Annotated in this window: 45 protein-coding genes and 2 pseudogenes (1 of these 47 running past the window's edge); 17 read left to right on the forward strand and 30 right to left on the reverse strand. The window is 70.6% G+C overall.

The window, feature by feature from the left end; all coding sequences use genetic code 11:
* Positions 1-430 precede the first annotated feature (430 nt).
* Positions 431-2,284 (forward strand): helix-turn-helix domain-containing protein, encoded by a 1,854-nt coding sequence (locus tag ACWD3C_RS31575; protein ID WP_451149589.1) that lies wholly within the window; start codon positions 431-433, stop codon positions 2,282-2,284.
* 385 nt (positions 2,285-2,669) lie between these two features.
* Here ACWD3C_RS31575 and ACWD3C_RS31580 read toward each other — a convergent pair whose 3' ends face one another.
* From ACWD3C_RS31580 to ACWD3C_RS31675, 20 genes and pseudogenes are all read right to left on the reverse strand, one after another.
* Positions 2,670-3,596 (reverse strand): peptidoglycan-binding protein, encoded by a 927-nt coding sequence (locus ACWD3C_RS31580; protein ID WP_451149590.1) that lies wholly within the window; start codon positions 3,594-3,596, stop codon positions 2,670-2,672.
* Positions 3,596-5,167 carry a DUF6519 domain-containing protein gene (locus ACWD3C_RS31585; RefSeq protein ID WP_451149591.1) on the reverse strand — a complete coding sequence of 524 codons (1,572 nt, stop codon included), beginning with the start codon at positions 5,165-5,167 and terminating at the stop codon, positions 3,596-3,598. The genes ACWD3C_RS31580 and ACWD3C_RS31585 overlap by 1 nt, the downstream gene beginning before the upstream one ends.
* Positions 5,168-5,220: 53 nt before the next feature.
* Entirely contained in the window at positions 5,221-7,410 is a 2,190-nt protein-coding gene (locus tag ACWD3C_RS31590; RefSeq protein ID WP_451149592.1) for a hypothetical protein, read from the reverse strand.
* A complete protein-coding gene (locus tag ACWD3C_RS31595) occupies positions 7,410-11,174 on the reverse strand; it encodes a putative baseplate assembly protein (protein WP_451149593.1) in 3,765 nt (1,254 codons plus the stop codon). The genes ACWD3C_RS31590 and ACWD3C_RS31595 overlap by 1 nt, the downstream gene beginning before the upstream one ends.
* Positions 11,171-14,347, reverse strand: a complete 3,177-nt coding sequence (locus ACWD3C_RS31600) for a putative baseplate assembly protein (protein ID WP_451149594.1) — start codon at positions 14,345-14,347, stop codon at positions 11,171-11,173. The genes ACWD3C_RS31595 and ACWD3C_RS31600 overlap by 4 nt, the downstream gene beginning before the upstream one ends.
* Entirely contained in the window at positions 14,344-14,754 is a 411-nt protein-coding gene (locus tag ACWD3C_RS31605) for a GPW/gp25 family protein (protein ID WP_451149595.1), read from the reverse strand. Before ACWD3C_RS31605 ends, ACWD3C_RS31600 begins: the two co-directional genes overlap by 4 nt.
* 238 nt (positions 14,755-14,992) lie before the next feature.
* Positions 14,993-15,328 carry a hypothetical protein gene (locus ACWD3C_RS31610; protein ID WP_451149596.1) on the reverse strand — a complete coding sequence of 112 codons (336 nt, stop codon included), beginning with the start codon at positions 15,326-15,328 and terminating at the stop codon, positions 14,993-14,995.
* Between the two features lie 15 nt (positions 15,329-15,343).
* Positions 15,344-15,880 carry a phage baseplate assembly protein V gene (locus tag ACWD3C_RS31615; protein WP_451149597.1) on the reverse strand — a complete coding sequence of 179 codons (537 nt, stop codon included), beginning with the start codon at positions 15,878-15,880 and terminating at the stop codon, positions 15,344-15,346.
* 61 nt (positions 15,881-15,941) lie between these two features.
* Entirely contained in the window at positions 15,942-17,081 is a 1,140-nt protein-coding gene (locus tag ACWD3C_RS31620; protein ID WP_451149598.1) for a hypothetical protein, read from the reverse strand.
* Positions 17,074-17,448, reverse strand: a complete 375-nt coding sequence (locus ACWD3C_RS31625) for a hypothetical protein (protein ID WP_451149599.1) — start codon at positions 17,446-17,448, stop codon at positions 17,074-17,076. The genes ACWD3C_RS31620 and ACWD3C_RS31625 overlap by 8 nt, the downstream gene beginning before the upstream one ends.
* Positions 17,449-17,460: 12 nt before the next feature.
* Positions 17,461-18,153: a hypothetical protein gene (locus ACWD3C_RS31630; RefSeq protein ID WP_451149600.1), complete on the reverse strand. Its 693-nt coding sequence runs from the start codon at positions 18,151-18,153 to the stop codon at positions 17,461-17,463.
* A complete protein-coding gene (locus tag ACWD3C_RS31635) occupies positions 18,150-18,746 on the reverse strand; it encodes a HEAT repeat domain-containing protein (RefSeq protein ID WP_451149601.1) in 597 nt (198 codons plus the stop codon). The genes ACWD3C_RS31630 and ACWD3C_RS31635 overlap by 4 nt, the downstream gene beginning before the upstream one ends.
* Positions 18,743-25,525 carry an eCIS core domain-containing protein gene (locus ACWD3C_RS31640; protein WP_451149602.1) on the reverse strand — a complete coding sequence of 2,261 codons (6,783 nt, stop codon included), beginning with the start codon at positions 25,523-25,525 and terminating at the stop codon, positions 18,743-18,745. The genes ACWD3C_RS31635 and ACWD3C_RS31640 overlap by 4 nt, the downstream gene beginning before the upstream one ends.
* Positions 25,522-25,791, reverse strand: a complete 270-nt coding sequence (locus tag ACWD3C_RS31645) for a hypothetical protein (protein WP_451149603.1) — start codon at positions 25,789-25,791, stop codon at positions 25,522-25,524. Before ACWD3C_RS31645 ends, ACWD3C_RS31640 begins: the two co-directional genes overlap by 4 nt.
* A gap of 101 nt (positions 25,792-25,892) precedes the next feature.
* Positions 25,893-27,896, reverse strand: a complete 2,004-nt coding sequence (locus tag ACWD3C_RS31650; RefSeq protein WP_451149638.1) for an ATP-binding protein — start codon at positions 27,894-27,896, stop codon at positions 25,893-25,895.
* Positions 27,897-27,929: 33 nt separating this feature from the next.
* Entirely contained in the window at positions 27,930-28,886 is a 957-nt protein-coding gene (locus ACWD3C_RS31655) for a DUF4255 domain-containing protein (RefSeq protein WP_451149604.1), read from the reverse strand.
* 78 nt (positions 28,887-28,964) lie between these two features.
* On the reverse strand, positions 28,965-29,714 hold the full coding sequence (locus ACWD3C_RS31660) for a hypothetical protein (RefSeq protein WP_451149605.1): 750 nt from the start codon (positions 29,712-29,714) through the stop codon (positions 28,965-28,967).
* Positions 29,707-30,147 (reverse strand): annotated as a pseudogene (locus ACWD3C_RS31665) (hypothetical protein); the annotation flags it as partial. The gene ACWD3C_RS31660 and the pseudogene ACWD3C_RS31665, both read right to left, overlap by 8 nt.
* 667 nt (positions 30,148-30,814) lie before the next feature.
* Positions 30,815-31,339: a phage tail protein gene (locus ACWD3C_RS31670; RefSeq protein ID WP_004003113.1), complete on the reverse strand. Its 525-nt coding sequence runs from the start codon at positions 31,337-31,339 to the stop codon at positions 30,815-30,817.
* Between the two features lie 21 nt (positions 31,340-31,360).
* Complete coding sequence (locus ACWD3C_RS31675) at positions 31,361-33,226, reverse strand: phage tail sheath subtilisin-like domain-containing protein (RefSeq protein ID WP_451149606.1); 1,866 nt, start codon at positions 33,224-33,226, stop codon at positions 31,361-31,363.
* 361 nt (positions 33,227-33,587) lie between these two features.
* Between ACWD3C_RS31675 and ACWD3C_RS31680 the strand changes: the two genes are divergently transcribed.
* Entirely contained in the window at positions 33,588-34,028 is a 441-nt protein-coding gene (locus tag ACWD3C_RS31680) for a YchJ family metal-binding protein (protein WP_451149607.1), read from the forward strand.
* 151 nt (positions 34,029-34,179) lie between these two features.
* On the opposite strand, the gene ACWD3C_RS31685 is transcribed toward ACWD3C_RS31680, so the two are convergent.
* Positions 34,180-34,908 (reverse strand): FadR/GntR family transcriptional regulator, encoded by a 729-nt coding sequence (locus ACWD3C_RS31685; RefSeq protein WP_451149608.1) that lies wholly within the window; start codon positions 34,906-34,908, stop codon positions 34,180-34,182.
* 151 nt (positions 34,909-35,059) lie between these two features.
* On the opposite strand from ACWD3C_RS31685, the gene ACWD3C_RS31690 reads away from it, so the two are divergent.
* Together ACWD3C_RS31690 and ACWD3C_RS31695 are read left to right on the forward strand one after the other, a co-directional pair.
* Complete coding sequence (locus ACWD3C_RS31690; protein WP_451149609.1) at positions 35,060-35,578, forward strand: gluconokinase; 519 nt, start codon at positions 35,060-35,062, stop codon at positions 35,576-35,578.
* 79 nt (positions 35,579-35,657) lie between these two features.
* On the forward strand, positions 35,658-37,055 hold the full coding sequence (locus ACWD3C_RS31695; protein ID WP_451149610.1) for a GntP family permease: 1,398 nt from the start codon (positions 35,658-35,660) through the stop codon (positions 37,053-37,055).
* Between the two features lie 248 nt (positions 37,056-37,303).
* Here ACWD3C_RS31695 and ACWD3C_RS31700 read toward each other — a convergent pair whose 3' ends face one another.
* The 3 genes from ACWD3C_RS31700 to ACWD3C_RS31710 form a co-directional block, all read right to left on the reverse strand.
* A complete protein-coding gene (locus ACWD3C_RS31700; protein WP_451149611.1) occupies positions 37,304-37,942 on the reverse strand; it encodes a cytochrome b/b6 domain-containing protein in 639 nt (212 codons plus the stop codon).
* Complete coding sequence (locus ACWD3C_RS31705) at positions 37,926-38,660, reverse strand: molybdopterin-dependent oxidoreductase (protein WP_451149612.1); 735 nt, start codon at positions 38,658-38,660, stop codon at positions 37,926-37,928. Before ACWD3C_RS31705 ends, ACWD3C_RS31700 begins: the two co-directional genes overlap by 17 nt.
* A gap of 107 nt (positions 38,661-38,767) precedes the next feature.
* Entirely contained in the window at positions 38,768-40,423 is a 1,656-nt protein-coding gene (locus tag ACWD3C_RS31710) for an FAD-binding dehydrogenase (protein ID WP_451149613.1), read from the reverse strand.
* A gap of 192 nt (positions 40,424-40,615) precedes the next feature.
* On the opposite strand from ACWD3C_RS31710, the gene ACWD3C_RS31715 reads away from it, so the two are divergent.
* The 7 genes from ACWD3C_RS31715 to ACWD3C_RS31745 all read left to right on the forward strand — a co-directional run bounded on the left by ACWD3C_RS31715 (position 40,616) and on the right by ACWD3C_RS31745 (position 44,710).
* The gene (locus ACWD3C_RS31715; RefSeq protein WP_451149614.1) at positions 40,616-41,137 is read left to right on the forward strand and encodes an NUDIX domain-containing protein; all 522 of its coding nucleotides are present in this window, start codon (positions 40,616-40,618) and stop codon (positions 41,135-41,137) included.
* Between the two features lie 45 nt (positions 41,138-41,182).
* Complete coding sequence (locus ACWD3C_RS31720) at positions 41,183-41,575, forward strand: YidH family protein (RefSeq protein WP_451149615.1); 393 nt, start codon at positions 41,183-41,185, stop codon at positions 41,573-41,575.
* The gene (locus ACWD3C_RS31725) at positions 41,572-41,889 is read left to right on the forward strand and encodes a DUF202 domain-containing protein (protein ID WP_451149616.1); all 318 of its coding nucleotides are present in this window, start codon (positions 41,572-41,574) and stop codon (positions 41,887-41,889) included. The genes ACWD3C_RS31720 and ACWD3C_RS31725 overlap by 4 nt, the downstream gene beginning before the upstream one ends.
* Before the next feature lie 85 nt (positions 41,890-41,974).
* Positions 41,975-42,271, forward strand: a complete 297-nt coding sequence (locus ACWD3C_RS31730) for a hypothetical protein (RefSeq protein ID WP_451149617.1) — start codon at positions 41,975-41,977, stop codon at positions 42,269-42,271.
* A gap of 143 nt (positions 42,272-42,414) precedes the next feature.
* Positions 42,415-43,593 (forward strand): tyrosine-type recombinase/integrase, encoded by a 1,179-nt coding sequence (locus ACWD3C_RS31735; RefSeq protein WP_451149618.1) that lies wholly within the window; start codon positions 42,415-42,417, stop codon positions 43,591-43,593.
* Complete coding sequence (locus tag ACWD3C_RS31740) at positions 43,590-44,387, forward strand: hypothetical protein (RefSeq protein ID WP_451149619.1); 798 nt, start codon at positions 43,590-43,592, stop codon at positions 44,385-44,387. The genes ACWD3C_RS31735 and ACWD3C_RS31740 overlap by 4 nt, the downstream gene beginning before the upstream one ends.
* On the forward strand, positions 44,375-44,710 hold the full coding sequence (locus ACWD3C_RS31745; protein ID WP_451149620.1) for a hypothetical protein: 336 nt from the start codon (positions 44,375-44,377) through the stop codon (positions 44,708-44,710). The genes ACWD3C_RS31740 and ACWD3C_RS31745 overlap by 13 nt, the downstream gene beginning before the upstream one ends.
* Here ACWD3C_RS31745 and ACWD3C_RS31750 read toward each other — a convergent pair.
* The 4 genes from ACWD3C_RS31750 to ACWD3C_RS31765 all read right to left on the reverse strand — a co-directional run bounded on the left by ACWD3C_RS31750 (position 44,656) and on the right by ACWD3C_RS31765 (position 48,802).
* Complete coding sequence (locus tag ACWD3C_RS31750) at positions 44,656-45,402, reverse strand: transposase (protein WP_451149621.1); 747 nt, start codon at positions 45,400-45,402, stop codon at positions 44,656-44,658. The genes ACWD3C_RS31745 and ACWD3C_RS31750 overlap by 55 nt on opposite strands.
* 767 nt (positions 45,403-46,169) lie before the next feature.
* On the reverse strand, positions 46,170-46,547 hold the full coding sequence (locus ACWD3C_RS31755; protein WP_451149639.1) for a transposase family protein: 378 nt from the start codon (positions 46,545-46,547) through the stop codon (positions 46,170-46,172).
* A 112-nt stretch (positions 46,548-46,659) separates the two neighbouring features.
* Positions 46,660-48,135 carry a sensor histidine kinase gene (locus ACWD3C_RS31760; RefSeq protein ID WP_451149622.1) on the reverse strand — a complete coding sequence of 492 codons (1,476 nt, stop codon included), beginning with the start codon at positions 48,133-48,135 and terminating at the stop codon, positions 46,660-46,662.
* Positions 48,119-48,802 carry a response regulator transcription factor gene (locus tag ACWD3C_RS31765; protein WP_451149623.1) on the reverse strand — a complete coding sequence of 228 codons (684 nt, stop codon included), beginning with the start codon at positions 48,800-48,802 and terminating at the stop codon, positions 48,119-48,121. The genes ACWD3C_RS31760 and ACWD3C_RS31765 overlap by 17 nt, the downstream gene beginning before the upstream one ends.
* Before the next feature lie 128 nt (positions 48,803-48,930).
* On the opposite strand from ACWD3C_RS31765, the gene ACWD3C_RS31770 reads away from it, so the two are divergent.
* From ACWD3C_RS31770 to ACWD3C_RS31790, 5 genes and pseudogenes are all read left to right on the forward strand, one after another.
* Positions 48,931-50,460, forward strand: coding sequence for a glycosyltransferase family 39 protein (locus ACWD3C_RS31770; protein WP_451149624.1), 1,530 nt, complete (start codon positions 48,931-48,933; stop codon positions 50,458-50,460).
* A 401-nt stretch (positions 50,461-50,861) separates the two neighbouring features.
* Positions 50,862-51,368, forward strand: a complete 507-nt coding sequence (locus ACWD3C_RS31775; protein WP_451149625.1) for an RICIN domain-containing protein — start codon at positions 50,862-50,864, stop codon at positions 51,366-51,368.
* Positions 51,369-52,030: 662 nt separating this feature from the next.
* Positions 52,031-52,938, forward strand: a pseudogene (locus ACWD3C_RS31780) (MBL fold metallo-hydrolase).
* A gap of 144 nt (positions 52,939-53,082) precedes the next feature.
* Entirely contained in the window at positions 53,083-54,117 is a 1,035-nt protein-coding gene (locus tag ACWD3C_RS31785) for a phosphotransferase family protein (RefSeq protein WP_451149640.1), read from the forward strand.
* Positions 54,118-54,123: 6 nt separating this feature from the next.
* Positions 54,124-55,347: an acyl-CoA dehydrogenase family protein gene (locus ACWD3C_RS31790; RefSeq protein ID WP_451149626.1), complete on the forward strand. Its 1,224-nt coding sequence runs from the start codon at positions 54,124-54,126 to the stop codon at positions 55,345-55,347.
* 226 nt (positions 55,348-55,573) lie between these two features.
* On the opposite strand, the gene ACWD3C_RS31795 is transcribed toward ACWD3C_RS31790, so the two are convergent.
* Complete coding sequence (locus tag ACWD3C_RS31795) at positions 55,574-56,167, reverse strand: TetR/AcrR family transcriptional regulator (RefSeq protein ID WP_451149627.1); 594 nt, start codon at positions 56,165-56,167, stop codon at positions 55,574-55,576.
* A gap of 119 nt (positions 56,168-56,286) precedes the next feature.
* Entirely contained in the window at positions 56,287-57,051 is a 765-nt protein-coding gene (locus tag ACWD3C_RS31800; RefSeq protein ID WP_451149628.1) for an SDR family oxidoreductase, read from the reverse strand.
* Between the two features lie 190 nt (positions 57,052-57,241).
* Between ACWD3C_RS31800 and ACWD3C_RS31805 the strand changes: the two genes are divergently transcribed.
* Positions 57,242-57,671, forward strand: partial view of an exo-beta-N-acetylmuramidase NamZ family protein gene (locus tag ACWD3C_RS31805; protein WP_451149641.1) — the start only. Its footprint extends 818 nt past the window's final position; the window shows 430 of its 1,248 coding nt (coding positions 1-430); its start codon is at positions 57,242-57,244; its stop codon lies beyond the right edge, outside the window.

Below are 57,671 nucleotides of genomic sequence, written 5' to 3' on the forward strand. Positions count from 1 at the left end.
TCGCTTCTCCAACAGGTAGGGAACGTAATCGCTTCTCCGGGGGAACCCCTTGTATCGAGGTGAAGGGCCCGGACGGGGACGAACTGCACCACGGGGCCCCGATCGTGCTGCGTGCGCAGATCGTGTCGGCCGGGGCCGGGCTTTTTCTTGTTCTCCTCCGCCACGGACTCCCGAGCGGGATGGCCCATGAGGTGAACTCTGCGCGGGTCCACCTCGAACGCCGGCTGGCCGATATCGGATCGGCCCCGATCACCGTCATATCTCTCGTAGGCTGTGTGATCGCTCTGCTCGGCGTGAACCGTGGGGGTCGGCAATATGGCCGCCGGATGGCACCGAAGTATGTGAAAGCCGGGGACTTCCAACAATGCCCCCGCTGTCACACAGGGCACGAGGATGCATCCGAGTCAAAAAATCGGCTACGGTTGCCGGCATGGCTGGCCGTCCCCGCAACGCCGTGATCCTCACCGAGGACGAACGGGCCGCACTGCTGATGTGGACCCGCAGCCGCGCCTGCTCACAGGCCCGGGCCCTGCGTGCGCAGATCGTGCTGGCGTGCGAGGACGAGCCCACGATCACCACCGTGGCCAGGCGCCTCGGTGTATCCCGTGACATGGTCGGCAAGTGGCGCGCCCGCTTCCTCGCCGAACGACTGGACGGCCTGGACGAGCAGCCCCGTCCCGGGCGGCCTCCCACGGCCGACGACGACACCGTGGCGCACGTCCTCGTCCGCACCCTCACCCCGCCTCCGGCTGGTGCCAGGCAGACCTGGTCGACCCGTTCCATGGCGGCTGAGACGGGCCTGAGCCAGAGCACGGTCAGCCGGATCTGGCGGACCTACCGCATCCAGCCCGGAGAGCGCGTCACGGCCGGGCCGCGCCGGGCGTGGTCCCTGCCGGACCATGCCGAGGAGGTGGTCGGTCTGTTCATGGCCCCACCGATGTGCGTGCTCGCCGTAACGGCCCGGGCGCGGGCGAGCAAAGCCGTGCGCACCTCGGCGGCGACCGCCACGGGCCGGCTGTTCGGCCAGGACCGGGAGGCGTCCCATGTGTTGGCCGTGGCCTGCGCCTTCGCGGCGCTGCGGGGCAAGCAGCACACGGAGGACGCAGGTGGGGAGGACCGCCCCGCTCTGCGCGCGTTCCTGGACCAGGTGAGGTCGGCAGCGGGTGCCGGGGCAGTCGTGCACCTGCTGTCGCAGGGTGTACCGGCGGAGGCGTGCCACGCCCTCGAGCGGTCCGACGCGGACGTGCCGCCGCGCCTGCGCTGGCATCGCGCACCCAGCCCGGCGGCGTGGACCGACGAGACCCGGCACCTCCTTGCCACCGATGCTCATCCCGCTCGCGAGGCCGTACCCGACCAGCACCGCCTCCGCGACGCGCTGCTGTCCTGGTCCACGACATGGACCCCCTCCGCAGCCCCCTTCACTCGGATCCCCGCTCCGCGCACGCCGTACGACATTCCGGCCATCTGCGGCCCTGACAACGACTCGGATGCTCCCGCCGGGCGCGCACCGGGGGACCTCACGATCTCGACGGCGACCCAGAGCACATCCCCCGACGCTCCGCCCGGCGCCCCTGTCACCACCGACCCCGTCGTGGGCATGCTCCGCGAAGCTGTCCTCGCCGGTCCCTGCCGGCCAGGCGACCGGGTCCGCGAGGCGCCGCTCGCGACCCGCTTCGGCCTCTCACGCCGCGTCGTCCGCGCGGGGCTGCGGGCGCTGGCCGAGGAGGGCATGCTCGACCTGCTCCCGGGCGGCGCGACCGCCGTCCCCGCCATCACGGCGAAGGACGTCCTCGATCTCTACGCCCTGCGCGCCAGCCTCGGTGCGCTGCTCATCCGCCGCGTCGCCATGCTCGGCCCCGAGCGCCTCGCCCCGGCCTCGGCGGCCCTGGCGGAGGTCCGCGCCGCCGCCCGGGACAACGACCACGCCCGCATACGTGAAGTCGACCTGCGGTACCAGGACGCCCTCGCCCGTACCGCGGACCTCCCGCAGGCCGCCCTCACCTTCGAACGCCTCACCGCCCGCCTGCGGATGTTCGTCACGGTTCTGAACATGGACTACAGCCAGGCCTGCGACACCATCGCCGACGAGGACACCGCCGTTCACGACGCCTTGCGCGACGCCGACGGAAACGAGGCGGCCCGTCTGTGGCGAGTCAAGATCGAACGCTGTGTCCGCTACATGATCGCCCAGCTCCCCGAGGACGACGTCGCTCCACACGTGTGGGCCACCCTGGCGGGCAGACCACGCCTGCGTCCGGAGGATGCGCGAAGCGCCGTGCACTGACGCGGAGACCCCTCGGCCCGCCGTTTCCAAAGGAGTTGGCGGCCGGGACTTCACCGCCGTGGCCGCCCTCTTCACCATGCGGTGGCACCTCAAGCCGGTCAGCACCCGGCGCCGCGTGCTGGTCATGGTGTCCCGCTACGGCCACTGCCGCAACGGCCTGCTCTTCCGCACCCGCAGCGGCGACCTGCCCATCGACGTGGTCGCGGTGGTCTCCAACCACCGCGACCACGAGGCACTCGTCGACTGGCACGACATCCCGTTCTTCCGCGTGCCGGTCACCGCCGCGACCAAGCCCGAGGCCGAAGCCCGACTCCTGGAGATCATCGACTCGTTCGACGTCGACCTGGTCGTGCCGGGGGTCCGTGAACCCCCGGCCACCGCCCGCCTACTTGACGTTGGGCACCCTCAGCCTGTCCCAGCTCACCTTGCCCGGGATGCCGTCCGCGTCCTTGCCCTTGAAGCCGAGCTTCTGCTGCCAGGCCTGGTAGGACCGGCGGTCGGCCTCGCTCCACCGGGGGCCGGGTCCCACCTCGTAGCGGCTGCAGCCCTCGGCGACGAGACGGCGTCCCATCGCGGTGATCACCGCGGACCGCTGGCCGATGTGGAAGAAACCGCTGCCCGGGAACGGCTCGTACTTCGGCTTGGGCGCGGGCTTCGGACCGGGCTTCGTGCCGGGTTCCTTGCCGCCGCCTCCGCCGCCTCCACCGCTTCCGCCTCCGCCGCCCTTCAGCCGCTGGGCGATCCGCCTGCGCATGCTGTCCATCGTGAAGCCGCGCGGGTCCACCTTGCCCGGCTGCCACTCCTTGTGGCCGATGACGGAGCGCTCGCTCCAGCCGTGGTGACGGCAGATCGCGGCGGAAACCTTCTCGATGGCCTCCTTCTGCGCCTCGGGCCAGCGGTCCTTGCCGTCGCCCATGTTGATGCACTCGAAGCCGTAGAAGTGGCGGTTGCCGTCGGTGTCGGCCTCGTTGTCGGACGGCAGTCTCGACTCGTTGACCACGGCCCGCAGGACGTCGCCGTCGCCGAGGCCCGCGTGGTTGGCGCGGCCGTTGCCGACGAGGTGGACGTGGCCCTTCTTGTCGATGACGCCGTGGCAGAGGGGGCCGGGCAGGTTGGAGTGGCCGTTGTAGCAGAGGCTCACGGAGCCGTTGGTGCCGGAGGTGACGGTGTGGTGGATCATCACGCCGTTGACCGGGCCCCAGGGTCCCTTCGTGTTGCGGTTGTGGGTACGCCAGCTGCGGACCTCGTGGACCGTCAGGCCCTCCGCGCGGAGTATCTGCACCATTTTGGAGGCGCTCAGGGGTGTGGCCATCACTCGTCTCCTTCCGTCGCCGTCTCCACCTGCGCCTGCGCCTGCGCCTGCGCTGTGCTCTGCGACCTCCCGTCCGAGGGGTCGGCCTCAGCCGCCTGTTCCTCCCGGCGGGCCTGTTCCTCCGCCGCGAGGGCAGCCTCGTCCGCGGCGGGCATGCTGCTCGCCGCCGGGCCGAAGGCGAGCCGCAGGTCCACGGCGCCGGCCTCGCCCTTGACGAGGGCGAGCGGGGCGAAGTGGCGGGCAATGCCGGCGGGCGCCTGGAGCAGGGGGCGGCGGGCCGGGTCCATGGGCCATTCGACGCCGCCGGTGGCGGTGCGGGCGGCGACGACCCAGTGGTCGCCGGTGCGGTAGGTGCCGCCCTTGGCGAAGTAGACCTCGACGCCGTCCTCCAGAGGCAGCCACTCCCCCTCCGTGACGGGTACGGCCCCGCCCCGCAGCGCGGTCGTACGGCCCTTGCGCTTCGGGCCCGCCCGGTGGTCCCAGCGGCGCAGGAACGGGTGGAGGTGGGGCAGCCGTCCGACGCCCGGCTCCGGCTCGGCGGACAGACGCACCCGGCGGCCCGGCAGGTCCAGCTCCTCGACCCGCAGCAGCGGCAGGGGTTCGAGGCGGGAGGCGTACGCGGTGTCGGTGAACTCGACGTGGTCGCCGACATCGAGGTCCAGCTTGTCGTCGTGGCCGAGGGAGGCCAACTGCACCCAGGTGCCGTCGAGTTCGTCGACCGGGAAGACCACGGAGCCGTTCTCGCGGGACCACTTGAAGGTGGCGTCCTTGGCCTCGCCGCCCTCGTGGACCTCGACGCGGTACAGCTGGTTCTCCGGGCCCCGGTAGCGGGCGTCGGGCTTGACCAGGCACGGGTCGTCGTCCGCGTGGTCGGGGCGCTCGCTGCGGGCGGCCAGGCGGGCGGTGTGGGCGGCCCGGCGCTGGGCCCAGCGGGCGAAGGCGGCGCGGACGACCTCCTTGGCCGGGTCGGCCTCCTCGATCTCCAATGCGGCGAGGGACAGCGGCAGTACCTGCCAGACGACCTTCGCTCGTACGGCCGTGTCCGGCATCGCCGCGCCGAGGGCGACCTCGCGCAGCGCCGGGTCCTCGGCCGCGTTCACCGTGCGCTCCCAGACCTTGAGGTAGACCACGAAGGGCGCCTGGGCAGGCGAGGGCAGCCGGTCGCCGGGCTTCTCCGGGTCGCGGAAGCCGTCGGGCTGGTCCCAGTAGGTCCAGTACGCGGGCGGCCGAACCTCCTGAGTGGAGTCCTCCGCGTCCTCGTCCGGTACGGGGACGCCCGGCGCCGGGCGGTCCGCGTGGCAGAGGATGCCGTCGACGTAGTAGCGGCCGCCGTGGATGTGGAGGGTGTCGATGTCGTGCTTGCCGCCCACGTACTCGATGCGGAAGCCCGCGGCGTCGCGCGGTCCGCCGTGCGGTCCGATCAGGTCGGCGGCGAGGGTGCGGGTCTGTTGGACCTGGATCGCGGTCTGTTCGTTGAGGTCGGCGTCGAGCTGGACGCGGCCCTGCTGGGCGATGACCGCGGAGTAGTGCCGCTCCGGGCGGAGGGTGGAGCGGGAGAGGTCAGCGTGCATGAAGGGGGTCCCCCTGGTTCGAGAAGTGCGGGTTCACAAGGCCGTTGCCTGGCTCAGGTGACAAAGAAGATCCCGGCGTCCGTGCCCGCGGGCGTGTACTGAGCGAGCCGCGCTCGCAGCCCGTCCTCGCGCTGCGGCCGGTACAGGTCGTGGAAGGCGCCCATCTCGGCACCGTCGTCTGCGCCGCGCCGGATCTCCTCGGCGCACTGGTCCGCCAACTGCCCGTACCAGGGCGTCCCGTAGCGCTCGGAGGCGAACAGCGGCCGTACGCGGGCGGCCTGTCCGGGGCCGGCCAGGTCCGGTTGGCAGCGGTGCCGGCGTGGCGTACGGGATCCGGCGGGGACGTAGCTGAAGCGCAGGCAGCCGATGCCGCGCCGGGCCACGTGGAGCTTGCCCGTGAAGACGGAATTCTCGGCGATCTTCACAGCGTGGGTGTGGATCTCGCCGATGACGGTGGCGCGGTGGAGGTGGAGCACGGCGTGGGCGTGGCGGCAGTCCGGGGCGGACAGGGCCTCACGGTCGTTGCCGGTGGCGTCGAGGATGCTGTCGCGGAGGTGGATGTCGAGGGGTTCCTCGGTGACCTCGTCGCCGATGACCTCGATGGTGCCGAGGATGCTGTGTTCGATCTGGAGGCAGGCGGTGGTGCGCTCCAGGACGATGCTCGGCTCGTCGGGCGAGTGCGGCTCGCACTCCGGCTCCAGGGACCAGCCGGGCACGAGAGTGCTGTGGCGGACGACGACGGCGCCCATCGGGCCGGTGACGTTGATGCCGCGCCCGGCGACCAGGAGACCGTCGAGGACGATGCGGGGCCGCTCGTGCGGGGCGCAGTCCTGTGACACCGCACGGATGTTCAGGGCGTCCGGGCGGTTGCTGTACCAGTCGAGGAGGCGGATGACCGGGCGCGTGCCCTCGGCCGCCCGCACCTCCAGCCGGTCGCCGGGGTCGAGGTCGAAGTCCAGCTGTTCCTGGTAGGCGCCGCTGTGCGTGATCTCGATGATGCCCTCGGGGCCGCACCGGTCCGCCCGGCGGTCGTTCTGCCAGGCCCGGTACGCGTCCATGATCTGCCGGTACGACTCTCCCGGCCCGACCCGGTAGAACGCGGCCTCCGGCCGGGGCTGCCGGTCCTCACGGTCGTACTCACCGCCGCCCATGTCGGCGCCGAACGCGTAGTGGTAGTCCACCCACACGCCCTGCCGTGGCGCCGAGCGCGACCCGAACGCGATGCGGCCGAGCTCCGGGTCGACGGCCACCTGGCCGCGCCTGGGCCGGTAGCGCCAGTCGGACAGGTCGGCGACGACGATGTCCTGCGGCGGTACGGGCTTGTCCTCGCCGTCGCGCCGGATGACGAGGCTCTTGCCGGGGCCGTAGTAGTCGGCCGGGCGGTCGTGGAGGAGGCGGCGGGTGATGAAGGCGGGAACGTTGTCGACCGTGGCGAGGTGCGTGGGTGACGGTTCCGGGACCGGCCTGGTGACCAGGGGGGTGTCGTTGCCGAGGATCGAGAAGGTGTAGAGGTTGCGGGCGCGGTCGATGCAGTACGCCGGGGACCGCGTCAGCGCGTACGACGTGAGCCGCCAGACGAAGAGGGCGACTCCGGCCGGGGTCCAGCCGCCCTGCCTCTTGGGTGAGTCGGCGCGACGGACATCGACCGTGCGGGCCGTGGTCCCGAACGGGCCGCCCGCGAGAGCGAGTTCGGAGCCGTCGCGGAGGTCGACGAGACGGCCGCGTTCACCGCGATGAATTTTGTTTCCTTCGGTCCCGTACAGCTTGACGGGCTGGGTGTGGGCGACGAGCCGGGACAACTCGACCGCGCGGGCGGGCCAGTTGGTGACCTGCTCGGAGAGTTCCTCCAGGAGGTGGAGGGTGCCCTTGCGGCGGCGGTTGGCGACGGTGGCGGCCACGTCGCGGCGCGGGGCGATCGCCTCGGCGAGGGCGGGGCGGCCGCCGTCGTGGAGTCCGGTGGTGAGGACGCGTTCGTAGCCGGGCAGGGTGCGGTGTCCGACGAGGTCGCCGAGGTACGGCAGCACCCAGGGGGCGGCGGTCTCCACGAAAAGGTCCTCGTAGCCCTGCTGGACGCCGTCGCGGACACGGTCGAGCTGCTCGGCGACGACCGCAAGCAGGGCGCGCAGCGGTTCGCCCTCCTCGGAGTCGCGGAGCAGGTGCCAGCGGGGCAGCAGTTCGGCGAGTCCCTCGGGGGCCCTGACCGTTGCCGCGGCTGCGGTCTCGAACTGGACGTCGGGGGACATCACTTGACCTCCGTCAGAATCAGGGTGTCCGCGGCCCTCGGCGACAGCAGCGCGAGCTGGGCGGGGCGGATGCCGCGGAAGACGCACACCGATCGGCCCTTCGGCAGGCGCCGGGTGTCGGTGATGCCGGGGTTGAGGCGCAGGAGTTCGGCGAGCGGGATGCCGTACCGGGCGCAGACGGACGACAGGGTTTCGCCGTTCGCCGCGCGGACGGTGTGGGTCTTCTCGTCGTACGTCGCCGGGCGCGCCGGGACCGATGCCTTCGGTTCGCCGGGGCGGGCGAGCAGCTCGGTGAGCTCCTCGGGGGTCCCGGACGCGGGGACGCCGGTGAAGACGTCGACGTCCACGTGGTCGACGCCGGGTACGGAGTGTGCCGTGGCGAGGACGTCGGAGAGGCGGGCCGGCTGTGCCAGCTCCCGCCCGTCGAAGCCGAGTCGGCGCAGCAGGGCTTGGCGCAGCCGGGGTTCGACGATCTCCCAGGCGTGGTCGGGGGCGACCTTCACCTTGGCGGCGATCAGCAGGAGGACCAGTTCGCGTACGTCCACGCGGACGGGGAGGTTGGGGTCGCCGTACTCGGTGAGGGCGCCGCGCAGCGCTCTGATCGTGTCCGAGTCGCCGCCGATCGGGACGTCGTCCGTGCCCGCCACCGTCACCTGCAGCACGCGTCGGCGTCCGTCGAAGAGTTCGCGGGCGGCGGCCCGGCCGATGCCGGCGCGGGAGCGGGCGAAGTCCTCGTAGTCGACGGCCGAGACCAGCCGGTCCAGGGCGGAGACGGCGAGCGGGATCGTACGCCGGGTCAGGGCGGGTCCGTCCGCGTCCGAACCGCCCGTGGCCGGGCGGGGGTTGGTGACCGAGGTGACGCCGAGCGGCCGGGTGAGGGGCTGGGTGATCCGGTCGGCCGCGACGTTGGCCGCCTTGCCGGTGCCGAAGCGGTAGCGGGCGCGGACGTTCTCGTGGCCGCTGGGCAGGCGGGCGCCGTGGACGCCGTCGCCGAAGGTCACCGTCGTACGGCCGTCGGCGGTGGAGCCGGTGATGTAGACGCGCTCGCGGGGGCCGCGTCCGGCGAGGCTGTCGACCTCGTGCCACAGAACGCCGTCGACCCGGACCTCCAGCACCGGGGTGGCACCGAGGGGGTTGTCGTCGGCGAGCCAGGTGAGCGGGGTCTGCCAGAGCGCGAACGTCTGGTTGACGCGGTCGGAGTCGCCGCTGCCGATGGCCTCTTCGCGGCTCTCGCCGTGGGTGGCCTCGACGACGTTGCCGAGGATGCGGACCGTCTCGCGGCGGTAGCGGTGGGCGAGGTCGGCGGTCAGGGTCAGGCGGGTGTGGACGTGGTCGCCGGGGAGCCGGGGGTCGACGGCCGGGTCGGCGGTGGCGATGGTGACCACCTCGGTGGCCCGGACTCCGGCCGTGCCGGGGATGTCGCTGCGCTCGCCGCCGACGATCAGTGTGCGGCCCGGCCGCAACCCGTCGTACAGCTCGGCGAGTTCGATCTCGTTGCCGTGCACGTCCTCGCCGAGCGGTTCGTCGGCCAGGCGCAGGGGCTCGCCCGCCGCGTGCACGGTGGTGTCGCGGATGTGCGAGAGGAGGACGTCGAACTCGTCCAGCCAGGGGTCGGCGAGGGTGAGTTCGGTGCCGCGGCCGGTGATGCCGTAGTTGGTGTACGCGGCGGTGCGGGCGGCGACCACCTGGGTGGTGACGAACGCGAGTTTCGCGTCGCCGGGCAGGCCGTTCTCGGCGCCCTTGGCTGGGCGTTCGATGGCGACCCAGCTGCCGACCGTGATGCCGTCGTGCACGGTGTCGAGCCGGAGCATCCGGCGGTTGACGGGCTCGGGCTTGGCGGCGATGACGATCTCGACGTTGGGTTCGGCGCTGCCCACCGTGTACTTCAGGCCGACCTCGTACTCGCCGTGGGTGAACTGCTCGGAGCCGCCCGGCCGCAGGGCCCGCTGCTCGGATGTGCCGTTGTGGAGGCCGACGTGGATCAGGCCGTTCTCGTCCGGCCGTGACACGAAGAGGGTGCGCTCGGGCAGGCCCTCGCCGAGGACGGCCGTGACGCCGGGCTCCTGGGAGTCGGTGGGGCGGCGGTTGAGCCAGCTCAGGTCGCGGTCCTGGCCGGAGCGGGTGGACAGGTTCACCTCACCCGTGCCGAGGTGGAAGGTGACCGGCTGCGCGACCGGCAGGTTCTCGGCGCGCTGGTCCGAGCTGTTGCCCTCGGTGTACTGGAACTCCGCCCGGAGGGGCACCTTGCCCGCCGTGTCGTACACGACGCGCATGCTGACCAGTACGGCGCCCGTGAGCGGCCAGTCCGCGGTGCGGATGACCCGGCCCCGGTCGTCCTGGACCGGCTTGAGCGGGGCCGTGGCGCCGAAGGGTGCCGCGGTGACGCGCATGGCCAGCAGTTCGCGCAGCGGCTGCGGGGTGCCAGGGGCGGTGGCCGCCGTGCGCCAGGCCGGGTAGAGGGTGCCGAGGGCCGGGTCGAGGGCCGAGAGCAGCCGGGCGGTGTCCGTGCCGGGGCGCTGGGCGCGGGTGCCGTCGCGTCGTGCGGGGGTCGAGGCGCGGAGGGCGGGGAGCACGGTGCTCAGGGCCTGGAGGGCGGCGGCGCGGGGGTCGGGGGTGGCCCTTGCGGTGACCACCTCGGGGGACTCGGCCTGCGCGGGTGCCAGCTCCAGGGCTCGCTCGGCGAGTTCCGCGAGGACGGCTTCCAGCTGCTCGAACCAGGCCGCCACGTCCTCGTACGGTGTGGCCAGCACCTGTGTCTCGCCGAGGCTGGCGACGGGTTCCGCGAGGCGGGCCGCGAGCCGTTCGGGAGTCGTCACGTCGTCGAGGTCGTCGCGCAGTGGGGCGAGGACCTGGTCGTCGAAGTCGTCGATGAGGCGGCTGACCGGGCGGGGGTTCGGGACCTCCGGGGTCGGCGGTTCGTCGCCCGGCTCACCGGGGGTGGCTGGCTCGGTGGTCCAGCGGCGCACCTCGTCGACGAGTTCCTTCAGGGTCGGCGGGGCGGACTTCGCCAGGGAGATCGCGGTGATCTCGTCCTCGCGGTCGACGCGCGCCTTCGCCACGGGGAGCAACGTGCGCTCGCCACCGGCCTGTTCACCGAAGACGAAGAGCAACTTGTCGCCGGTCCGGAGGGAGTTGGCAGTGCCGTCGACAAACAGCTCCGAGCGGCGTTCCAGGTCCTGCGGGGTGGCGAGGGAGGGACGGCGGCGGCGTACCTTCAGCTCGTTGAAGTCCCAGCGGGCCGTCAGGTCGCGGCTCGTCTCGAAGGTCAGGGACTGCTCGTCGGCGGACGCGGGCACGCTGTGGGCGCGCGCGCCGCGCGGGATGAGCACGGGCAGGGCCTCGGCGCGCGGGTCGCGTTCGAGGGTGTACGCGAGGTGGGTGGCGGCGGCCACGCCGGGGCGGGGCCGGTGACCGACGAGGCGGCCGAGCAGGACCAGCGAGCGGTGCTCGTCGGCGGTGCGGATGTAGGCCTCGTCGGCGATGCGCTCGGAGTGGAAGGTGAGCAGGTCACCGAGGACGGCGGTGGCGTCGAGCAGGCCGATCGCCGGGTCGTCCGGGGTGCGGACGGTGAGGCCGTTCAGGGCCGGGTACGCGGGTGAGGCGAGCCGGTCGAGGAGGGCGGCCAGGAAGGAGCCGTACTCGCCGACGCGGTAGTCGAGCGCGGTGCGGCCGGGCGGGTTGTGGAGCGGGGCGGGGGCGAGGCGCTCGTCGTGGCCACCGTGGCAGGCGCCGCCGCAGGTGCGGTGGTGGTCGGTCTCGGTCATCGGGGACCTCCCAGGGATATCGCCAGCAGGCCGTTTTCCGGCCGGTCCGGGTCGTTGTCGCAGGTGGCGATCTCCAGCGGGCCGAGCCGCAGCACGCCGTTCTCCCTTTCTCCTCGGTCCTGCTCGAACAGCCGCTGCAGCCGGGTGACGTGGACGCTCTCCACGCCCGGGACCGCCGCGGCGACGGCGACCAGTCGGCTGAGCCGGACCGGTTCGCCGAAGGTCAGCGCGTCCGGGTGGAAGAAGCCGGGACGGCCGGTGCCGAGCACTCGGTAGAGCTCGGCCAGGATCTGCCCGTGCTGGTGGCCGGGCGCGGCGCACACGGTGAGCCCGATGTCGAGCGGTACGAGGCGGGCGGGGCCGACCACGAGGTCGTGGCCGATGCGCCGGTACGGCTCCAGCGACTGGGCGACCGAGTCGAGCAGTTCGTCCGACGGGGCGCCGGTGCCGTACGCGTCGATCGCGATGTGCGCCTCCTGGACACTGCCGGTCCAGCGGAGCTCGGCGGCGGCCCGCTGCACCCCGGGCAGGGCAGCAGCGACGCACTTGTAGTCCTCGGCGGTGACCGCGCGCAGTCGGGTGCGGCGCAGGTCGAGGGGCGCCAACTGGCGTACCTGCTCGACGGGTTCGGGTTCCGTGCCGCCGGTGGCGGGCAGCGGGTTGCGGACCACGGCGGCGGGCGGTGCTTCGCAATCGCCCTGGATGACAAGGTGGTTGATGGCCTCCGCGCCGACGTTGCCCGCGGTGCCGCCGCCGAGCCGGTAGTGGATCGTGAGGCGCGCGCCGGGGGTCGGGCGGGCGCCGTGCCGTCCGTCGCCGAAGCGGAGCGCGAGGCGCCCGTCGTCCTCCAGCTCGCCGACGAAGTGCCGGTCGCGGGAGGTGCTGTCGAGCAGGTCGCGGCGCGGCTCCCAGGTCTCGTCGCCGTGGGTTTCGTCGCCGTGGTGGAGACGTACGGCGGGCAGTGCCCGGCGCGGGTCCTGGGTGAGCGCGGTGGTCGCGGAGCCGCGGAGCACCGGATCGTCGGGGTGCAGCCCGGCCGCGTACGACGGGCCCCAACTGTGCGCGATCTCCCAGGCGATGTGCCCGTCGAGGACGGTGCCCGCGCGGGCCCGTGCCGTCAGGACCTCGACGCGGCTCAGCTTGGCGTCGAGCAACCGGTCGCTGCGGTGCAGGAGTTCGCGCAGGGCGCGGGCGGGGTGGCGGCGAAGCTCGTACCGCTCGATGACTTTCAGGCCGTAGACGACGGTGAGTTCGGCGATCTCCTCGTCGCCGAGTCCGTCGCGGTCGCGGGCGCTGCGCCACAGCTCGACGAGCCGCTGCCGTACCCGTCCCGGGATGGCGGCGATCCGCTCGGCCTGGCCCGCGGCGACCGTCCGCGCGTCGGGGAACGGCACGGCCTGGGTGACGGGCGCGCGGCCGAGGACCGGGCGGAAGCGGGGCGCGATACCGGGGTAGACGGACTGGGCGAGCAGGGTCCGCAGGGCGGCGGCCTGGGCGTACGCCGTGCCGGGCACGACGCGTTCGTGGCGCTGACCTGCGCGTTCCAGGCCGAGTCCGGCGCGGGTGGTCGCGTCCACGCCGACGACCTCGAAGAGCTCGCGGAGGTCGTCGGGGGTGAGGGCTTCTCCGCACTCCGCCTTGCCTGTCTTGTCCGTCTTCTCTGTCAGGGAGTTGATGAGCTTGGCGGGCGCGTTGCCCTCGGTGGGATCGGCGCAGCCGAAGGCGAGCGAAGCGAGATGGGGGTACCCCCGGCCGGAGGCTGGGGGAGGGTCGCAGGGGGCGACGACGGCGGGTACGGGCGGCACGGTGACCGTCTCCGGGAGGCCGGTCAGGGTGCGGCCGTGGTCGACGAGGACGGCGTTGCCGCGGGCGAGGGTGACGTCCTCGACGGGCAGGCAGTCGCGGCCGCCACGGGTGGTGAGGCAGAGCGGGAAGCGGAGCGCGTCCTCGGTGGCCCAGGTGACCTCCAGTACGGGCTGGTCCTCGATGCGGTCGACGGCGGGGGTGACGGAGGTCAGCCGTACGGCCTGACGGTGGGCGGGGTCCGCGTCGCCGGGGGTGCCGGTGCGCGGGCCCTTCACCTCCTCCAGGATCAGCACGTCGCCGGGCTTCAGGTCGAGCCGGCGGTCCCGGCAGGTCTCCGGGTCACGCCACTCGTCGCGCAGGGTGGCGGAGGTGGCGCCCTGCGGCAGGGCGCACACCTCGCCGCCCCAGGTCCACAGGCGGATCGCGTTGTGCGCGACCCTCAGCTCCAACGGGTCGGTGCTGACGACCGGTTCGAAGACCTCCACCGAGCCGCGTTCGTCGAGGTCACCGAGGTCGATCTCGTCGATGACCGTGCCGGGTTCGGGCCGGTCGTGCGGGTCGAGGGCGCGGATGTCGACCGAGGCGAAGCGGTACGTACCCGGGGCGAGCGTGTGGTCGTCGGCGGTCCAGACGGTGACGTAGGCCCGTGCGCTGCACCCGTCGTGCATCGCGTAGTCGATGAGCCGGACGTGGCGGCGTACGGAGACCCGGCGGCGCGCGGTGTCGAGGGACGCCTCCGTGGCCACCGCGTCCTGCTGGTAGCTGATCTGGTCGCCGGTGTACGCGAGCAGCTCGACGAGGGTCATGCCGAGGTCGGCGGGGTTGCGTTCGATCCAGTCGGGGGTGGTGAGCGCGAGCCGGTCCAGGAGCAGCTTGCGGATGGTGTCGTAGTCGCGGGCCGTGTAGTCGATGACGGGGGCGGCCGGGAAGTCCGGTGCCCGTCGGTCGTCTTCCCTGCAGTCGAAGGGAGTTGGGCAGTCGGGGCGGAAGGAGAAGGTGGCGCTGTGGTAGCGCTGGTCGAAGCCGCGGTACGGCTCCGTGCCCGGCCGTCCGTACGGGTCGGTCTCGACGAGGGAGAGCCGGTAGCGGGAGGTGTCGCCTGCCTTGTCGAGGGTGACGTACAAGCGGTCGTCCAGCTCCGGGTCGTCCTCGCGCTCGACGCTGACGTCGACGGCGGTGATACCGGTGATCCGGCGGCCTCCGTCGATACGCACGTTCTCCGCGCAGAGGCCGTGCGGGGCCTTGCCGAGGAACGTGACCGTGAGCAGCAGCCCGTCGTCGCTGACCTCGACGGCGTCGACTCCGTTGAGCTGGGCGGCTCTTACCCTGGCCCGGCGGGAGGTGGTGGATACGGCGCCGGTCGTCATGCCGGCCTCCCTTCGAAGACGTCGTCGCGCCGGACGCCGGTGGCGCGTACGACGTACGAGAGGTACACGCGGACGGTGTTGTCCTCGCCAACCACGTCGAGGGCCTCCACGTCGATGAGGTCGCCGAGCCAGCGCTGCAGCGAGGCCTGCACCGAGAGTTCGAGGGTGCTGACGAGCTCGGGGCTGTTCGGGGCGAAGACCAGGTCGAGCAGGCCACAGCCGAAGTCGGGGCGCATCACACGCTCGCCGGGGCTGGTGAACAGCAGCTGCTCGACCAGGTCGTGGACGTGGTCGCCGTGGGCGGCGTGCGCGGTGCGGCCGCGGCGGTCGGCGCGGAAGGGGAAGGCGATGTCGGTGCGGAGGTGGGTGGTACCGGGGCGGTTGCTTGGGCGGGTGCGTGGGCTCATCGGGCTGCTCATCGGTGGCTCATCTCGCGGCTTATGTCACGGCTCATGTCAGGGTTCATCTGGGAGCTCTGGTGGCCTTGGCGGCTTTGGCGGCCTCGGTGGCCTTGGCGGCTTTGGCGGCCGGCGTGGGTCGGTTCGCGACTCGGCTCGCGGCTCAGCTCGTAACCCGGCTCACGGCTCGGCTCACAGCTCGCCTCGTGCGTCGGCTCGCGACTCATCTCGCGGCTCGTGCGGCGGCTCATCGGACGGTGACCCTTCGCTGCGCGGCTCGGACGACCGGCGGCCCCTGTGGGACGAAGGCCGCGGTGAAGCACTGGGCCGCGGAGGTGTCGAGCAGCACGGGCGCGCCGGCGACGGTGACGCCGGTGCCGTCGGAGGTCCAGCGGACGGAGACGCACGGCGAGGGCACGCCGCCGACGGTGTGCGGGCAGCCGGTGACGACGTAGCTGTGGGCGGTGGTGGCGACGGCGGTGCCCCGGACGAGCACACCGCCGGAGGGTGTGGTGGCGGCGCCAGCGTGGCCGCCGTGCGGGCAGCCGATCACGGCACCGGCGTCGAGCAGACTCCCGGACAATGGTTCTTCCCCCGTCTATCGATTGGAGAGCACGGTCAACTGGCCCTCGTTGATGTCCACTTGGTCGCCGCGCAGGATGATTTCCGCGCCCGCGCCGTTGGCGATGACCACGGCTTCGCTGGTGATGCGGATGTACGCGCCGCCCTGGGCCTGGAGCAGGATTCCCTGCTCGGCGCCGGGCGTGTCGTTCAGCACGATCTTGTGCGCCTGCGGGGTCTGCACGACGACCGGCTTGTTCGGCGCGTTCTCCTGTAGCTCGCGGCGCGCGTCGGGCGGCAGTTCCTCGGCGGCGCCGTACCAGCACCCGGTCCAGACAGGGAAGCTGGGATCCCCCTGCTCGAACTCGACCCAGACACCCGCGCCGGGCGGCGGCACCACGAACTGCCCCGACTGCGGCCCGGCGAACGGCAGGCAGGGCAGCGCCCACGTGGACGGCTCGTCGCCGAGGACGTCCGGTACCTCGACGGTGATACGGCCGATGCGCAGCGGGTCGTCGTTGCTGACGACCCGGCCGCGGAACTTGCCGAGGTAGCGATTGCTGGGTGCCGCCATGGTGAGGTGCTCCTGGTCGGTGGGGTTGCTTGGTGTTACGGCCGGGGTTTACAGCTACGGTTTACGGCCGGACGGTGTCGCTGCGGGCTTCGAGACCCTCTCTGGAGAGGGTGAAGTTCTGCTGGTACGAGCCGGGGCGCAGCATGTGGGTCACGGACTTGACGAAGTAGTCGCCGTCGTAGGCCCGTCCGGAGCCGCGTACGCCGACGAGCTGGCGGGGCTGGAGGATGTACCCGTGCCGGTTGACGTCGAGCGAGCCGGAGCCGGAGACCACGTCGGCGGACACGGCGGCGCGGGCGAGCAGCTCGGCCTCGGCCTGTTCCCGTTGGTGCTTGGCCGTGCCGGGGAGGGTCCTGCGTTTGAGGGCCGGGGTGGGCCGCCTGCCGAGGGGCGGGCGCAGTGGGCTGATCGGCGGCTGCGGAAGGAGGGTCGACTGCCGTGTCCCCGGGTCCTGCCAGCGGGCCTGCGGCTCTTCCCTCGCTGTTCCGTCATAGGCGAAGGTCAGCTGGTCGACGGTCGAGTTGGCGTCCATGTTGACGTTGAGGGCGTGCTGACGGATGCCGAGGCGGACCTCGGGCCCCCAACGGGCGGAGGACTGGCCGGGGTTGGGGCCGGGCTCCAGGTAGAAGGTGTAGCCGTTGGCGCGGGCGAGTTCGGTGACGTACTGCAGGTCGGTGCCCGTCTGGTAGTGCACGCGCAGGTCCTGGTGCGGAGGCTGGGCCACCTTCTCGGTGTAGACGTCGGGCCGGATGCCGTAGTCGGAGTACCGGCGCAGGATGGCGAGGACGCGCTCGGAGGGCGGCAGGTTCGGGTAGCGGGCGGTGCGCTCTTCCAGGTCCATCAGCAGTGTCAGGTCCTCGCCGGTGACAGTGAGGGTGGAGTGGCCGGGCTGGTTGCTGGCGCCGACTTCCTGCCTGACGACCAAGCCGTCGAAGAGCACCTCGGGGGTGCCCTTGACGGTGACGGTGACGACGAGCCGGGTCTTCGGGTCGAAGAACCCCTCCGGCAGGAGCCGCCGGTTGATGATCCCGTTCTTGGTGAGGTCGAAGGCCAGCTGGAACCCGCTGCGCTCCCCGGCGGTGGCGGTGATCTGGGCGGACAGCAGGGCCTCGGTCACCTCGGCGGGGACGGGCCGGGCGAGCTTCGGTCCCATGAGGAGCGTGATGTGCACGGGGCCCCGCCCCACGGGCAGTTCAGACACGCCGGTCTCCTCGCGGCAGCCCGCCGATGGCCGGGATGTCGACGACCCGCCCGGCCTCGTCCGTCAACTCCCGTGGATCGAGTACGGGGTTGGCGTCGGCGATCTGCCACCACTGGCCGGGGTCGCCGAAGTAGCGCTGCCCGAGCAGATCGGGCCGCTCGCCGGCGCCGACGGTGTGCTCCTGCGTTTCCCGCCCTTGTTCGTCGCCGAGCGGGGGCAGCAACCGCCGTCTGGTGTACCGGACTTCGGTCCCGTCGGCCTGGCGGTGGATTCCGATCTCGGCGTCGTGGTAGCGGCTGGTGCGCGGATAGGGATGGGCCCCCGGTATCGCGTCCAGGGCGTTCTCGTACGGTTCGATGTCGGCCATGGTGTTTTTCCCTCAGCCCCTTCCGCTCAGCGCGCCGGCGCCGGTTCCGTTGAGCCCGAGGGAGTCCAGGCTCCCGCCCCGGGCCGCGGCCGCGAGCCGTTCCTTCTGCGCGAGGTGCGCCATGTACAGATCGGCACCGCGATGCCCGGCGGGCAGGTCGCTGACGGTCAGGATCTTCATCCCGATGCTCAGCGAGGCCCGTATCGGATTGAGGTTCACGTCGAACGCGGACTCATTGACGGACAGTTCGGTGAGCCGCACGGGCATGACCCTCTTGCTCCCCCATGTGAAGAGGGTCAACGGCATCTCGATCGGACTGATCTCGATGCTCCCCTGCTGCGACAGCCGACTCGCGGCGCGAAGCTGCGCCGTGGTCGGCTGCACGAGCATTTCGAGGGTGGCGAGCTGCGGGTGAATCCCGTCCGGCGCGGCGATCTCGAACTGGTCGGTGGCGTCGATCTCGGCGGTGAACTTCCACGTCTCCTGGGCGGGGCCTTTCAGGCGAAGGGCCTCGTTTCTGTCTCCGGCGCCGGCCCCTCCGCCACCCGCGTCACCGCTGTCCCCGGCGGATTGGGGGGAGAGGCTTCGCTCCAGGGTGTCCGGGTTGAACTGGAGGACGATGATGCGCTGTGGCGTGCCGGTGTCGGGGTTGACGACGACTATGCCGGAGCGGATGGGTTTGGGGATGTCGGCGTAGCGGGTCATTCCTCATCTCCCGCGACGGAAAAGGCGGTGACGACACTTTCGGCGCGCGTGCGAATCCAGGACTCCGGGTCGGCCTGAGCCATGTTCTGAACGGCCTCCACGAACTCCTCATATCCGGTGTAAGAAACAGCCCACAGTCCCGCGAGACGCATCCGCGCATCCTCGTCGGAGAGAGAGCGACGGATCCTCTGGACGCACCCTGCCGTTGGTTCAGCAGGTGCCGCCAATCCGATCCGAAGGGTGAGCCTCCCTCGTTCGGCAAGATCGGTCTCACCGTCGAATTTCTGATAGAGCTCTTCCAACTGCCAGGGCTCCAGGGCTTCCTTCGCCTGAGAAAGAAAAGGAGACACGGCCTCATCATCAGGACCTGTCAGGGTGATGTATCCGATGCCCGAGGTGGCATCCACGATGTAGTGCACAGAAACCCCTGATTCGGATTGCCAGATCATCTGGCCGTCGACGCCTTCGGTTTGGCTCCTCTGCCTCTGATGGACCAGAGGCCAGCCGAGCTCCTCGGCGAAGTCAGCTACATCTCCCCAGTGCTTGTCGGGGTGCAACACATACCGATGGGTCCGGTACCCGGGTTCAATCATGACCTGTCTCCTCGTGCGCGATAGGGCTCTTGACGCGCAGTGGCGCCGTACATCTCGCGTACTGCGTCTTCGATCCTATTGAACAGCTCCTGCTTGATGGCCCTTTCGCGTTCTTCCGTCCCCACCAGCTTGGCTGCGTTGACCGAGGCCTCCACCTCTTTCTCGATTCCGAAGTCCTTGATCCACCGGGAGACGCTGTCTACATGCCGGTTCGCGAGGTTGTTGGCGGCGTTCAGTGGCCTGCGTTCCCTGTTTCTGCGGCGCCTGGCATCGTCGTTCGTCTCATCGGTGAGGCGTTGCGCTATGGACGCCCGGTCGGCATCGAGCGAGCGCTGTCCTGCTACGTCCTCGTTGAGCAACTCACCCGCCTTTTCGGATCCCTTGAAGGCCGCAGGGATATCCAGGAATATCTTGGTGAGCTGTGTCGGCGAGGCACCGTTCTGTTTCGCCCTGGTGAGGCGCTGCACGACAAGCGCGTTGGAGACGAGTGCCATGGGATCCCGGTCCGCTTCCTGGTTACCGACGATCCATGCGTCCTTGAGCAAATTGACGCGCTGCACCTTTTCAAGGTTGCTGGATTGCGGCTTGCCGCGGAAGTGGTTGTCGAGGTAGTCAACCGCTTCGTTCCACTCGTCATTTTCAGAGAACTCGTCGGCGATTCCGAGGACCGTCTTCCTTTCACCGGTCTCCCGGTCTTTCTTATTGGATGTTTTGTACGCGTGCGCCGACTGCTGTTCCTGCGATATCCCTTCACCAGTGACGATCTTATTTGCGGCCTTGGGACCTGTCTGTTGACGGCGAAGTGCCGGCGGCGGGAGCGCGGGCGATGAGGGGGCAGGAATCTGCTGCCCCTCGTCGAAGAAGCTCATGACCTCTTGTTCCTGCGGCCCCAGCGGAGTCGCCTTGCGTGTGATCCGCGTGACCGCCGGGGGCGGTGTGGGCGCGTTCACCGTGTGCTGAGGGACAACGCCCGGCTGCTTGGGCTGCAGTTGGACGTTCTGGCTCAAGGCGACCATGTTGGGGTCGGATTCGAGTCGAGCCGCCACGTCCTGCAGGAACTCAAGAAGCTCGCGGCGCGGAATGGTGATGCCGAGGGCGTCGAGTACCTTTTCCTTCGGATTGAGTGAAGCCTCGATGTCGAAGCGGTCGCCCTCGCCCGCTGTCAGACTGGTGAGTCGGTACCACAGCCGCATGGTTGCCAGAGCGGCGCGCATGACCGGCCGGCCGGTGCCTCGGCCCAGCATGCTGTTCAGCTTCGGCCGGATCTTCGCGACAATCTTCCGCAGCCGCTCGTCCTTCGACTCCTTCGACTCCTCGTCCTTCTTCCTCTGGTCTCTCTTCTCCTGTTTCCTCTTCTCCCGTTCCTTCTTCTCCTGCTTCTTCCGCGAGTCCTTGCCCTTCGGCTTCCTGTCCCTGTCCCTGTCCTTGTCCTTGTCCTTGGGCTTCTTGCCATCGCCGTCCCGGCCGTCCTTCGGCTTCGAGCCGTCCTTGGGCCTGCCGGAGCTGTCTTTGTCGCCCTTGGGCTTGGCGGGGTCCTCGTCTTTCGGGCGGTTGGGGTCCTGGTCCGGGCGTCGCCGGTCGTCGGCTCGATCGGTGTTCCTGGGGCGGCTGGAGTCGCGGTTGTCCCGAGGGTGGGCCGGAGTCGGCCTGTCGTCCCTGCGCCTGGTGTCCTGGTCCGGGCGGGGGCGTGCGGGTGTGGTGGGGCGGGTGTCCTTGCGGGTGTCCGGCCTGCCGGGCTGGGGGCGGTCGCGGCCGTCGGTGCGGCCGGGGCCCGCGGGGGGTCGGCCGGCGGTCGGGCCGGTGGGCCGGGGGCGATCGGTGCCGGGGCGGGGCTGGGTGCCGGTCCTCGGGCCCGTGGGGGCGGTGGTCGGGGCGCCGGTGGTCTGTTGCTGGGGCTGGCTCTGGGTCCGGTCCTTCGTGTCGCCCTTGTCGTCCGAGCCCGTGGCACCCGGTCCCTTGCCGTCGTCCTTGTCCTTGCCTCGGCCCAGCTTCGCGGCCACGTCCTTCAGGCGGCGGCCCACCTTCGCCACGTACTTGCCTATGCCGGACAGGAGCGCCTGGTAGAGGACTTCGAGGAGGGCGACCACGCCCGCCGCGACCGCCTTGGCGAAGAGGATGCCGGCGCCGCCCATACGGACCGCCTTGAGCCAGTCGAGGACGGCGCCCAGGGAGCTGAGGATGGCGCTGAGGGCGCCCCAGGCCGTGCGGATGGCGTCGATGACCGCCATGACCCAGCCGGCGCCGGGGATGAGCTTCGCCACGACCTTGGTGATGACCAACTCGCCGATGATGAGCGGGAGTTGGGGGACGACGGCGTCCCAGGCCTCCTTGACGATCTTGTCGAGGGTGTAGCTGCCCTTGATGAGCTTGTCGATGGTGGCCTTGGGGACGCCGATGATCTCCTGGATCTTCTCTTGGAACCAGGTCTTGACCGCCGCCGAGACCTCACGGAACAGGTGGTTCTTCGCGCCGTCCACCGCGGAGTTCTTGGCGCCGCCGAGCCAGCCGCCGGGGTCGGAGAGGAAGTCGACGGCGATGAGCATCCACTGACCGAGTGCGCTCAGGAGTTTCGACGCGAATTCCAGGACCGCCTTGACCGCGGCCACGACCGCCTTGATCGCCGCCTGGAGGGCCTTCTTCAACGCGTCGAGGACGCTGCTCAGGAGTTTGCCGATGGCGTCCAGCAGATCCGTGATCGCCTGTTTCAGCGCTGCCGCGAGCCTGTTGACGAGGGCGATCGCCGCGGCGATGAGATCCGTGATGAGCTTCCGGATGCGGTTGGCCAGGTCGACGATCGCCCGGACCATGGCCTTCGCGAACTCGATCAGGTCGTTGATGAAGTTCTTGATCGCGTCGACGATGGCCGTGCGGGCCTCGTTGATCCAGCGCTCGACGGTCTCCTTGAAGTTGCGGATGAAACCGACGACCGCGTCCCGCGCCGCCCGGATGACCCGGACGATCGCGTCCTTGATCTCGATGACCTTCTGCTTGATCCAGTCGAAGGCCTTCGTGACCCAGTTGCCCGACTCCTCGACGGAGGAGTCCTTCTTCTGCTCCGCCTCCCGTTCCGCCTTGTCGCTCTCGTCCTTGATCTTCTTGTCGCTGCCCTCCTTCTCCTTCTCGACGTTGTCGTCGGTCTTCTTCTCTTCGTCCTCGACGTCCTGACGGACCTTGTCGTGCCGCTCGCTCTTCTTGTCGCCGAGCTTGCCGAGTTCCTCGTCCTGCTCCGTACGCCAGTCCTCGCGCTGAGAGGTGACGTCGGCCATCGCCTTCTCGCGCTCACCCGTCTGCGCCTCGGTGCCCGCCGCGACCTCGGCGTCGACCTTGCGCTTGTGCTTCGCCTGCGAGTCGCGGAAGTCCCGGTCCTTGGTCTGCCGGCCCTCCGAGACACCCTTCTCGCCCTCGCTGAACGCCGCCTGGAACTGCGGGCCCTGCTCATGCTCGGCGACCTCGGAGGCCGCCTCGGGCGGTACGGCGCCGGTGGCCCCGGCGCCCTCGGGCCCGGCTCCCTCGCCGCCGCCCTGCTGCCCCGGCACCTGCGCGGTCAGCTGCTCCTTCGGCGCGTTGGGGTAGATCTGGTTCTCGCCCATCGCGCGGCCGGAGTCGTCGCGGGCCGTCGCGACCGTCTCCTGCCCCTTGGCGTCGACGTGGCCGTCCTGCTCGCCTGCCGTCTGCTCGGCGTCGCCCTGCATCTCCACGCCGGGCGCGTTGCCCGCCTGGGCCTGCTTGAGCGCCTCGTCCTTCGTCGGCAGCCCCGCGAACTTGGCCGCCAACTCCTGCGCGTCCACCTCGAAGCCGAGCCAGCCCGCCACCTTGCCCAGGCCGAAGCCCAGGGCCATCTTGAACGTGTCCCAGCCGCTCGGCTCCTCGGCCTGCTCGGCCTCGATCTCGCCCTCGGGCTCCTTCTCGCCGGTGACCTCCGCGTCCTCGGCCTCGGGTTCCTGGGCCTCCTGAGCCGGGTCGTGCGCGTACTCGGCCGGGGCGTCCGCCTGCGGCTTGCCCTGCAGCGTCTGCGGAGCACCCGCCGGGCGTTCCATCGACGGCGGTGCGGCGGCCAGCGTCTTGTGCTCGTCGCCGACCGTACGGTCCACCGCGCCGCCCACACCGCCCATGGCCTGAAGCGCCTTGTGAGGCTTGAGCTCTGACGCCGTGGCCAGGCCCGACTCCGGGGATACGCCCGAGAGGTTCGGGGCCGGGCCGGTGTCCTTCTTGCCCTTCGGGCCCTTGCCTCGGGCGGGGGCGGCCGCCGGGCCACCGCCTCCTCGGGGAGCCGCGGCCTTCGGCGCCGGTGCGGACTCCGGCGCGGGCTTCGGCTCGGGAGCGGCCTTCGGTGACGGTGCCGGTTCCGAGGGAGTGGGTGCGGGTGCGGGTGCGGACTTCGCGGTTGGCGCCGGAGTCTCCGTACGAGCCTTCGGTTCGGGGCGGGGTGCCGGTGCCGGGCTCTCGGCAGTCGTCTCCGTACCGGACGTACTGCTGGACGTACTACCGGATGCACCACCTGAAGAACCTGAAGTCTCAGAACCGCCAGAGGGAGCAGGCGTGTCGGATCCACCTTGTCCAGCCGGTCCGTTTCCGTTCGCAGCAGCGGGCTCTTCCGCTGCGGGCTCCGCGGACTGCGGTTCCGTCCCGGCGACACCGCCGCCGGTGCCTCCCTCCGGTTCCTTCGCCCCGGCGTCCGTCTGCGCCGACTGTCCGCCCGTCGCCTGCTGGGACCCCTTCTCCGGCGCGGCCGACGCGCTGTCGCCCGCGGCGGCCGTCCCCTTCTCCTCCTTGGCGGCCGTCTCCTCGGCCTCGCTGCCGCCCTCGGACTTGCCCTCCTCCTTGCCCGGCGCCTGCTGCACGGTGGTCTGCGCCGTGACGGGGCCCGCCTTGGGGTCGTCACCGCGCTTGGGGTCCTTGGACGCCTCGCCCGGTACGGCCGGTGCCGCCGCGGCCTGTTCCACCGCGAGGCCGCCCGGGCCGTCGCCGTTCTCCGGGCCGCCCTCGGTCTCCTCGGTCTCCTTGGCCGACGGCTCCATGTCCTCGGAAACGTCCGCGGACTCCCCCTCGGGCTCCGTCTCCGCCGCCGCGTCCTCGGCGTCCTCCGCATCCCGCTCGGCCTGCACCTGGTCGGCCTTGGTCGGCGGCGCGGCGGGGAAGGAAGGGGCCGCCGGAGTGGCGGACGAGGAAGGGGCCAGCTTGTCCGCGGTGGGTACACCGGAGACGTCGAGGTCCTGCTGCGGAACGAAGTCCTCCGGCTGAAGCTTGACGTCCCAGGCGCTCGGCTCCTCTCCCCCGACCTCGACCTCCGACTCACTGCCGGAGCCGAACGGTTCCTCCTCGGCCTCTTCAGGCCCGTCGAGGTCCTGGTCGCGCATGCCGTCGAGGGTGCTGCGGGCGCCCGGCAGTTGGGGGTCCTTGCCGGACGCCGTCGGCGAACCGGTGGGACCCTGCTGCCCCTGCTTGTCCTCCTCCTTCAGCTGCCGGCCGTCCGCGCGGTCCTCGGCCGCACCGGGGCGGTTCTCCGCCGCGGACTCCTCCTCGCTCGCGGCGGGCGTCTCCTCCTGCTGGGTCTCCTCCTCGCCCCCGTCCGCCTTGTCTGCCTTCTCCGACCGATCCGACTTCTCCGACTTCGAGTCCGCGGACTTCTGCTCCCCGCCCTGCTGCCCACCGGCAGCCGAGGACGAAGGAGATGAAGAGGATGAAGAGGAAGACGGCGAGGCCTCCTCCGTCTGAGGCTCGGGCGCCGCCGACGCGCCCCCGACGCCCCCAGCACCACCACCCTGAGGCCGCATACCGCCGTTCTGCGGCGTACTCCCGAGCGCCCCCTCCTCGACGGCGCTCCCCTTCTCCGGCCCCGGCGCCGGCCCCGGCCGCTGCTCCTCGGCCTGCCGCTCCTGGGCGGCCATCCGCTCGTCGTCGCGCTCGGTCCGCAGCTCCTCGGCCGTGTCCGGCTCGATCCGCGGAGCCTCGTGGGCGTCGCGCTCCAGGCCTTCCTCGGCGTAGGTGTCGTACGCGTCGATCTCGTCGACGAAGTCGAGGACCCGGTCGTGCTCGGAGCCGAGCAGCCTGCTCTCCAGGCGGGCGAGGACGCCGTCGAGCAACTCGTCGGGCAGGCGGGCGAGTTGCTTGCGGGTGCGCTTGGACAGGTCCTCCGGGTCGCCGCGCAGGGAGCGTACGAGGGAGTTGGCCAGGCGGTCGACGAGGGTGGCCGGGTCGATGGCCTCGGTGCGGTTGCGGTCGGCGTCGACGGTGGCGTAGCGCAGCCAGCCCGGTGTGGCCTGGCCCTCCTCGACCTCCGGGGCCGGGGCCGTCGGCGTCGCGGGCTCGTCAGCTCGTACGACGTCCTGGGCGGCCGACTCCGCCTCCCGCTCGATCGCCTGTTGCGGCAGGCTCACCGCTCCCAGCTCACGCCCGGCCCGCAGGGCGCCGAGGCCGTGCGGGTTCTGGACGGTGTGGAGGAGTTCGTGGGCGAGGAGGCGGCGGCCCTCGTCCGTGCCGGGCTTGAAGGCGCCCTCGCGGAAGAAGACGTCCTGGCCGACGGCGACCGCGTCCGCGCCGAGCAGTTCGGTCAGCTGCCCGGCGTCCCGGCCGGTGTGCAGCCGTACGCGGCCGAGGTCATGGCCGAGGCGCTCCTCCAGCTCTCGTCGTACGCCGGGGTCGAGGGGCTGTCCGGCGCCGCTGACGATGTTCTTCGGGTCCGGGGTACGGGACTTGGCTGCCCGCTCCCTGCGCCTGCGGCGGCGCTGTTCGGCCGACTGCTCGGAACGGGTCTCCTGGGACTGGGAGTTGGCGCTCACGGAGTCACCTCCCCGTGACCGCTCAGGCCTTCGTGCACGGCGCGCGCGAGTTCCTGGCCGAGCCGTCGCGCGGACAGCCCGGCGGGCAGCGGCGGCAAGCCGGAGAGCGCGTCGAAGGCCACGGCGCCGTCCGCCACCAGCGGTACGCCGTGTTCGCGTACCAGACGGGTCAGCTCCCGCTCGAACGCGGCGGAGACCCGGTCCGCGTCCACCCGGAAGCCGTCCAGGACGAGTTCGCCGATCTCGACACGTATCGCCGAAGGCATCGCCCCGCCCGGATCTCTCCGACCAATCGGGCCCATACGACCGATCGGGCCCGTCCGGTCCATCCCGCCCGTCCGGTCCATCCGGTCCGTCCGGTCCCTGTTCACACCCATCCGCGCACCTCCGCGGGTGTCAGGGAGCGCTCCAGCTTCACGTACTCCGTGCGGGCCGCCGCGAGCATGTGCCGCATCTGCAGGCGGTCGCCCTCCTCGGCGGCGAGGAAGGCCCCGGACAGGGCGATGTTGCGGATCGAGCCGCCCGCGACGGTGAGTTGGGCCAGCAGGTCGGTGTCGATGTCCTTCAGCGGGGCCTGCGGCGGCAGTACGCGGCGCCAGATCTCGGCGCGTTCCGGCTCGGCCGGGAAGGGGAAGTCGACGACGAAGCGGATGCGCCGCAGGAAGGCCGTGTCGAGGGCCTTCTTCATGTTGGTGGTGAGGATGGCGAGGCCCCGGTAAGCCTCCATCCGCATCAGCAGGTAGCTGACTTCGAGGTTGGCGTAACGGTCGTGGCTGTCCTTGACCTCGCTGCGCTTGCCGAACAACGCGTCGGCCTCGTCGAAGAGCAGCAGCGCGCCGCCGCGTTCGGCGGCGTCGAAGACCCTGCGGAGGTTCTTCTCGGTCTCGCCGATGTACTTGCTGACCACCTGCGAGAGGTCGACGACGAACAGGTCGAGGCCGAGTTCCTTCGCCATCACCTCGGCGGCCAGGGTCTTCCCGGTGCCGGAGCCGCCCGCGAACAGCGCGGTGACGCCGAGGCCACGGCGCAGGGTGGCGGCGAATCCCCACTCCTGGTGGACGGTCGACCGCTGCCGTACATGCGCGACGATCTCGCGCAGCACGCTCGTCTGCCGTTCGTGCAGGACGAGGTCGTCCCAGCCGGCGCGCGGCTCGATACGGCGGCCCAGTTCGTCCATGCCGATCCGGGCCTCGTCGAGCCCGGCCCGCCAGGCGAGTTGGGCGGCGTCGAGTTCGTCCTCGTGCGGCAGTTCACGGCGTACGGTGGCGGCGGCGGACCGTACGACGTGCGGTGGCAGCTGGAACTGCGCGACGAGCGAACGGAGTTCGCGCTCTGCGAGATCCGCTACGTCCTCGAACGCCTCGGCCCACAGAGCGAGTTGCTCCTCGTCGTCCAGCTTCGGCACGGTGACGCGTGCGCCGTGCGGACGGTCCGAGCGCAGCGGGTCCTCGCTCGATACGACGACGGGTACGGCGGCCCCGCCCAGGAACGTCTCGGTCGCCGCCCGCTGGTCGCGGTCCAGCTCGCCCGCCTCGACGAGCAGGGCGGCGGGCAGCAGGATGGCCTCGCGCTGCCACAGCCGGGCGAGCCGGTCGCGTGCGGCGGGGTCGGTCGGGATGTCCTCGGCGCCCATCGTGTAGAGCCCGAGCCCGGAACGGGCGGCCGCCGCGGCGCCGATGTCGGCCCGGCTGCGCAGGTCGCCGCCGGTCACCTCGACGAGCAGCGGCGCGTCGGGGGCCGCCCCCGTCGTCCAGCCCGCGGCCACGCGGTTCGCCGCCAGGTCGTACGACGGTGGCAGCGCGTCCGGCACGGGGGTGCGGCGCAACTGGCCGTGCAGCCGGGCGTCCAGGTAGGGCGAGCCGAGCAGGAAGTGCAGGATGCGCTCGTCGAGCCGCAGCCGGGAGGTCGTCAGCCGTGACTCGTCGTCCAGTTCGACGATCCGCCAGCGGCGCAGAGGGGCCACCGGGGTGAGCGCGCTCCAGTGCGGTTCCGCCAGCGCGGCCAGGGCGAGTGAGAAGGCGGGGTACGCCCGTTCCGGGTCACCGCAGGCCGCGGCGCACCGGGCGGCGGTCGTGGGGTCCAGCTCCTGGGCGGCGGTGAGGAGGACGAGGTCGCGTTCGAAGGGGGTGAGGCCGAAGCAGGTGACGAGGGCGTCGAGGGGGGCTGTGCCGGGGCCGGTGACCGCCGGTTCGGCGGAGGGCGCCGGGGTCTCGGGAGTGCCCGGCGTGGACCGTACCTCCTGGCCGACGCGTGCCGCGTGGGCGTCGAGGCGGGTCAGGACACGCCGGATCTCCGCGGTCAGCGTCGGGCTGCCGCCGCGCGCGTCCGCCGAGGGCGACTCACCTGATGCGCCCGGCTCGTACGTGCCCATGTCCTCACCTGCCCCCGTCGATCCCATGTCGCCTCAGTTCCCTCGGCTCTCTGTTCCTTCGCCGTCGCCCGGACGGGCGGTCGGTCCACCGTCCGTACCCGCCGCCTCTGTCGCCTCTGTCGCATTGGCCGCCTTGGCCGCCTTCGTGGCCTTGCGAGCGCGCGCAGGGGCTTTGGCGGCGGTCTTCGTGGTCGCTTTCGCGGGGGTCTTGGCCGCTGCCTTCGCGGGGGTCTTTGCCGGGACCTTCGCGGGGGTCTTCGCAGGAGCCATGGACTCGGCCTTCTTGACCGCTCCGGAGTCAGCAACGGGCGTTGGGAGATCCCTCGTTGACGACTCGTCAGCCCCTGTGTCTCCAGCCCCGGGCGGGACCGGAGCCCCCGGCGCGCCGAACGGCAACACCCGCACGTCGGGCCGTTCAACGGGCTTCGCCGCCACCGGCGTTTCGCGGCCCTCGATGAAGACGAGGGCGGCCTGGTAGACGACCGAGAGCGAGTACGGCGTCTGGTGGAGCATCCCCCACAGCTTCGATGTCTCGTCGATGTCCATCACGGTCGGCGTGAACCGCACGCGCTGTGCCGTCTCCGCGAGATCGCTGCCCGCCAGGTACGGTCGTTCACCGGCCTGTTCGATGACGTCCATCGGCAGGACCGGGATCTCGTGCAGCGTGCGCACCACGGAGCCGATCAGCCGTTGTCCGACCAGCTCCGACTCCTCGCCGTACGCGCTGATCAGGTAGTGCAGGTCGAGTGCCGCGGCGGGCCGTTTGACGAGCGTGCCGTCGGCGGCGCGGGTCGGCAGGTCGTTGTTGCGCTGCGAGGTGTTGGGCGTGACCTGGTACAGGAACACGGTGATGAGGGGGTCGGCCGGCGGGTCGGCCGGCGGTTTGCGCGGTTCGACCTTGACGGCGAAGTCGGTCTCGGGCCGCAGATTGCCCTCGATGAGCATGGCGAGGGCCTGGGAGACATGGGCCAGGGCGAGTGCGTTGCTCATGACGTCAGTTCCTCGGTTTCCACGCTCTTGCCGTTGCCGTTGCCGTTGCTGTCGCTTCCGATGTCTCTGTGCGGCGGCTCACTCGCGCCCCCTGGCCAGGTACTCCGCGAGGCTCACCGTCGCTCCCGGCCGCCCCGCCGCCGTCGGCGTCCGCCGCCGCGCCTGCCCCGCGGGTGCCGACGACGTCACCTCCAGCCTCCCGATCTGCACCTGCACCACCTGCTCGGGCGCCCGGGTCGGCCGCCGGGCCGCGGCCTGACGTACGGCGTCGCGGGCCGCCGTCGTGTCCGCGGCGCTGGGGCGCAAGGCAGCGGACACGACGGCGGTGGGAGCGGTGTCCGTGCCCGGGGGGTTGGGCACGGACACCGCGCCCTGGGCGGCGGCCCCGTTCGGACGGCCCCGGCCGCCCGCCCGCCGTGGCGCGTCTGGGGCCGGCCGCGGCGCGACCTGCGCGGCGGGACGCAGCAGCGGTGCCTCGGGCGCGGGGGCCGTCCGGACGGCGTGCGGGACCGGGTCGGCGGGCGCCCGTTCGGTGCGTACGACGGTCCGCCCCCGTTCCGTGCTCGGCCGAGCCCCGTCGGCCGGGGCCGGACGCGGTGTGTCGTGCTGGGGTACGGCCGACGGTGCGGAGGTGGGCCACAGCGGTTGTGGGCCGTCCGGTTCCGGTGCTCCGGTCCGTACCGCCTCGATCCGTTCGAACGGTCCGGGCAGCCGCGGCCGTACCCGTGTCACACCCGGTCGCGGGGTGTCGGCCGGGGTGGCGTGCCGGGCGATCAGCCGGTCGAGGAAGTCGGGCCCGGACGAGGCCGAGGTCGGGGAGTCAGACATCCGCACACAGCTCCAGGTAGTAGCGGCGCCGCAGCGGGCTGAGCGCCAGGATCTCCGGCTCGCTCCAGCCGTACGCGGTGGCGAGCAGGTGGACGTCGAGCAGGACGTCGCGTGCCCAGGCGTCCAGTTCGGTCCACAGGTAGGAGGCGATGTCGAGTTCGGCGCGGGTGGCCCGGCCGCACTCGGGGCACGCGATGTTGAGCGTCACATCGGCGCCCGGGTCGGCCGCCTCGACCGCCTCCGCGATCCGGCGCTGCACGGCCTCGGGCAGGGCCCCGGCGGGCCGAGGTACCCCGTCGTGCACCGCCGAGACAAGGCACCGCGCGAGCAGGGCCCCACGCGGGTCGGCGGCCCGAGCCGCAGCCGTCAGGTCGGCACCCCCGGGCACCCGGAACTCGACCTCCCAGCCACCGTCCACGACCCGCACCACGGCCCCACGCCGCCCGCTGGCCGAGTCCCGGTGCACAACCCGCGACGCCTCATGCCCGCCCACGGCGTCACGGCACCCGCTGACCGAGTCCCGGTGCACAACCGGCGACGCGCCACGCCCGCCCACGGCGTCACCGCGCGCAACACCCGCCAACTCACCGGACTCACCCGTCGATTCGCCGGACGCGTCAGACAAGCCACGCCCACCCGACGAACCACCCTGCACGCCCGCCGAATCGCCGGCCCAGCCCGGCGAACCACCCTGCGCACCCACCGAATCGCGGCCCCAGCCCGACGCGCCGTCACATCCGGCACTCACCGGTCCACCGAACCCACCCTCCGAGTCCCCCCGCGCCCCGCCCGGGCTCCGCGCGAACTCCCCCGCGTCCAGGTCGAACTCCATGTCCTCCCCGCACGCCCCGCACGCCAGGCGTACCTGCATCCGCTCGCCGAAGAGTGCCCGGCGCAGCGTGAACAGGTCGGCCTCGCGCTCGCCCACCGGCAGTGCCGGCAGGGTCGCGGGGTCGGTGTCCGGGCGGGCGGTGCGGTGGAGCAGGAGGGCGCGCCCGGCGGGTGCCTCGGTGAGGCCGGCCTCCCAGGTGGCCAGCAGCTGGGCCGCCCCGGTGATCACCATGTGTCCTGATCCCCCGATTCCGGTAATCGCCGTCAGCTCACGCGGGGTTGAGGAACGAGGGCTCCTCCGGCTCGGGCACCTCGTAGTCCCGCTCCCAGCCCTCGCATTCGAGCTTCAGCGACTGGATGGCCACGGCGTTGGCGTTGGCGTCCAGTTCGCCGAGGACCTGGTATTCGCTGGGCCAGGTCCGGTAGAGCTTGTGCGAGACGGCGACCTGGCCGGCCTCGTTGAGGACCTGGATGACGATGTCCTTGCGGAAGTCGGCGAGGGAGACCTCGGAGCCGAGGCCCGCCCCGACCTGCCAGACCTTGTTGGCCCAGCGGTCGAACTCGGGGTCGTGGGTGACGCCGCGCTCCAGGGTGATGCCCTCGAACTCCGAGCGTCCGGGCGACTTGCGCGGGGAGGACGGGTCGCCGCCGTGGCGGTGCTTGACGACCTCCGTGGTCCGCTTCAGCGGACTGATCTTGCTGATGCCCGCGACCGTACGACCGTCCCACAGAACCAGGAACTTGAAGTTCTTGTAGGGGTCGAAACGATGGGCGTTGACCGTGAACTCAGCCATCGGAAATGTCCTCGGGATTCCCTAGAGCGCGAACTGCCCAGACGTCTGCTGGATTTTGACGATCACGAACTCCGCCGGACGGACCGGCGCGATACCCACCAGCACGTTCACGACGCCATTGGCCACGTCCTCGTCCGTCGTGGTCTCGTGGTCGCACTTGACGAAGTAGGCCTCACGCGGCGTGCTGCCCTTGAAGGCCCCCTGGCGGAAGAGCGTGTGCAGGTACGAGGAGGCGTTGAGCCTGATCTGCTGCCACAGGCTCTCGTCGTTGGGCTCGAACACGACCCACTGCAGGCCGCGTTGGAGGCTCTCCTCCACGTGCAGCGCGAGCCGCCGCACGGGCACGTACTTCCACTCGCTGTCCAGCGCGTCGGAGCCCTCAAGCGTGCGCGCGCCCCATACGAGCGGGCCCGTCAGCGGGAAGGTACGCAGGCAGTTGACGCCGAGCGGGTTGAGCAGCCCGGTCTCGCGGTCGGTCAGGTCGACCGTGAGCGAGTGCACGCCCGCGAGCTGTGCCTCGGTACCCGCCGGTGCCTTCCACACCCCGCGTTCGGAGTCGGTGCGCGCGATGACGCCGGCGACCGCGCCGGACGGCGGGAAGGCGCGCAGCCGCCCGGTGAGCGGGTCGGTGAGTTGGAGGTGCGGGAAGTACAGGCCCGCGTGGTTGCCGCGTACGGCGTCGAAGGCGGCGAGCCCGGCGCGTGCCGTGTCCACGCTGACCCAGGTGCTCGGCGCGTCGACCAGCAGGAAGATCCGCCGCTCGGCGCACAGCCGCTGGGCCGCCGAGACGACGGTGACCATGTCCTCGGTCTTCTCGTACGACGCCGGCTCGGGCAGGGACAGCAGGTTGACGTCGGCCACACCCCGCAGGGCCTGGATGCCGGTCTTGTCGGTCTCGCTGCCGATGAGGTCGCGCGGGCCGGGGGCTGCCCCGTCCTCGCCGCCTTCCAGCGGGAACACCGGCGGGTTGACCGAGGCCTCCAGGCCCAGGTCGTTGGCGCATTCGCCGAGGAAGCGCACGACGTCCTCGGGGTCGGTGGAGCCCGCGACGACCTGCAACCGCCGTCCGAACGCGGTGACCTCGGCGCCCGCGAAGGCGTGCTGGCCCGGCGCGTCGGGCAGCGCCCGCAGCTTGCGCTCCAGCAACAGCGCCAACTCGGCCACCGAGGACGGGGCTTCGCCGTCGGTGTCGGGGTCCTGGAGCGTGAACTCGCGCTCCACGTCACCGATCTTGACGGTGAGGTCGACGGCCAGGTCGGGCAGCTCGTACCCGAACGGCTTGGAGACGGTGCCGGACGGGTCGGGGCGGCCCTCGCCGACGGCTTCGACGCGGATCAGCCGGGAGCCGGAGTTGATCACGGTCGGCGCGTACCGGCCGTGCGAGGGCTCCATGGACAGGCCGGTGAAGGACTCGCGGGCGTCGCCCTTGGCGTCGTACACCCGCAGGTTGAAGGTCTCGTCGGGGCGGGGCGTGTCGTAGTCGACGGCGACGCGCAGGCCGTTGCCCCACACGCCGGGTTCCTTGGCGTGGACCTCCAGGACGCGGCTCTCGCTGTGCCCCTCGGTGGACTCCAGGACGACGCATGCGGCCTTGCCGCTGCCTGCTTTCGCGACCCGGACGATCACGGCGACGGAGCCGCCGTTGCCGAAGAACTGGTGCACCGCGTAGGCGACCGCGCTCTGTGAGCTCAGGCCCCCGAAGCGGCGCTCGAACTCGGCGAACCCGGTGACGCGCACCGGCTCGTTGAGCGGGCCGCGCCGGGTGTGACCCACGAAGGCGGTCACCGACGTGGTCACGGCGGAGATGGTGCGGGTGCTGCTGGGAAGCTCTTCGACATAGACGCCGGGATACGTCGGCCTGGCGGCGCTCACTGCATTCGTCGGCATTCCCCCTCCTATCCCTTCTCGGGCACCGGTGGAAGGCACCAAGAGGCCGGCGGAGGGAGATGCCTCGTCCGGTGCACGCGGAAGCTCCCGATGCGCGAGAACGCGTCCGGCCCGTGGGCACCGCATCAGCTTTCCCCCGTCAGCGCCCGGGCGGACGGCCGTCCGGGTCAAGCAACGCGCTTGTGACTCCTGATGCTCAAGTGCTCGACCCACCTTGGTGACTGGGAAGTTGCTCCAGCAAGGCATGTTCGCGCCAGCCGAGAGGGAGGTTCCATGAAGGGGGCGGAACATGACTCGCACACGATGTGCGCGTGTCGGAGCGGATGATTCACAGCTCTCGCACAGGCGGTGTTGCCTCACAATGGGAGGCATGTCCCGACGCCCTGCCAAACCCCGACGCCAGCGCCCTGTCACCCCCTCGGTTCCCGCGCACAACCCCTCCTGCCCTTGCGGTCTTGCGAAGACGTACGAGACATGCTGTGGCCGATTTCATGGGGGTGACGGGACCGCACCGACCGCCGAGACACTGATGCGCTCGCGCTACAGCGCTTTCGTGAAACGGGACGAGGCATACCTGTTGCGCACGTGGCATCCGCGAACGCGGCCCGCGCGGGTCGACTTCGATCCCGGGATGAAGTGGACCGGGCTGGAGATCCTGGATACGGGGGACGGCACGGCGTTCCACTCCACGGGGACCGTGACCTTCCGGGCCTCGTTCCGGGGCGGCACACTGCACGAGCGGAGCCGGTTCGAGCGGGTGGAGGGGGCGTGGGTGTACGTCGACGGGGAGTTTCTGCCGTAGTCGGCCGTAGCCGTAGTCGGCCGTGGCCGGTCGTAGGCGTGGCCAGTCGTAGGCGTGGCCAGTCGTAGGCGTGGCCAGTCGTAGGCGTGGCCAGTCGTAGGCCGTAGTCAGCCGAATCCGTATTCCGCCGTAGCCGCAGCCGTAGCCCCGGTCAGCCGACCGTAGGCGTGGACTGACCGTTGGGCGCCAGGATGTCCAGCTCCTGGAGCGCGCCGACCGTGATCTCGCGGGTGAGCCGCTCGGCGCGGCCCGCGTCGCGCTCGCGCACCGCCTCCGCGACCTGGACGTGCAGGGTGACGGCGGCCGGGTCGGGGTCCTCGAACATGACCTCGTGGTGGGTGCGGCCCGCGAGGACCTCGGCGACGACGTCACCGAGCCGCGCGAACATCTCGTTGCCCGACGCGTTGAGGATCACCCGGTGGAAGGCGATGTCGTGGACGAGATACCCCTCCAGCCGATGGCCACGTGAGTTCTCCACCATGCCGATGGCGCACTCGGTGAGTTCGGCGCACTGCTCGGCCGTGGCGTTGCGGGCCGCGAGCCCCGCCGCGACCGGTTCGACCGCCGAGCGGAGCACGGTGAGCGAGCGCAGCTGGCGCGGACGGTCGGCACCGGCGAGGCGCCAGCGGATGACCTCGGGGTCGTAGACGTTCCACTCGGCGGACGGGCGGACCGTCACGCCGACCCGGCGGCGGGACTCCACCAGGTGCATGGACTCCAGCACACGGACGGCCTCACGCATCACGGAGCGCGACACCTCGAAGCGCTGCGCCAGTTCGTCCGTGCGCAGCACGCTGCCCGGCGGGTACTCACCCGCGGTGATCGCCGGCCCGAGGCTCTCCAGTACTCGGCCGTGCAGCCCCCGGCCCGGTGTGCTCATGGAACTCAGCCTACGAGGGGACCCGCGAGGAGAAAAAGTCAGACTTATAAGTGTCAGGCTCTTGAATTTGTCGTACCTAATAGGTTTCAGTGTCGTCGTCGGCGCCCCGGGTCATGGGGCGCCGCATGTCGACGAGGACAGAGAGGCATTGATGAGCACCCCCCTTGTCGTCGTGGTGATGGGCGTGGCGGGCACCGGGAAGACCACGGTCGGCCCCCTGCTCGCGGCCAGGCTCGGCGTTCCCTACGCCGAGGGCGACGACTTCCACCCCGAGGCCAACATCGCCAAGATGTCGGCCGGAGAACCGCTGGACGACGCGGACCGGTGGCCGTGGCTGGACGCCATCGGCACCTGGGCGCACGACCGGGCCGGACTCGGCGGGGTGGTCAGCTGCTCGGCGCTGAAGCGGAGTTACCGGGACCGGCTGCGGGCCGCCGCGCCCGGTCTGGTCTTCGTGCACCTCACCGGTGACCGCGAACTCATCGAGGACCGGATAGCGCACCGGCAGGGGCACTTCATGCCGACGGCGCTCCTGGACTCGCAGTTCGCCACGCTCCAGCCGCTGGAGAGCGACGAGCCGGGCGTCCCCGTCGACATCTCGGGCACCCCCGAGGAGATCGCCGAGCGGGCCGTGGCCGCGCTCGGGGAGATCAACCGCCCCTCCGTGTAAGCGACTCGGGAGCCGATCACGGCTCCGCGCGCCCCACGCCCTCCCCTCCCCCAATCCCCGTACACGCAAGGGAATCACCGTGACCAGACTCAGCGTCGAGATGCTGGCGGCGGACCCCGTCGAGCCGATCACCTCGGCGGGACACGCTCAACTGGGCATCGCAGTGCTGGCGGGCATCGCCGTCATCGTCCTGCTCATCACCAAGTACAAGCTCCACGCCTTTCTGGCGCTGACCATCGGCTCACTGGCGCTCGGCGCGTTCACCGGGGCGCCGCTCGACGAGGTCATCGCCAGTTTCAGCGGCGGGCTCGGGTCCACGGTCGCCGGCGTGGGCGTGCTGATCGCGCTGGGCGCGGTCCTCGGCAAGATGCTCGCCGACTCCGGCGGCGGCGACGAGATCGTCGACACGATCCTGGCGAAGGCGGGCGGCCGTTCGATGCCGTGGGCGATGGTGCTGATCGCCTCGGTGATCGGTCTGCCGCTGTTCTTCGAGGTCGGCGTCGTCCTGCTGATCCCGGTCGTGCTGATGGTCGCCAAGCGCGGCAACTACTCCCTGATGCGCATCGGCATCCCGGCGCTCGCGGGCCTGTCCGTGATGCACGGTCTGGTCCCGCCGCACCCCGGCCCGCTGGTCGCGATCGACGCGGTGGAGGCCGACCTCGGGGTGACGCTGGCGCTCGGTGTCCTCGTCGCCATACCGACGGTGATCATCGCCGGTCCGCTGTACTCCCGGTACGCGGCCCGCTGGGTGGACGTGCCGGCCCCGGAACGCATGATCCCCCAGCGCAACTCCGATGAACTGGAGAAGCGGCCGGGCTTCGGCGCCACGCTGATCACCATCCTTCTGCCGGTCATCCTGATGCTGTCCAAGGCGCTGGTCGACATCGTCATCGACGACCCCGAGGACACCGTGCAGCGGGTCTTCGACGTCATCGGCTCCCCGCTGATCGCCCTGCTCGCCGCCGTACTCGTCGGCATCTTCACGCTGCTGCGGCCCGCCGGCTTCGGCAAGGAGCGGGTCTCGGGGCTCGTCGAGAAGGGGCTCGCGCCCATCGCGGGCATCCTGCTGATCGTCGGCGCGGGCGGCGGCTTCAAGCAGACGCTGATCGACGTCGGCGTGGGCCGGATGATCCTGGACATCTCCGAGGACTGGGCGATACCGGCGCTGCTGCTGGCCTGGCTGATCGCGGTGGCGATCCGGCTTGCGACCGGTTCGGCGACCGTGGCGACGGTCTCGGCGGCCGGTCTGGTCGCCCCGCTCGCGGCCGACATGTCGACCACGCACGCCGCTCTCCTCGTCCTCGCCATCGGCGCCGGCTCGCTCTTCTTCAGCCATGTCAACGACGCCGGATTCTGGCTGGTGAAGGAGTACTTCGGCCTGACCGTCGGCCAGACCATCAAGACCTGGTCCGTCATGGAGACGATCATCTCGGTCGTCGCGGGCGGTGTGGTCCTGCTCCTCTCGCTGATCATCTAGGGACCGGCCAGAGGACAGCCAGGGGACAGCCAGAAGTACGACGGCGCCGTCGTGGCCGAGCGCCGCTGTGACGGGAAGAGTGGGACGGCTCGTGATCGCGAGTCCTTCGGAAGGCGACTCCATGCGCCTTCCCGCTGCGACGGCCGCTTCCTGTGCCGCAGTCGCCCCACGAGCTTCTCTTCTTGATTCCGCCACAGCGACGTTCGGCCACGACGCCGTCCGTGGACCGGCGTCGGCCCCTCACGGCGCTACGGCCGCCACAAGGAGTGCTCCTTGTCGGCCCACTCCCTGCTCACGGACCCCGTCCGCAGCCCTCGCCTGGCCTCCGGATCGCCCAGGGCCATGCCGATGTGCCCGGCGAGGATGATACCAATCGTCAGGGCCAGCCAGTCATGGACGAATGTCGCGCTGGTGCGCCACACCAGAGGGGTGAGGTGGGTGAACCACATCATCAGCCCCGTGCCGAGCATGACCAGGGTGGCACCGGCCATCCAGGCGGCGTAGAGCTTCTGGCCGGCGTTGAACTTGGCCGCGGGGCGGGGGCCGGGAACGCGGCGCAGGGCCTTGCGGAGCCAGACGCGGTCGTGCTCGCCCCAGCGGTTGAAGTGCCCCAGGTCGGACCGGAAGGCGCGGGAGACGAGGCCCGCGAGGACCGGGACCGGCAGGAGCAGGCCCGTCCACTTGTGGAGCGTGACCACCAGGGCCCGGCGGCCGACGAGTTCGGCGAGGGACGGGATGTACAGGCAGGCCGCCGTCACCAGGCAGACCCCCATCAGGGCTGCGGTCGTGCGGTGGATCCAGCGCTCCGCGCGCGTGAAGCGCCGGACGCGGGCCGAGACCGGGGATGCCTCCGGCGAATCCGGCGGGGCGTCAACTCGTGGGTTCATCGTCCCGTCCGTTCGACTTACCGACCCAGGCGTCGATGTCGTAGCCCCGGTTCTCCCAGTAGCCGGGCTCGACCTTTTCCGTCAGCTCGATGCCGGAGAGCCACTTGGCCGACTTGTAGAAGTACATGGGGGCCACATAGAGGCGGACCGGGCCGCCGTGACTGTGGCTCAGATCCTCGTCCTGCATGCGCAGGGCGACCATGACGTCCGCGCGGCGGGCCTGTTCCAGGGTGAGGCTCTCGGTGTACGTCCCGTCGAAGCACGTGAACCGTACAGCTCCGGCCGCCGGGCGCACCCCCGCCGCGTCCAGCAGCCGGGACAGCCGTACCCCTTCGAACGGCGTGCCCGGCACCCGCCAGCCCGTCACGCACTGGACGTCGCGCACGAGCCGGGTCTGGGGCAGGGCGCGCAGTTCGTCCAGGGTGTACGAGGTGGGGCGGTCGACCAGGCCGCCGATGGTGAGGCGGTAGTTCGTGGCGTTCTTGTGGGGGACGGACGTGGCCACCGAGTAGTAGCGGAAGCCGCCGCCGTTGGGGAGCAGTCCGGTCAGGCCGGTGGGGTCCTTGTCGGCCGCCGCGCCGAGGAAGGACTCCAGGCCACGCTGAAGGGTGGGCGCGGCGACCACGCCGAGCGCGCCGAGGCCGAGCGTGCCGAGGAGGACCCGGCGGCCCACCGGGGCTCCGCGCTCCGCCCGCTCTCCGGGGTGTTCAGGATTCACGTATTGATTCGAACACCCGCGACCCCGGTCGGGCCAGGGGCGGCGGGTGTACGTCAGGATTCCGTAACCAGTCGGCCCGCGTGCTCGGTACCGGTCGGCCCGCGTGCTCAGTCCACCGCCCTGGCCGCCGCCCGGCCCGCCGTACGGCCGGAGAACAGGCAGCCGCCGAGGAACGTGCCCTCCAGGGACCGGTAGCCGTGGACGCCGCCGCCGCCGAAGCCGGCCGCCTCGCCCGCCGCGTACACGCCCTCCAACGGGTCGCCGCCCTCGGTGAGCACGCGTGAGGAGAGGTCCGTCTCCAGGCCGCCGAGGGTCTTGCGGGTGAGGATGTTCAGGCGTACGGCGATGAGGGGGCCGGCCTTGGGGTCGAGGATGCGGTGCGGGGTGGCGGTGCGGATCAGCTTGTCGCCGAGGTAGTTGCGGGCGCCCCGGATGGCCATGACCTGGAGGTCCTTGGTGAAGGGGTTGGCGATCTCGCGGTCGCGGGCGACGATCTCGCGGCGCAGCTCGGCCTCGTCGATGAGGGGTTCCTTGGTGAGGGCGTTCATGCCGCGCACGAGGGAGCCGAGGTCCTTCTCGACGACGAAGTCGACGCCGTTGTCCATGAACGCCTTGACCGGGCCGGGGACGTCGGCGCGCGCCCGCCCGATGACGTCCTTGATGGACTTGCCGGTCAGGTCGGGGTTCTGCTCGGAGCCCGAGAGCGCGAACTCCTTGCCGATGATCTTCTGGTCGAGCACGAACCACGTGTACTCGTACCCGGTCTGCATGATGTGTTCGAGCGTGCCGAGGGTGTCGAAGCCGGGGAAGAGCGGCACGGGCAGCCGCTTGCCACGGGCGTCCAGCCAGAGGGAGGACGGGCCCGGCAGGACGCGGATGCCGTGGTTGTCCCAGATGGGGTTCCAGTTCTGGATGCCCTCGGTGTAGTGCCACATACGGTCGCGGTTGATCAGGTGGGCGCCCGCCTCCTCGGCGATGGCGAGCATCTTGCCGTCGACGTGGGCGGGAACGCCGGAGACCATGCGCTCCGGCGGATTGCCCAGCCGCTCCGGCCAGTTGGCGCGGACGAGGTCGTGGTTGCCTCCGATGCCGCCCGACGTGACGATCACCGCCTGGGCCTTGAGCTCGAAGGCGCCGGTGACATTGCGGTTGCTGGGTTGGCCGCGCTCGATGTCCGACGGTTCGAGGATCTCGCCGGTGACGGTGTCGACGGCGCCCGCGCTGCGGGACAGGCCGGTGACCCGGTGCCGGAACTTCAGCTGGACGAGTCCGCGGGCGACCCCGGCCCGGACTCTTCGCTCGAAGGGCTCGACGAGGCCGGGGCCGGTCCCCCACGTGATGTGGAAGCGGGGTACGGAGTTGCCGTGCCCGTTGGCGTCGTAGCCGCCGCGCTCGGCCCAGCCGACGACCGGGAAGAACCGCACGCCCTGCTGGTGCAGCCACGCGCGCTTCTCGCCGGCCGCGAAGTCCACGTACGCCTCGGCCCACTTGCGCGGCCAGTGGTCCTCCCGGCGGTCGAAGGCGGCCGTGCCCATCCAGTCCTGGAGGGCGAGCGCGTGGCTGTCCTTGATCCGCATACGGCGCTGTTCGGGCGAGTTCACGAAGAAGAGCCCGCCGAAGGACCAGAAGGCCTGCCCGCCGATCGACTGCTCCGGCTCCTGGTCGAGAAGGATCACCTTCCGGCCCGCGTCGACGAGTTCCGCGGTCGCCGCGAGGCCCGCGAGGCCTGCCCCGATCACGATCACATCTGCGTCGTACGCCATGGGGCTGTCCTCTCGACACGCATGGTTATGCGTTATTACCGGCCGGTCAGGTTCGAGATCAGATCCTTGGGCAGAAGAGTGACCTAGTCAACTGCTCGTGGCACGTCAGTTGTGTCTCAGCGACCCTCAATGGGCCCGGGTCGGGGACTGCTTGGACGGGCTGCCTGGACCGGGGGCTGCTTGGATGGGGGCATGAGCTCCGCAGACGAGATCCTCGACATCGTGGACGAGAACGACCGGGTCATCGGGCAGGCCCCGCGCGGGGAGGCGTATGCGCGGGGGCTGCGGCACCGGTGCGTGTTCATCCAGGCCCGGGACGCACAGGGGCGGGTCTTCGTCCACCGCCGGACGCCGACGAAACTGGTCTTCCCGTCGCTGTACGACATGTTCGTCGGCGGGGTCGTGGGCGCGGGAGAGTCCTACGACGAGGCGGCGCTGCGGGAGGCCGAGGAGGAACTCGGCGTCTCCGGGCTCCCTCGGCCCGTCCCCCTCTTCACATTCCTGTACGACGACGGCGCGGGCCGGAGCTGGTGGTCCGCCGTGTACGAGGTCCGCTGCGAGCTTCCGGTGAACCCGCAGGTGGAGGAGGTTGCCTGGCACGAGTTCCTGCCGGAGGGGGAGGTCGAGCGGCGGCTCGGCGAGTGGGAGTGGGTGCCGGACGGGCTGGCGGCGTACGAGCGGCTGAAGGCGTACCGGGGGCGCGGCGTGGTCTGAGTCCGGGTGGGCGGGAGTTCGACGACAGGCTCTAAGGTCCTACACGTGATCGAATTCGTGCGAAACATCCAGCTGTGGTTCGCACCGCAGGCGATCCGGGAGGAAGGAAGGACTCCGGACTACCGGTTCTCGCTGGCGAACGAGCGAACCTTCCTGGCCTGGCTGCGCACAGCGCTGGCCCTGATCGGCGGCGGTTTCGCGGTGGACCAGTTCCTGCCGGACCTGCGGTGGGGGTGGCGGGTAGGGCTGGCGCTGGCGCTGCTCGCGGCCGGAGTCCTGTGTTCGCTGCGGGCCGTCAACCACTGGGTACGGTGCGAGCGGGCGATGCGGAGGGGCGAGGACCTGCCCGTGTCCCGCTTTCCGGCGGTGCTCAGCCTGGTCGTGGCGATCGTCGCCGTGGCCATGGTCGTCGTCGTGCTGTGGGGGTGGGAAGGGTGACCACGCGGGCGCATGAGCGGGACCCCGGGCTTCAGCCCGAGCGGACGCGGCTCGCGTGGCGGCGTACGACGCTGACCAGCACCGTCGCCGCCGTACTCGCCGGAAGGGCCGCACTGCGCCACGGACTGTCGGCGACCGGAGTCGTGGTCTGCGCCGTGACCGCCGCACTCTTGCTCGGCTTCCTGGTCCTCGCCCACCTGCGGATGCGGGCTCTGGACGCGCCCCGCCCCACGGCCCTCTCACCCCGGCAGGCCACGGCGGCCGCCCTCTGCACGATCGCCCTCGCGTTGTGCGGTGCGGTGTTGGTGCTCTAGGAGGACATAAAGGTGCATGAAGGGCAAAGAACCCCTTCAATGACTAGCCTGGAAAGCGTCACCCGTACCTCCGAAGGTGAGCACTATGACCACCCAGCACCTCGAACACCCCCTCCACGACCACACCCACGGCCCGGCCTGCGGACACACCGCGGTGCCGCACGGTGACCACACCGACTACGCGCACGACGGTCACCTGCACCGCGAGCACTCCGGGCACTGGGACGAGTGCGAGCCCAGTGGCCACGCCCCGCACGACGGGCACGGCCACGAGCACGGCGAGGGGTGCGGGCATCCGGCCGTCACGCACGGGGACCACCTCGACTATGTGCACGACGGACACCGGCACGCGGCGCACAACGGGCACTGGGACGACCATTAGGCCGAGCAGCAGGCCGAGAATTTACCGACCGCAGGTAGTCCTGCCCGTGATGTCCGTCTGGGACTGTGACCAGCACGTCCCAGGCTTGTTTACCGACCGTGTCCGGGACGTCTGTCATGTTCTGGAGTCGGTACGGAGGACGAGTGGCACGGCGCGTGGTGGTCGGGGACCTGAGGGTCCAACAGATCGAGCGGAAGGAGGGGCGGCGGTCGTGGACGATCGTGTGGCCCGAGGGGACGGTCCATGCGGAGGCGGACCGGTTCCTGCGTCTGCATGATGGTTCGGGAACGCAGAGGACGTACGCGTATCTGTTGGTGGACCATCTGCGGTGGCTGGAGCGAGAGTGCTTGGCCTTCGCCGCAGTCCAACTGCGGGATCTGGAACGGTACATGGGCATCCTCGGTGCCGAGGTCCGCATGCCGCTCGGCGAGCCGTGGCGGGTCGGCAAGCGCCCCTACGGCCGCTCCGCGCTGTCGACCGCGGCGGCTTGCCTGAAGGGCTTCTACCTGCATCAGTCCTCCCTCGGCATCAACGGCGAACTCGGCAAGAAGCTCGATAAGTCGCGGCTGCCGTCGCGGGTGGACCGGCGCCGTTCGTTCCTCGGGCATGTGAAGTCGTCGCTGCCCACCAACCCGCTGGCGCCGAAGGGGCCGCACCGCCGGCATCCGAAGATGCTCCCGGACGGCGCCCGGGAGCGGCTGCTGGAGACGGTGAACGCCGCCCGGGACCGGCTGGTGGTCACCCGGCTCGCCGACGGCGGGCTTCGCATCGGCGAGCTCTGCGGCCTGCACCTGGTCGACCTGCATCTGCGCGAGAACGCGGCCTGCGGCGAGTGCCGCGCCCCTCACCTGCACGTCTGCCACCGGCCCGGTAATCCGAACCGGGCCGAGGACAAGAGCAAGCCCCCCTGGCGGGTCGAGCACGGCATCGTGACCGGCGGGCTGATCAAACGGGTTAGCCCCGCGATGGTGCACACCTACTTCGAGTACATCACCACCGAGTACCCGCGCGGCACCGGGCACGGCATGCTCCTGGTCCAGTTGCACGGCGCCGATACCGGACAGCCGTGGGCGCCGGTCGGGGCCCGGCGGATGCTCGGCCGGGCCGGGAAGCGCGCTGGTCTGGGGCTGGTGAAGCCCCACGCCTTCCGGCACTCGTTCACGTCCGCGGTTCTCGACGCCGCCGACGGCAACGTGTTGATCGCCCGGGACGCCGTCGGCTGGGCCTCGGCCGCGATGGTGGATGAGGTCTACGGACATGTCGACGTCCACGACCCGGTCTTCGACGCCGCCCTGCGCACGGTCTGGGGTGTGACGAAGTGACGGCGCCATCGCTGCTGCCGCAGCAGGATATCCGCACGCAGCGGGACCGGCTGGATGTGCTCACCGCGCTGATCAACGGGCCCGAGTTCGATGCGGTGCTGCGCGGCGGGGTGCTGAAGATCCCGCCGACGCACCCGGTCTATCCGTGGAGCTGCACGGTCGTCGACTGCGCGCGGCCCCGCTGGCGGCGCTACGCGATGTGTTCGGTGCACGCCGGGCAGTGGCAGGAGGCGGAGGCGCGCGGGATGAGCCGGACTCAGTTCCTGCGGACCGCGGAGCCGCTGCCGGCCACGGAGATGCCGGAGGCGATGATGTGCCGGATCTGCCCGCAGCGGCCGGCGTTCAGCCTGCAGTTGGTGCTGTGCTTCCGGCACCGCAACCGCTGGCTGGGCCACCTGAAGCGACACCCAGGCGGGGACGAGGCGGAGTTCGGGCGGTGGCTGGCCGACCAGCCGTCGCTGCCGGGCTACGGTGAGTGCCGCGCGGACGTGTGCGACGAACTGGCCGCCTCGCCGCTGGGGTTGTGCGGTGCGCACGAGCGCGGCTACATCCGGGCCGGGCGGCCGGGCGGGGCGAAGCTGCCGAAGAACTTCTTCGCGACCTACGAGCGCCGTGATCGCCCTGTCCCGGTGACCTGTGAGGACGAAGTCGCCTTCCGCGCCTGGTGCCGCGCACAGCTGCCGGTGCACCGCACGGGAACGGTCAACCTGCGCGGGCTGCGGCCTTTGTGCGGGCGGAGGTGCAGTGGGGCATGTATGTCCATGGCCTGCAGCCTGTCGCCGTGTGGCATCTGACGTGGGTGCAGTCACTCGCGGACGAGTGCCAGCGCCGCGACGTGGCGTCCCTGGCCGGCCTGGATGCGTCCGTCTTCAGCCGCGCCTACCACCAGCGCATGGTCCAGGAGATGCAACAGGCCCTGCGGAAGATCTACTTCACTCCCTCCGAGACCCGGGATGCCGGCTACATCGAGACCGAGCACTTCGGGGTGCGCTTCCCCCACCGCTCCAGCTACGTCGACCTGACCTGCATCACCCAGCGGTGGCTGCGCGACCTCTTGTGGGATCACATCGCCGACGTGATCTGCCGCAGCGCCTCGGCCTGCGGGCCAGGCCGGTAGCCCGATCCCTGCCGGTGGAGGTGTTCCAGCAGTCGGCATGCGTCGTCGCCGGCGGCGAGGATCCTGGTCTTGGGGCGGGTGGGGTTCTTGCCCAGGCGGACCGGACGGCCGTAGCGGCGCCCCCGGTCCTCGTCGACCAGACCGGTCAGCAGGTGATCAGCGGTGCAGGCCACTTCCTCCAGGACGGCGCGGACGGCCTCGGTGACCAGCTCCAGCCGGGTCAGGTCGCGCACCGCGGCCAGGACGTGGGTGGAGTCGGTGCGCTGCGTGGTGCGCTCGCACACGAGGCCAGCTTCCTTCAGGCGGGCGGGCGCCAGATCGAGAAGTCGGTCGGCGCGGTCGTCCTGGGCGAGGCGCTCGCGGAAGTCGGCCAGCACGCTGTGGTGGAAGCCGGGATCGTCCAGATCCATGGACAGGGCGCACTTGAAATCGATGCGGCAGCGCACCGCCTCGGCCGCCTGCCGGTCCGACAGACCGAGCAGGAACTGCAGCACACACACGGTGGCCAGTTGGGCCGGCGAGATGCCGGGGCGTCCGTCGCGCGGGTACCAGCCCGCGAAGTCCTTGTCGCACCACAGCCCGTCGAGGCGGTCTCTCACCCACATCACCGTCGTACCGCCCGGGTTGCTCGCCCGCGCGATCTGCGCGGTCAGAGACGGGACTTGCTCACCGGAACGGGGACGGAGCGACAACGGACACCTCGACAACTGCATCGGCCTGCGAAACAGCCCCGAGCATGCCCGCTGATCATGCTGGCGCACCGGGAAACTCCAAGATCCCCGACAGAGTCAAGGTTAGAAGCTGTCTCAGATCCAGTGATCTGTGACGTTCTGTGACTGACGGGCCGGTCGGTTGAGCTGGTCCGGGTAGGTGTGAGCCGCGTGGACGTCTCCACGGCCAGCACCGCCTGCACCGTGTACGAGGCGATCCGCGGGGGTGCGGCGGCAGGGGAGAATGGGGTCATGACGATGTGCAAGAAGTGCGGTGCGCGAAAACGCCGTTGGCCCCGTTCCTGCTCTGAGTGTGGTTCGGGGGCGGGGCGGGCGACCGCGGCCGAAGGCGCCGCCGACGTGGCCGTGCCAGCAGGACTGTTCGAGTGGGTCTGGCGGGGAGCGACGGCAGTTTTCCGGCTGGTGCTGCGTCTGTTCAACTGATTCGTTTCTGCCGACGAGGTGCGCAGGCCGGAGGTCAGGCAGGCTCAGCAAGCCCTGGTTTCTCAGGGAGTTGAGAGAGACCGCTCTGCATATCGAGGATGCCATAACGGCATATGGCGGATCTCAAGGTGCCCGGACTCAGCTGAGACAGGACAGGTGTCCTGTGCCATCGGAGGCTGAGAGCGCGCCAACGAACCTTGAGTGAGTTGTGTTCATCTTGAACGTGCAGGTCACGGGGGTGGCATGGGTGGGTGAGGTCATGCTCGTGCTGGTCGGCGGCGGCTGTCTGCGGTGAAGATCGTCGGTCAGCGGGCGATCTCGTGCCAGTTGAGGACCATCAGCGCGCGGACGAGCCGGGTGGCCCACTTCACGTCGAGGCGGATCCGGGTCAGTACGCGCCAGTTCTTCAGGTGTGCGAAGGCGTGTTCGCAGACGGCTGGTTCTGCGGCGATCAGCTGGTTGACCTGCTTCTTGGCGGGCGGGAGCTTCTTGCCCTTGGGCTTCTTGTAGCCGGTGATGACCGCCGGGTCGCTGCTGTCGTCGCCACCACCGTCGAGGCCGACGAAGCCGAGGTCGGCGATCGCGGCGAGGCCGGCCGCGCGGAGTCGGCCGACCAGGTCGTCGTGGCGGCAGGCGGTGATCTCCGAGCCGCGCGCGGGTCGGGCGGTGGAGGTCCACAGCAGCCGGGCTCAGCCAGGTGGCGGGTGAAGTGGATGATCGTTTCTGCGGCAGTGGCGGTGGGCGTGGTCATCTGGTGGTCTTCCGGTTTCCGAAGGGCTGCCGCGGTGAAGCGCGTCATTTCTCGGCTGGGGTGGGGGCTCGGGGAAGGCGTAGCTGGAAGCATGCTCCGAGGGTCCGGGGGGTGAGGGTGAGGGTGCCTTGGTGGCGGTGGGCCAGGTCGCGGGCGATGGCGAGGCCCAGGCCGGTGCCGCCGTGGTCGCGGGAGCGGGCGTCGTCGAGCCGGACGAAGCGTTCGAAGATGCGCTCGGCGTCCTCGGTGGGCACGCCCGGTCCGTCGTCGTGCACCGTGAGGACGACCCAGGCGTCCTGGTTTCGGATGGTGATCTGGATGCGGTGTGCGGCGTGGCGGGCGGCGTTGTCGATGAGGTTGCGCAGCAGCCGTTCGTATTCGTCGGGGTTTCCGTGTGCGTGTGCGGGGGCGGTGCTGTCGCAGGTGAGGGTCAACGGTCGTTCGGTGAGGGGGTATTGCTCGGTCAGCCGAGAGGCGAGGGCTGTCAGGTCGACGGTTTCGGGGCCGGCTATGGGGGTGCGGGTGTCGAGGCGGGCGAGGAGCAGCAGGTCTTCGGCGAGGGCGTGGAGGCGGCGGGTCTGTCGTGCGGCGGTGGTGGCTGCGGCGGGCCAGTCGGTGCGTTCCGGGTAGGCGAGCGCGACTTCCAGGCTGGCCAGCAGTGTGGTGAGGGGGCTGCGTAGTTCGTGGGCGGCGTCCGCGACGAAGCGGCGTTGCTGGGCGGCGGCGTTGTCGAGGCGTTGGAGGGTGGTGTTGATGGTGGTGGCCAGGGCGGTGATCTCGTGTCCCGTGGCGGGGACGGTGACGCGTTCGCGGGGGTCGCTCGCGGTGACCGAGGCGGTGAGGACGCGGATGGCTTCGACCGGCCGCAGCGCGATGCGGACGGCGAAGTAGGCGACGACGGCGATCAGTACGAGGCTGACGAGCCCGGCCCGCAGCAGCAGGCGGTCGGTGGCCTTGGTGATTGCCCCGGCTGTGTGCGGGAGCACCACCACATAGACCCGCAGCTTGGCGTCGGCGGCGACGCCCAGAGCGGCGACTTTGTCGCTGCTGAGTTCATCGGCGCTGATATCGGTGGACATGACCATGTAGGTCTCGCCGGCCATATCGAATCTGTCCCTGGGGTTGTCGCGGCGCACCGGTATGCGGATGGGACGGATCGTCAAGCCCCCGGGCTCCGTGGCCTCCGATGGGGTGGGCAGCACATGGCGGGTGCCGGGATCGAAGTCGTCCATGCCTCCGCCGTAGGCGACAGCGGTGCGTCGGCCGGTCGCGACGACCTCGTACGGCACGGCGCTTCTGCGAACGGGAACCACACCCTCGTTCAGCTGATCAGCGAGAGCCCAGAGCTGCTCCTCGGCTTGCTTTTCGGCGATCCGCGTGCCCTCGCGGTAGACGTCGCGGTGTACCCACCAGCCGATACCGACCAGGATGACGGCGGCGGCCGAGGCGGCGGCCAGGGCCGTGCGGGCTCGCACCGAACGCGGCCACCAGCGGCGTCGCGGCTCAGCAGTCGCGTTCACGGTCGTCCACCAGCCGGTAGCCGGTACCCCGTACGGTCTGCAGGGACTGCCGGTGGAACGCGGCGTCCACCTTCTTGCGGAGGGCGCTGACGCGCGCCTCCACCAGGTTGGGATCCTGGGCTTCGTCGGGCCACGCGTGATAGAGCAGATCCGTTTTGGAGACCGCCTGGCCCGCCCGGCGGGCCAGCAGCTCCAGCACGGCGAACTCCCGGGGTGTGAGTTCCACCCGGGTCCCGGCCCGGCGGCAGACCCGGCTGGCGACATCCAACGAGAGGTCGCCCACGGCAAGGACGGGCGGGGCGACCGTGGCGGCTCGTCTGACCAGGGCCCGCAGCCGTGCGACGAGCACCATGTAGGAGAAGGGTTTGGCCAGGTAGTCGTCGGCCCCCGTGTCCAGGGCCTCTGCCTGATCCCAGTCCCCGTCCTTGGCGGTGAGTACCAGGATGGGGGTCGCGTTGCCCTCCCGGCGCAGTTGGGCGCAGACCTTGTAGCCGTTGAGTCCGGGCAGCATCAAGTCCAGTACGACAAGGGCGTATTCGCCGGTCCGGGCCATCCACAGCCCCTGCCGGCCGTCATGGGCGAGGTCGACGCTGTAGCCCTCGGCGGTCAGACCGGTGTGCAGGGTGTGGGCAAGGTCCACCTCGTCTTCGACCACCAGGATGCGCATGTGGTGCAGCCTCGCACAGCGCCGGCCCACCTTCCTGATCGGCCGGTCAGGTTGGGTCAGCATCCGGTCAATGAGGTCCGGGCACGCTGGCGGAACGTCTTCGCCACTGCTGAAAGGCCCTGTCGCCGATGTCCGTTGCTGAACGTGGCCCCGCCGTGGCCAGGACGGTTTCCCCTCCCGTACCCGCCCGTCGACAATCACCGAGCCCGGCCAAAGCCGTTGTCGTCATCGCGCCCTTGTCGCTGACCATCGCTCTGGGGCTCTGGGGTATCCGCAGGCAGAACACTATGTGGGGGGACGAGTCCGTCACCTATCAGCTCGCGCACCGCGATCTTTCACAGATATGGCACACCGCCCAGCATATTGATCTGGTCCATGCCCTCTACTACGCCGTGATGCATGAGATCTTCGGTCTCTTCGGCGGAGGGCTGCTGACGTTGCGGCTGCCGTCTGTGCTGGCAATGTCCGTGGCGGCGAGCGGAGTCGGGCTTCTGGCGCTACGCCTGGCGGGACCCCGTGCCGGGCTGCTGGCCGGGCTGGTGTTTCCGCTCCTTCCCCAGGTCCAGAAGTACGCGCAGGAAGGCCGCTCGTATGCCATGGTCTGTGCCCTGGTCACCTGGGCCACCTATGCGCTCGTGGTCAGCGTCCCGCATCGCGCCCGGTGGCGGTGGGCGGTCTATGGCTCCACCATGCTGCTGGCCTGTCTGCTCCATGAGTTCGCGGTCCTCGCCCTGGTTGCACACGGCGTCACACTGGTCGTCTCCCGCGTTCCGCGACCGGTGCTGAGGGCGTGGAGTGTGACTGCCGCGGGGGTTGTGGCCGGGCTGTTGCCGCTGGCGATCTGTAGTGCGGGGCAGTCGGAGCAGGTGTCCTGGATCGGCGGACCGGTGCGGCTTCGTTATTTCCTGGTTGTGGCGGTCGTGGGCGTGGCGTGTGCCCGAGCGCCCCTGGGGGTGAGGGGGCCCGTGCGGCTTTCCGTGCTGGCTGTGCCGATTCTTGTGCTTCCGGGCCTTCTGCTGCTGATCGCCTCACTGGTCAAGCCCCTTTTCGTCGACCGGTATGTGCTCTACAGCAATATCGGAATCGCCTTGCTGCTGGGCGCCTGGATGGATTACTTCCACCGGCTGCGGCAGTCTTCCCGCAACGCGTGGATCGCGGCGGTTGCCGTACTGGCCGCGCTCGCCCCGCCGAGCCTTTCGCTGAGGGCGCCCCAGAGCCGGAGCAATGACGTCACCGCCATCGGCGCCACCGTACGCAAGGAAGGCCGTCCCGGCGACGGGCTGCTCTATCTCTCCGGCCGGCACCGGATCTTGACTGCGGCCAACCCCGAGGACACCCGTTTTCTGACGGATCTCGCCCTGGCACAGGATCCCGTTTCGTCGAACACACTTGCGGGCGTCGAGCTTCCCGCCCGGGATATTGCGGCACGCATGCTGGAATTCGACCGGATCGTCGCGGTCCGCGCGGCGGGTGCGCACTCGCCGACCAACCCGCAGGAGGAAGCGAAAACAAGCAACCTGCGGCGCCACTTCCGCGAGTACGGAACAACCCATGTCAACGGGGCGCGAGTCACCGTCTATGTCCGAGACCACGACCCGTCTCCGAAGGCCGGTCCTGGATCCAACAGCCCGGGAGCGAGCGGTGGGGTGATGAGGTGACCGCGACTGGTGCCGGCCCGGCCGGCACCACCGCCGTCACGCTGTCTCGACCCGGAAGCCACGGACCTTGACTTGCCGGTCGCTGCTGCCGCGGGAGGCTTCGGCTGTTCTCCGCCGCTGCCCGACTCATCGCGACCGCACGCCAACGGCGCCTGCGATTCGCCCGCCACTGGCCATGGACGGAGGAGATCACCGACACGATCACTCAGTGAACGCGAGTTCGCGTCATCGAAGTCTGATTGCACTGGCCAGGAGCCCAGACATGGCAGCGCCGGTGCTCCGGGACCGGAGCCATCGACGAGCCATGGCAGATTGCGGGGTGGCGCTGACACAACCCGCTCCGCTGCCGTCTCGTCACTCCGCTCTGGTCGAGTCACGTCAATCTCAATCGGGAGACTCTCATGAATAAACCGCATACCAGACGCACGACCGTCGTCACTGCCCTGAGCGCCATCCTGCTCGCGGTCTCGCAGGCACCGGCGTCTGCCGCACCATCGGGCTGGCATTACCTGGACAACAACCAGACCGGCCAATCGCTGCATATCCGTAACGGAGAAGAGGCGTGGACCAAGGGTTTCTCGGTCCCCGGTCATAAATTCGCGTTCAACCTGAAGGAGGGCGGCTACTACGAGATCGTCCGGGACAGTGCGGTCTGGACCTGCCTCGACAGCAACGGCGTCGGCAAGGTCTACGGCCTCACCTGCAACAACGGCAACTACCAACGCTGGCGGGTCGAAGATCTCGGTTCACGATGGATCGAGCGGATGCAGCGCAACACCCACGTGTACCGCATCGTCAACAAGGCCACCGGACGGTGTCTCGACGCCAACTACGACGGGAAGGCATACACCCTCCCCTGCAACGGCGGAAATTACCAGGTCTGGTATCACCTTGCCCCGTGGCGTTGAGCTCGCCGCTGAAGGACCGGTGATACCCGTGGGCATGTGACAAGTCCCCTCCCGGCCGCCTCCTCCCGGGGGGGTGAGGCGGCCCGGCCGGCCCGAATCCGACCACCCCTGCCCAAGAAGCCACAGCCAGGTTGGCGCACATTCGCTCCGCTTCGCGGCGATGCATCCTGGCTCGTAGGCGGGTCCACCTCGCCGGGATTGCCGACAACCACTCGACGACTGACCCTCACCATCACGCAAAACGGATACCCTTGTACCCGCCCCGGACCCCTCAGTCAGCCGCTCCGCCGGCAAGTACGTCGAGCCAGGCCGCCATCGAAGTGCCGGCGACCTCGAAGCCCGGCGGGTGCAGGTCGCCCAGGTCGCTGACGTACACCGGTGACTCCGGGACGTCGACTGCCAATAGGACCCTCGCCCGCCCGAGTCGTCACCGATCAGCTGGTAGCCGGGCGCGTAGACGCCGACCTCGCCCCAACTTCCCGTCGCGGACATGTAGTCCATGAGTCGTCGCAGTTCAGAGCCGGTACACGAGCTCCTGCGGTCGGTAAGGTCGAGCCAGGTCGACCAGCAGTTCGAAGCCACCCCGGATTCCTCTGGATCGTCGCCGACTGGCAGGCTCACAGCACCAGTCGGCGGCGATTCAGACGTTTCAGGGAGTGGCGATGACCGCAGGCGAGCCGTACACGGTCGAACTGGCCGACGATGTGTACGCGTACGTACAGCCGGACGGCGGATGGTGCCTCAACAACTCGGGATTCGTGAGCGACGGGACGACCACGTTGCTCGTGGACACGGCGGCGACCGAGCGGCGGACGCGGGCCCTGGGTGCCGCGCTGAAGGCCACCGGGGTGCCGGAGCCCCGGTTCCTGGTCAACACGCACCATCACGGGGACCACACGTACGGCAACGGGTTCTTCGCGCCGGCCGCCACGATCGTCTCGCATGCCGACTGCCACCGGCCCTGGCGAGCGGGCAGCATCTGCATCTGCTGTGGCCGCAGACCGATTTCGGGGACGTGCGGATCACGGGTGCGGATCTGACGTACCGGGACCGGATGTCCGTGCACGTCGGGGACATCGAGGCCGAGGTCATCCATCCCGGGGTCTCGCACACTGTGGGGGACTCCCTGGTGTGGCTGCCGCATCGGCGGGTGCTGTTCACCGGGGACCTGGTTTTCGAAGGTGGCACGCCGTTCTCCCTGATGGGCTCGCTCAGCGGGTCGCTGCGGGCGCTGGAGGTGCTGCGCGGGCTGGGCGCCGAGACCGTCGTACCGGGGCACGGGCCGGTCACGGATCCCTCGGCGTTCGACCGGGCCGAGCGGTACATCCGGTTCGTGGCCGAGGTCGCCGAGAAGTCCCGTGCGGCGGGGCTCACGCCACTGGAGGCGGCACGCGCCACGGATCTCGGGGAGTTCGCCGCGCTGCCGGAGAGCGAGCGGCTCGTGGCCAATCTGCACCGGGCGTACGCCGAGCTGGACGGGGTGCCCGAGGGTGGTTTCGTGGACCCGTTCGCCGGGTTCGCGGACATGGCGGCCATCAACGGTGGGGAGATGATGACCTGCCACGCGTGAGAGAGAGGGGTGCAGAGGGTGATTTCGGTCGAGACCCCGATCACTTTTGACGCTCGTACTGGACGGCATACCGACCGGTCGGCATCATGAGTCGGGTCCTGTGCACCCTATTCGGGTCCTGTTCACCCCCACGTAGGAGCGATGATGCGCCCAGACCATCCGCCAGGTCTCGATCCCGACCGGCTGCGCGGCCTGCTCGACGCCCAGCGGCCCGGCCTGGTGCACGGCCCTCTGACCGGCCGGCTGATCGAGGGCGGACGGTCGAACCTGACGTACGAGGTCACGGACGGCACCGCGCGCTGGGTCGTACGGCGGCCGCCGCTCGGCCATGTGCTGGCGACCGCGCACGACATGAAGCGCGAGCACCGGGTGATCAGCGCGCTGCACCCGACGGACGTGCCGGTGCCGAGGACCGTGCTGCTGTGCGAGGACGAGGAGGTGCTGGGCGCGCCCTTCTACGTCATGGACTTCGTGGAGGGAACGCCGTACCGCACCGCCGAGCAGCTCGCCCCGCTGGGCCCCGAGCGGACGCGCGACGCGGTGCTCGGGCTGCTGGACACGCTGGTCGAGCTGCACGCGGTGGACCCCGCCGAGGTGGGACTCGCGGACTTCGGGCGCCCCGAGGGTTTTCTGGACCGGCAACTGCGGCGCTGGGGCAAGCAGCTGGACGCCTCCCGCAACCGCGAGCTGGCCGGGATCGACGAACTGCACGCGGCCCTGGGGCGGGAGCTGCCCCGCTCCCCCGCACCGACCGTGGTGCACGGGGACTACCGGCTCGACAACGTCCTGCTCGGTGAGGACGACAGGATCGCCGCGATTCTGGACTGGGAGATGTCGACGCTCGGCGATCCGCTGACCGACCTGGGGCTGCTGGTCATGTACAGCATCCCCTTGGGCATCCCCCACTCCCCCGTCTCCACGACCGCCACGGCGGCCGGGCACCCGGGCGTCGCCGAGCTGGTCGAACGGTACGCCGTTCGCTCGGGACGCGATGTGTCCGCCGTCTCCTGGTACACGGCCTTCGCGTGGTTCAAGCTCGCCGTGATCCTGGAGGGCATCCACTACCGGTACACGCTCGGCCAGACGGTCGGCGGGGGCTTCGACAGCATCGGCGACCTGGTCCCCGTCTTCGTCGAACACGGCCTGACCACGCTTCGAGAAGGCCTTCAGGAGGGCTGATCCACCATGGATTTCGCATTCGACGCCCGCACGGAGGAGCTGCGCGCCAAGCTCCTCGCCTTCATGGACGAGTACGTCCATCCGGCCGAGGCCGTCGCCGACGAGCAGCGGGCCCGGCTCGCCTCGCCGTGGGACACCCCGGCCGTCGTCGAGGAGCTGAAGGCCGAGGCCCGTCGGCAAGGGCTGTGGAACCTGTTCCTGCCCGATTCCGAGTACGGTGCCGGGCTCACCAATCTGCAGTACGCGCCCCTCGCCGAGATCACCGGGCGTTCCCCGCAGTTGGCGCCCACCGCGCTGAACTGCGGGGCGCCCGACACGGGCAACATGGAGGTGCTGGCGCAGTTCGGTGACGAGCGGCAGAAGAAGCAGTGGCTGGAGCCGTTGCTCGCCGGGGAGATCCGCTCGGCGTTCGCGATGACCGAGCCGGAGGTGGCCTCCTCGGACGCCACCAACATCACCACGCTGATCGAGCGAGCCTCCGACGGCACGGACGAGTACGTCATCACCGGTCGCAAGTGGTACATCTCCGGGGCCATGAACCCGGACTGCAAGATCTTCATCGTGATGGGCAAGACGGACCCGGAGGGGTCCGACATCCGCCGCCAGCAGTCCATGGTCCTGGTCCCGCGCGACACCCCGGGCGTCGAGGTCAGGCGCGCGATGCGGGTGTACGGCTACGAGGACCACTACCACGGCGGGCACGCGGAGGTGATCTTCGACCACGCGCGCGTGCCGGTGTCGAACCTGATCGGCGAGGAGGGCGGCGGCTTCGCCATCGCCCAGGCCCGCCTCGGTCCGGGCCGTATCCACCACTGCATGCGGCTGATCGGCATGGCCGAGCGGGCCATCGAGCTGATGTGCAGGCGGGCGGTGGCGCGTACCGCCTTCGGCAAGGCGCTGGCCCAGCAGGGCGTGGTGCACAACTGGATCGCGGACGCGCGCGTGGCCGTGGAGCAGCTGCGACTGCTGGTGCTGAAGACGGCCTGGATGATGGACACGGTCGGCAACAAGGGTGCCCACACCGAGATCCAGGCCATCAAGATCGCCACGCCTCGTACGGTCGTCGACATCATCGACCGGGCGATCCAGCTCCACGGCGCGGGTGGCGTCAGCCAGGACTTCCCACTGGCCGAGCTCTACGCGGGCGCCCGGACGCTGATGATCGCCGACGGGCCGGACGAGGTGCACCAGCGGTCGCTGGCGCGGCGGGAGCTGAAGAAGTACGTATGAGGGGTCATGTGTAAGGGGCGGCCGCAGTTGCGGCCGCCCCTTACACATGTGCCTGGGGGTGCTAGGGGGTGTTTCGAAAGTCCCGCACAGCACCCACGGCGCCCGGCACGCACTCTCGCCGCACCAGCCGAAAGCCCAAGTACATCCAGTACGAGAGCTTTCGTCCGGCACGCCGAGAGCACGCACCGGACACCGCGGGCACCGCACAGGACTCTCGAAACACCCCCTAGGGGCGCAGTGCGCGCAGCAGCAGATCCGCCAGGTGGTCCGCGACCTCCTGCGGGCTCAGCGGGCCATCGGGGCGGTACCACGTCGACAGATGGTGGACCGAGCCGAAGTGGTAGTCCACGACCAGATCCGCCGGCGTCGCCTTGGAGAAGACGCCCGCTTCCTGACCCTCCTCGACGAGCGCACGGAAGCGTTCGTGGTAGCGACGGCGCTCGGCGCGCACCTGTTTGTTCTTCTCGGGGCTGAGGTGGTGCATGGAGCGGAAGAAGATCATCGCGTCGTCGAGGTTGTCGATGGTCGTGACCACGACGTCGGCGGCCGCGTCCCGGAGCCGCTTCTCGACCGGTTCGTCGGCGTCCGCGAAGGCGTCCAGGCGCTCCTGCTGGATACGCAGCACGCGCGCGTACACCTCGTGCAGGAGGTCGTCCTTGGAGCCGAAGTAGTGGTACAGCGCCCCCTTGGTGACGCCTGCGGCCTCGACGATCTCCTGTACGGAGGTGCGGTCGTAGCCCTGCTCGGCGAAGAGCCGGGTGGCGGCGGCCAGCAGCCGCTGCGGGACGGGCGTGCCGTCTCCGTCCGTCGTCCTGGGCACTGCCGCCACCTGCCTTCCGTGTCGTACACCGGCCCTCCGGGCGTCGTCGCCGGGCCGGGATCGCGTTTCCTGTCGGAGGATCTTCCCACTCTCCGCCCCGGGCAAGTCGGGCAGGGCGGTCAGTCGGCCGCCTCCCACTTCTGCTGAATGTGGTTCATGTTGGTCAGCCAGCGGTCCGGGTCGGCGGCCCGCGCCTGGTAGTAGGCGGCGGCCTCGGGGTGCGGCAGGATCAGGAAGCGGTCCTCCTCCATCCCCTTGAACAGTGCCTCCGCGACGTCCTCGGGCTCGATCGCGGTCGGCGCGAGCACGAGGTCGCCCGCGCTGCCGGAGGCGGTGAGCATGTCGGTGCGGACGCCCTGGGGGCAGATCGCGTGGACCTTCAGGCCACGGTGGCGGTAGGTGAGGGAGAGCCACTCGGCGAAGGCGTACGCGCCGTGCTTGGTGACGCTGTAGGGGGCGGCGCCGATCATGGTGAGCAGTCCGGCGGCCGAGACCGTGGAGACGAAACGGCCGCTGCCGCGCTCCAGCCAGTCGGGGAGCAGTTCGTGGGCCGCGCGGACGTGTGCCATCACGTTCACGTCCCAGGCGAGCGCCCAGACCTTCTCGTCGGCCGCCTCGGTGCCGGCGGAGGCGAGGCCCGCGTTGGCGCAGTACACGTCCACCGTGCCGCCGAGGGCGTCCCGGGCGTCGGTGACGACCGCGGACGCGTCGCCGGGGACCGCGATGCCGCCGATCTCGTCGGCCACGGCCTTCGCCCTGGCCTCGTCCAGGTCGTTGACGACGACCCGGGCTCCCTCGGCCGCGAAACGGCGGGCCAGCGCGGCACCGATACCGCCTCCCGCTCCGGTGACGACCACACCCGCACCCTGCACGACTCCCACCATCGGTCTCCTTCGACGCGACGCGAACGGCTCCGCTCCGGACATCAGACTAACCAGTCGGTATGTACGGGCGGAAGGGGCTCACGACGCGCACCGCCGCCCGCATCCGGTACGTTCCCCGGGTCCGGCGCGCACGCTAGCGTGCGTGGCCATGACAGTTCCGTCGGTCACCCAGGTCACGGAGGTCACCACCATGAGCTTGTCGAGACGGGGGCTGCTCGCCGCCACCACGGGTGTCACCGCGCTGACGGCCTGTTCCGCGGGCCCGGCCACATCCGCCGAGAGCGGCGGCCGCGGACTGCGAACCGGATTCGAGCGCCTCGTCGCCGACGGATACGCCGTGCTCGACGGTCAGCGGGTCGGCGTCGTCACGAACCCGACGGGCATCACCAGGGACGTGCGCCACATCGTCGACGTCATGCACGCCGACGACCGGGTGAACCTCGTGGCCGTCTTCGGCCCGGAACACGGCTTTCGCGGCACCGCGCAGGCGGGCGGCTCGGAGGGACGCTACGACGACCCGGCGACCGGACTGCCCGTCTACGACACGTACATGAAGAGCGGCCGGCCCCTCGCCGACATCTTCACCGCCTCCGGCGTGGACACCGTCGTCTTCGACATCC

The organism is Streptomyces sp. NPDC002845, assembly GCF_053591955.1.

Excerpts from the sequence above, each read along its gene's own strand:
- ACWD3C_RS31585 (WP_451149591.1), bottom strand. The coding sequence starts at position 5,167 with ATGCACGCTGACCTCTCCCGCTCCACCCTCCGCCCGGAGCGGCACTAC.
- ACWD3C_RS31685 (WP_451149608.1), bottom strand. The coding sequence starts at position 34,908 with ATGAGCACACCGGGCCGGGGGCTGCACGGCCGAGTACTGGAGAGCCTC.
- ACWD3C_RS31770 (WP_451149624.1), top strand. The coding sequence starts at position 48,931 with ATGTCCGTTGCTGAACGTGGCCCCGCCGTGGCCAGGACGGTTTCCCCT.
- ACWD3C_RS31785 (WP_451149640.1), top strand. The coding sequence starts at position 53,083 with ATGCGCCCAGACCATCCGCCAGGTCTCGATCCCGACCGGCTGCGCGGC.
- ACWD3C_RS31775 (WP_451149625.1), top strand. The coding sequence starts at position 50,862 with ATGAATAAACCGCATACCAGACGCACGACCGTCGTCACTGCCCTGAGC.
- ACWD3C_RS31590 (WP_451149592.1), bottom strand. The coding sequence starts at position 7,410 with ATGTCCCCCGACGTCCAGTTCGAGACCGCAGCCGCGGCAACGGTCAGG.
- ACWD3C_RS31615 (WP_451149597.1), bottom strand. The coding sequence starts at position 15,880 with ATGGCGGCACCCAGCAATCGCTACCTCGGCAAGTTCCGCGGCCGGGTC.
- ACWD3C_RS31580 (WP_451149590.1), bottom strand. The coding sequence starts at position 3,596 with ATGGCCACACCCCTGAGCGCCTCCAAAATGGTGCAGATACTCCGCGCG.
- ACWD3C_RS31645 (WP_451149603.1), bottom strand. The coding sequence starts at position 25,791 with ATGCCTTCGGCGATACGTGTCGAGATCGGCGAACTCGTCCTGGACGGC.
- ACWD3C_RS31675 (WP_451149606.1), bottom strand. The coding sequence starts at position 33,226 with ATGCCGACGAATGCAGTGAGCGCCGCCAGGCCGACGTATCCCGGCGTC.
- ACWD3C_RS31600 (WP_451149594.1), bottom strand. The coding sequence starts at position 14,347 with ATGACGACCGGCGCCGTATCCACCACCTCCCGCCGGGCCAGGGTAAGA.
- ACWD3C_RS31700 (WP_451149611.1), bottom strand. The coding sequence starts at position 37,942 with ATGAACCCACGAGTTGACGCCCCGCCGGATTCGCCGGAGGCATCCCCG.
- ACWD3C_RS31595 (WP_451149593.1), bottom strand. The coding sequence starts at position 11,174 with ATGACCGAGACCGACCACCACCGCACCTGCGGCGGCGCCTGCCACGGT.
- ACWD3C_RS31670 (WP_004003113.1), bottom strand. The coding sequence starts at position 31,339 with ATGGCTGAGTTCACGGTCAACGCCCATCGTTTCGACCCCTACAAGAAC.
- ACWD3C_RS31680 (WP_451149607.1), top strand. The coding sequence starts at position 33,588 with ATGGGAGGCATGTCCCGACGCCCTGCCAAACCCCGACGCCAGCGCCCT.
- ACWD3C_RS31790 (WP_451149626.1), top strand. The coding sequence starts at position 54,124 with ATGGATTTCGCATTCGACGCCCGCACGGAGGAGCTGCGCGCCAAGCTC.
- ACWD3C_RS31650 (WP_451149638.1), bottom strand. The coding sequence starts at position 27,896 with ATGGGCACGTACGAGCCGGGCGCATCAGGTGAGTCGCCCTCGGCGGAC.
- ACWD3C_RS31635 (WP_451149601.1), bottom strand. The coding sequence starts at position 18,746 with ATGATTGAACCCGGGTACCGGACCCATCGGTATGTGTTGCACCCCGAC.
- ACWD3C_RS31765 (WP_451149623.1), bottom strand. The coding sequence starts at position 48,802 with ATGCGCATCCTGGTGGTCGAAGACGAGGTGGACCTTGCCCACACCCTG.
- ACWD3C_RS31575 (WP_451149589.1), top strand. The coding sequence starts at position 431 with ATGGCTGGCCGTCCCCGCAACGCCGTGATCCTCACCGAGGACGAACGG.
- ACWD3C_RS31800 (WP_451149628.1), bottom strand. The coding sequence starts at position 57,051 with ATGGTGGGAGTCGTGCAGGGTGCGGGTGTGGTCGTCACCGGAGCGGGA.
- ACWD3C_RS31630 (WP_451149600.1), bottom strand. The coding sequence starts at position 18,153 with ATGACCCGCTACGCCGACATCCCCAAACCCATCCGCTCCGGCATAGTC.
- ACWD3C_RS31730 (WP_451149617.1), top strand. The coding sequence starts at position 41,975 with ATGACCACCCAGCACCTCGAACACCCCCTCCACGACCACACCCACGGC.
- ACWD3C_RS31605 (WP_451149595.1), bottom strand. The coding sequence starts at position 14,754 with ATGAGCCCACGCACCCGCCCAAGCAACCGCCCCGGTACCACCCACCTC.
- ACWD3C_RS31715 (WP_451149614.1), top strand. The coding sequence starts at position 40,616 with ATGAGCTCCGCAGACGAGATCCTCGACATCGTGGACGAGAACGACCGG.
- ACWD3C_RS31710 (WP_451149613.1), bottom strand. The coding sequence starts at position 40,423 with ATGGCGTACGACGCAGATGTGATCGTGATCGGGGCAGGCCTCGCGGGC.
- ACWD3C_RS31655 (WP_451149604.1), bottom strand. The coding sequence starts at position 28,886 with ATGAGCAACGCACTCGCCCTGGCCCATGTCTCCCAGGCCCTCGCCATG.
- ACWD3C_RS31660 (WP_451149605.1), bottom strand. The coding sequence starts at position 29,714 with ATGTCTGACTCCCCGACCTCGGCCTCGTCCGGGCCCGACTTCCTCGAC.
- ACWD3C_RS31690 (WP_451149609.1), top strand. The coding sequence starts at position 35,060 with ATGAGCACCCCCCTTGTCGTCGTGGTGATGGGCGTGGCGGGCACCGGG.
- ACWD3C_RS31625 (WP_451149599.1), bottom strand. The coding sequence starts at position 17,448 with ATGGCCGACATCGAACCGTACGAGAACGCCCTGGACGCGATACCGGGG.